Genomic DNA, 57,671 nt, shown 5'->3' with positions numbered 1-57,671 from the left:
GCCTGCCCGTAGACGTTCCGGTAACGCGTGTGGAGTGAGTCGATGTCATGCTGGCTGATGGGTAGCGGTGTGCCGAGCTGCCGTGCGAGGTGGACGGTACGTGCGACGTCCTCGCACATCACGGCCGCCTTGACCGCGGCGCGGGCGGTCGTGCCGATGGTGAACACGCCGTGGTTGCGCATGAGCACGGCGGGGGAGCGGTGGTGGGCGAGCGTGGCCACGATGCCCTGCCCGATCGAGTCGTCGCCGATGAGGGCGAAGGGGCCGACCGGGATCTCGCCGCCGAACTCATCGGCGATCATCGTCAACACGCACGGGATGGGCTCGCCGCGCGCGGCCCACGCGGTCGCGTACGGGGAGTGCGTGTGCACGACGCCGCCGACGTGCGGCATGTGCTTGTACACGTAGGCGTGGGCCGCGGTGTCCGACGACGGCTTGAGGTCACCGTCGACGAGGGTGGCGTCGAGGTCGGTCACCACCATGGTGTCGGGGCCGATCTCGTCGTAGCCGACGCCCGAGGGCTTGATGACCAGCAGGTCGGCGCCGGGTACCCGGGCGGAGACGTTGCCGGCCGTCCAGACCACCAGCCGGTTGCGGGGCAGTTCGGCGTGCAGCGCGGCGACCTCGGCGCGCAGTGCGCGGATGGTGTCCTCCACCGCGTGCGTGAGTGTCACCGGGTCACCGCCCGGCGCTGGATCGCGCGCAGCCTGTGCATGACGGTGTTGGCGCCCCTTCCGAAGTAGTCGTGCAACGTCCGGTACTCCTGGTAGAGCGCGTCGTAGACCGCGCTGGCCGCCTCGTCGGGCTGGTGGACGGCGCGCTCGACCCGGCCCATCCGGGCCGCGGCCGCGCGTACGTCCGGGTAGCAGCCCGCCGCGACCGCCGCGTGGATGGCGGAGCCGAGCGCCGGGCCCTGCCCGGACGGGATGTGTGACAGCGGCAGCCGGGTCACGTCGCTGTAGATCTGCATGAGCAGCTCGTTCTTCACCAGGCCGCCGACGACCAGCAGTTCCGTCACGGGTACGCCGGCGGCGGTGAAGGTCTCGATGATGGTGCGGGTGCCGAACGCGGTGGCCTCGATCAGGGCCCGGTAGACGTCCTCGGGCCGGGTGGCCAGGGTCTCGCCGACCAGTACCCCGGACAGCTCGTGGTTGACCAGCACCGACCGGTTGCCGCTGTGCCAGTCCAGCGCGATCAGGCCGTGCCGGCCCACCGGCTGGGCGGCGGCCAGCCGGGTGAGGTACTCGTGGACGGTCAGCCCCTCGTCCTCGGCCCGCCGCGCGTACCCGGCCGGGACGTGCGTGTTCACGAAGTGGGCGAAGATGTCGCCGACGCCGCTCTGCCCGGCCTCGTACCCCCACAGTCCCGCGACGATGCCGCCGTCGACCACGCCGCACATGCCGGGCACGGTGCGCAGCTCCCGGGCGTTCATCACGTGGCAGGTCGAGGTGCCCATGATGGCGACCATCTGGCCCGGTTCGAGGGCGTTGCCGGCGGCGGCGGTGACGTGCGCGTCGACGTTGCCGACCGCGACCGCGATGCCGGCGGGCAGGCCGGTCCACGCCGCCGCCCGGTCGGTCAGCCGCCCCGCCGCCGCCCCGAGCCGGCCGATCGGCTGGTCGAGCTTGGTCTCCACGAAGTCGGCGAAGTCCGGGTTGAGTGCGGCGAGGAAGTCGCGGCCCGGGTACCGCCCGTCCTGGAGGATCCCCTTGTACCCGGCGGTGCAGGCGTTACGGACGTAGGTGCCGGTCAGCTGCCAGACGATCCAGTCGGCGGCCTCGACCCAGCGCTGCATGGTCGCGTAGACCTCGGGGTCTTCCTCCAGGACCTGTAGTCCCTTGGCGAACTCCCACTCCGCGGAGATGAGGCCGCCGTACCGGGCCAGCCAGGGTTCGCCGCGTGCGGCGGCGAGCCGGTTGATCCGGTCGGCCTGCGGCTGGGCGGCGTGGTGGCGCCACAGTTTGACGTAGGCGTGCGGCCGGTCGGCGAACCGTGGCACCTCCGACAGCGGCGTGCCGTCGGCGAGGGTGGGGATCATCGTGCAGGCGGTGAAGTCGGTGCCGATGCCCACCACGTCGGCCGGGTCGACGCCCGCGTCGGCCAGGGCCGCCGGCACCGCGTGCCGCAGGACGTCGATGTAGTCGCCCGGGACCTGGAGGGCCCAGTCGCTGCCCAGCGGGGTTCGGCTGCCGGGCAGTGCGTCGGTGACGACGGCGTGCGGGTACTCGAAGACCGAGGAGCCCAGCTCGGTGCCGTCGGCCACCCGTACCACGACGGCGCGGCCGGACAGCGTCCCGAAGTCGATTCCGACGACCAGTGCCGGTGAACGATCGATCGGCATAGGCAGACCTCTGATCGAGGAAGGTGGGCGGGGTGGGGTCCGGGCGTGTAGTGAATGTTATCGCTAACATCATGATCGTCAATGCCCGAGTGTAACGGTCCGGCAACAAAGCTGTCCTGGGCTGTCACTTGTGGACAATCGTCCGCGCGGCGGATCCGGCCGCGGATGGTCTGATCACCCACGTCGACCGGCGGTCGATGTGGCGGCTGGGTGGCCGGTCGGCGCCGTAGGTGGATCGTCAGGTGGAGCGGCGGCCGGCCGCGACCCGGTGAACGGGCCGTGTGCTGCGCGGGGTCGTGCCGCCGGAGCGAGGTCGGCCAGGATGCTCCCGGGACGGGACGGCCTCAGCTGACGGGCGCGGCGACGCTGTCGCGGACGACGAGCGTCGGGGCGATCGTGTGTCGGCTGGCCGTCGGTCGGCCCGACCGGATCTGGTCGACGAGGAGGGTGAGGCTCGCCCGTCCGACGGCGGCGAAGTCAGGTCGGATCGTCGTCAGTGGAGGGATGAAGTAGGCGGCTTCGGGGACGTCGTCGAAGCCGACGATGCTGACGTCCTGCGGCACCCGGCGGCCCCGCTCGTTCAGGGCCCGCAGGATGCCGAGGGCGAGATGGTCGTTGCCGGCGAAGACGGCGGTGACCTCCGGCATGCGGGCCAGCATCTGCCCCGCCCGGTAACCGGAGGCGGCCGACCAGTCGGCGGACATGAGGGGCGGGATCTCGGCTCCGGCGTCGCGCAGGGCGCTCTCCCATCCCGCGATGCGCCCCGCGGTGTCGAACCAGCCGTCCGGTCCGGCGACGTGCCACACCGTCCGATGACCCGCCTCCAGCAGGCAGCGGGTGGCTGCACGGGCGCCGGCGACCTGATCGACGGTGGCGAGCGCACCGGGCCGTTCCGGGTCGCCGTCGATCGCGACGAGCGGTACCCCGGCCGGCATGTGCGCCAGGGCTTCGGCGGCCGACGCCACGGGTGCGATGACGACGATGCCGGCGACCCGGTGGTCGAGGTGCCGCTCGACGGCGGCGGTGATGGAGCGACGGTCGGGGGTGCTGACGGTGGCGACACTGACGGCGAAACCGGCCTCGGCGGCGGCCTGTTCGAACGCCGCGAGCAGGGATGCCGGCCCGTACAGGGTGGAGTTCATGGTGACGGCGCCGATCAGCTGCGACCGGCCGGTGACGAGCGCCCGGGCCGCCCGGTTGGGGCGGTAGCCCAGCTCGGCGATGGCCGCGCGGACGCGCAGCCGGGTCTGCTCGCGGACGTTGGGATGGTTGTTGAGTACCCGCGACACCGTCTGGTGGGAGACCCCCGCTAGGCGCGCGACGTCCGTCATGGCAGGCGCTCGCATGTGCTCATTATCCACTCGCCGCGTTTCCTGCCGGATAACCGGCCGGTCCGGCTTCCGCTGGGTGAGGTGACAGTGGCGCCCGGGTCACGGCGTCGAGCGTCATACGTTTCGGTCTGTCTGGGCGGTCCGTCATTCGCTGCCCGCGCAGAAGGCCAGACGACGTACGTGCAGAAAGTGAAATCTGTGAATGTAATCTGGACACCTCGTGGCCCGCGACGCTATAACAAACATCGGATGTTCTCGGGCGGGCTGAGCGACGAGATCCGGCCGGAGGGCAGCCACCGTTCTTTGTGCCCGCCTCCGGGGCAGGCCCGAAAGGCGGACCGTGTTCGGGTTTGTCACCCGCCTCGATGCCACCGTCCGGTCCGAACAGTGCTGACCGTTGGCCGGCGCCACGCCGGCCGGAAGGAGAGGATATCGTGCGGTTCCGCTGGATGGTGGCCGGTGGCGTGGCCCTCCTCGCGCTGACCGGTACGGTGGCGTCGTGCTCGTCGGGTGGGAGCGGTAGCGGCAACGGTGGCGCCGAGCCCCTCGTCGGGGTGGACTACCCCCGGTCCGACACCGACTTCTGGAACTCCTACATCACATACGTGCCGCAGTCCGCCGGGCAGGTCGGCGTGCGGCTGAAGACCACGAACTCGCAGAACGACGTGGCCAACCTCATCTCGAACGTGCAGACGTTCATCAGCCAGGGAGTCAGAGGCGTCGTGATGGCGCCCCAGGACACCGCGGCCGTCGCACCTTCCCTGACCACGTTGCGGGCCAAGAAGATCCCGGTGGTCACCATCGACACCCGACCCGACACCGGCAACGTGTTCATGGTGGTACGGGCCGACAACCGGGCGTACGGCACCAAGGCCTGCCAGTTCCTGGGCACCAGGCTCGGCGGCAAAGGCAAGGTCATCATGTTCGAGGGTGATCTCGCCTCCATCAACGGTCGCGACCGCACCGAGGCGTTCAACGACTGCATGAAGCAGAACTACCCGGGGATCACCGTCTTCGGTGAGGCCACCGACTGGAAGGGCGACGTGGCGTCGGCGAAGTTCCTCACCCGGCTGGCCTCCGACCCGGACATCAAGGGCGTGTACATGCAGGCCAGCTTCGCGCTGTCCGGCACGCTGCAGGTGCTGAGGCAGAAGAACCTGCTGGTACCGCCGAGCGACCCCCGGCACGTGTTCGTGGTCTCCAACGACGGCATTCCGGAGGAGCTCAAGGACATCGGCGCCGGGCAGATCGACGCGACGGTCAGCCAGCCGGCCGACCTGTACGCCAGGTACGGGCTGTACTACGCGAAGGCCGCGATCGACGGCAGGACGTTCGCGCCGGGCCGGACCGACCACGACAGCACCATCGTCAAGGTCCGTGACGGCGTGCTGGAGGACCAGCTCTCCGCACCCCTGGTCACACTGGACGGTGGCACGTACGGCGGGGTGCCGTCGGTCAGGTACGACGACAAGAGCCTCTGGGGCAACAACGTCAGCTAGTCAGGGGGGCGCCGACGTCGTGAGCGGATCCGATCGCACCGCCGACAGCGGGCCGGACCGACCGTCCCGGCCCGCCGTCGAGGTCATCCGCGTGAGCAAGAGGTACGGCTCCACCGTCGCCCTGCACGACGTCGGCATCACGGTACGGGCCGGCAGTACGCACGGCCTGGTCGGTCGCAACGGCGCGGGCAAGTCGACGCTGGTGTCCATCCTCACCGGCCTGCAGGCGCCCGACAGCGGCCGGGTGCTGTTCGACGGTGCTCCGGCGCCCGGCCTCGGCGACCGGGACGGCTGGCGCGAGCGGGTCGCCTGCGTCTACCAGAAGTCGACGATCATCCCGACCCTGTCGGTCGCCGAGAATCTGTACCTCAACCGGCAGACACGCAACCGCCTGGGACTCGTCGACTGGGCGGGCCTGCGCCGTGCGGCGCGACGCCTGCTGGCGGCGTGGTCGGTGCGGGTGGACGTGGACCAGCCGGCAGCGGCGTTGAACGTCGAGCAGCGCCAGTTGGTGGAGATCGCCCGTGCGCTGTCGTTCGGCGCCCGGTTCATCGTCCTCGACGAGCCCACCGCGCAACTGGACGGCGCGGCCATCAGGCGCCTGTTCGACCGGGTCCGCGCGCTCCAGCGCCACGGCGTGACGTTCCTGTTCATCAGCCACCACCTGCAGGAGGTCTACGACATCTGCGACACGGTGACGGTGCTGCGCGATGCCCGGCACATCCTCACCGCGCCGGTGTCCGCGGTCTCCCGGCCGCACCTGGTGTCGGCGATGACCGGCGACAGCGTCGACCTGGCCGGGGCGACGGACCGCCCGCCCGTGGCGGCCGGCGCCCCGGTGGTCCTGGCGGTCGACGACCTCGCGGTCACCGCCGGCGCGCCGGCCGTCACGTTCGGCGTCCGTGCCGGCGAGGCGGTGGGTCTGGCCGGGGGTGGGGGCAGCGGCAAGGTGGAGGTGGCCGAGGCGCTGGTGGGGCTGCGCCGGCCCGCCGCCGGCCGGGTCACCGTGTCGGGCCGGGTGCTGCGGCCGGGCAGCGTGCCCGACGCGCTGGAGGCGGGCGTCGGGTGGGTTCCCCAGGACCGGCACCGGGAGGGCTTCGTCCCGCTGCTGTCGGTCGGGGAGAACATCACGATGACGGTACCCGGACGGATACGCCGGTCAGGACTGATCTCGCCGGCCCGCCGCGACGCGCTGGCCGGCAGAATGATCGACGACCTGGCCATCAGGACGCCGGGTCCGTGGCTGCCGGTCGCCGGCCTGTCCGGGGGCAACCAGCAGAAGGTGGTGATGGCCCGGGCACTGGCCACCGAGCCGGGAGTCCTGGTGCTGATCGGGCCCACGGCCGGGGTGGACGTGCGGTCCAAGGAGACCCTGTTGCGCGTCGTCGATGACGTACGCGCCAGGGGAACGGCCGTGCTCGTCGTCTCGGACGAGCTGGACGACCTGCGCGCGTGCGACCGGGTGCTCGTGCTGTTCCAGGGGCGCCTGGTGGGCGAGTTCAGCCGGGGCTGGCGCGACGACGACATGGTGGCCGCGATGGAAGGGGTCGATCTCGACCATGGCTGAGTCGATGTCCGACGTCGACAGCGCCGACGTCACCGAGGGGCCCGCACCCACCACGCGGCTGCGCGGCGGCCCGGCCGTCGCCCGACTGCGGGACCTCGCGCTGATCCCGGCAATCATCCTGATCGCCGTGGTCGGTCAGCTCGTCAGCCCGGTGTTCCTGCACCCCGACAACCTGCTCAACGTGCTGCAGACCATGTCGGAGATCGCCATCCTGGTGCTCGCCGAGACGCTGGTGCTGATCGCCGGGAAGATGGATCTCTCCCTGGAGTCGACCTTCGGTCTGGCCCCGGGCATCGCCGCGTGGCTGGTCGTGGCGCCCGGTGTGACGCACGGCCTGGGGATCGTTCCCGGTGCGTGGGCGGTACCGGTCACCCTGCTCGTCGGCGCGCTCATCGGCGCCTTCAACGGCCTGCTGATCGTCCGGTTCGGGCTCAACGGCTTCATCGTCACCCTCGGCATGCTGATCGTGCTGCGCGGCATGCTGACCGGACTCTCCGGGGGCAAGACGTTCTTCGGCCTCCCGCAGTCCATGCTGTACCTGAGCACCACCTCCTGGCTCGGCATGCCCGCGTCGATCTGGGTCTGCCTGTTCGCCTTCGCCGTGGCGATCGTGGTGCTCGGCTTCACCCGTACCGGGCGCGCCCTGTACGCCATCGGTGGCAATGTGGACGCCGCGAGGGCCGCCGGTATCCGCACCGACCGGGTGCTCTGGCTGACCCTGGTCGTCGCCAGCACACTGGCCGCGCTGGGGGGCCTGTTGCTGGCCGGCCGGCTCGCCTCGGTCGCCGCGGCTCAGGGCAGCGGGGACATCTTCACCGTCTTCGCGGCCGCCGTCATCGGGGGAGTGAGCCTGGGTGGCGGCAAGGGCTCGATGTTCGGCGCCTTCACCGGCATCCTGCTCCTCTACATGATCCAGAACGTGCTGACACTGGGTGGCGTGCCGGCGCAGTGGATCTCTGCCCTCAACGGGGCGATCATCCTCGTCGCCCTCGTGCTGTCCCGGATCACCAGCGGCAAGGCCCAGGACTGACGGAACGGCCGGCATCCCGGGATCGGCCGTCCACCGGGGTACATGAGATCGACGATGCTCGCGGTCAACCATCTGACCCGCTCCGCGGGTAGACGGCAGGGGTGCCGGGAGGGGGAGCCGGCCACGATGGGCGCGTGGCCGGCTCCCTCGCGGGGGCCGAAGGGGGCTCGTCTCCTGGGCGAATAATAGATACACTTCGATTTAAAAGTTGTTAGCGTTCACATCGCGGGGCTGACCGCGGTGTCGGAGAGGAACCCCCATGAGACCGAGTCGTCGTCGGCTCTGGCTCGCGGCCGCACTGGCCGTCGTGGTCGGTGCCTACGGAGCCATCACCGCCGTGGCCGCCCGGGCGACGGCCGGATGTCGGGTCGACTACACGGTGACCAGCCAGTGGCAGGGCGGGTTCGGCGCCGACGTGACCGTCAACAACCTCGGTGACCCGGTCAACACCTGGACGTTGACCTGGTCGTTCACCGCCGGGCAGACGGTCACCCAGCTGTGGAACGGCAGCTTCACCCAGTCCGGTGCCCAGGTGACGGTGACCAGCACCGCCTACAACGGACGTATCCCCACCGGGGGCAACGCCAGCTTCGGCTTCAACGGCTCGTGGAACGGCAGCAACCCGGTACCGACCAGCTTCACGCTCAACGGCACCACCTGTACCGGAGGCACCATGCCACCACCGACGTCGACGCCGCCCCCGTCGTCCCCGCCGCCGTCGAGCCCGCCGCCGTCGAGCGCGCCGCCGTCGACCGGTCCGTGGCCGCCGTCGGCGCCGTACACCAACCCGGTGGTCTGGCAGGACTTCGCCGACGGCGACATCATCCGGGTCGGCGACACCTACTACTACTCGGCCTCGACGATGCACTACTCGCCGGGGGCGCCGATCCTGCGCTCCTACGACCTCGTCAACTGGGAGTACGCGGGCCACTCGGTGCCGAGCCTGGACTTCGACTCCAGCGCCTACAACCTCACCGGCGGGCGCGCGTACGTCAAGGGGATCTGGGCGTCGGCGTTCAACTACCGCACGAGCAACAGCACCTTCTACTGGCTCGGCTGCGTCGAGTTCAACCGGACCTACGTCTACACCGCCACCGCGGTGGACGGCACCTGGCAGAAGCGCGCCCGGATCAACAACTGCTACTACGACGCCGGGATGCTCATCGACGACAACGACACGATGTACGTCGCCTACGGCAACACGACCCTCAGCGTGGCGCAGCTGTCGGCCGACGGAACCAGCGAGGTCAGGCACCAGCAGGTGTTCCAGACGCCGTCGAGCGTGGGGACCCTGGAGGGCTCGCGGTTCTACAAGCGGGGCGGCTACTACTACATCTGGGTCACCAGGCCGGCCAACGGCCAGTACGTGCTGCGGTCGACCAGCCCGTGGGGGCCGTACGAGATGCGACAGGTGCTGCTCAACATGCCCACCCCGGTCGCCGGCGCCGGCACCCCGCACCAGGGCGGCCTCGTCCAGACCCGGAACGGCGCCTGGTACTACATGGCCTTCGTCGACGCCTATCCCGGCGGCCGGATCCCGGTGCTGGCGCCGGTGAACTGGAGCGCGGACGGCTGGCCCACCATCCAGACCGTCGGCGGCGGCTGGGGCACCACCTACCCGTACCCGGACGTGCCGCGCCCGCCGCGCCAGGTCACGCCGATGACCGGCGTGGACACCTTCGCCGGCACGACCCTCGGCCCGCGGTACGAGTGGAACCACAACCCGGACAACACGAAGTGGTCGGTGGGCAACGGGCTGCGGCTGCAGACCGCGACGGTGACCAACGACCTGTACGCCGCCCGCAACACCCTCACCCACCGGATCCAGGGACCGTCGTCCACCGCGACGATCCAGCTCGACTACTCCGCGATGAGGGACGGCGACCGGGCCGGGCTCGCGCTGCTGCGCCACCTGTCCGCCTGGATCGGGGTCAGACGCGACGGCGGCCAGACGAGGGTGGTGATGACCAACGGGCTCGCCATGGACAGCAGTTGGAACACCACCAGCACCGGTACCGAGGTCGCCGGCGCCCCCGTCTCCGGCGGCCGGATCTGGCTGCGGCTGACCGCCGACATCCGCCCGGGCACCGGCCGGCAGGCGCGCTTCTCCTACAGCACCGACGGGGTCACCTTCACCACCCTCGGACCCGCATACGCCATGAACAACGACTGGCAGTTCTTCATGGGGTACCGGTTCGGCATCTTCAACTACGCCACCCAGGCCCTCGGCGGCTCGGTCACCGTCGGGCAGTTCGCCGTGACCACACCCTGACCATCACGGCAGTACCCCTGGCTGGCGGCAGGGGTGCTGACCACACCGACCCTCAGCGGCACACCACGCTCGCGTGACGGCTCCGGCGGACATCGGACCCCGGGCCTTCCACGCCGGCAACCCGATCCGGCTGGCCACGTGAACGCGCCACGGCGCACCCCGCATCACGCGCCCCACCCGAGGAGAGCAATGAACGGTCCAACCAGATCCCGCCAGCGCCGCACCTGGGTGTTAGGCCTGTCGGCCGCGGTGGCGATGTCGACCGCGGCCGGCGCCGCGGCACTGACCGCGGTCCCGGCCCAGGCCGCGAGCACGCTGGGCGCGCAGGCGGCCACGACCGGCCGGTACTTCGGCACCGCGGTGGCGGCCGGCAAGCTGGGCGACTCCACCTACGTGTCGATTCTCGACCGCGAGTTCAACATGGTCACCGCGGAGAACGAGATGAAGTGGGACACCACCGAACCGTCCCGCGGCACCTTCAACTTCGGCCCCGGTGACCAGATCGTCAACCACGCGTTGAGCCACGGGCAGCGGGTACGCGGGCACACCACGGTGTGGCACTCGCAGCTGCCGTCGTGGGTGAGCGGCATCGGCGACGCTAACACGCTGCGCAGCGTGATGAACAACCACATCACCACCGTGATGGGCCACTACAAGGGCAAGGTGTACGCCTGGGACGTGGTCAACGAGGCGTTCGCCGACGGATCCACCCAGCTGCGCAGCTCGGTGTTCCGCAACGTGCTCGGCACCGGCTTCCTCGAGGAGGCGTTCCGCACCGCGCGTACCGCCGACCCGGCGGCGAAGCTGTGTTACAACGACTACAACATCGAGGACTGGAGCGCCGCCAAGACCCAGGGCGTGTACACCATGGTCCGCGACTTCAAGTCCCGTGGCGTACCGATCGACTGCGTCGGGTTCCAGAGCCACTTCGGCACCGGCGGCCCGCCGGCGAGCTTCCAGACCACGCTGAGCAACTTCGCCGCGCTCGGCGTCGACGTGCAGCTCACCGAGCTCGACATCGCGGGTGCGTCGACGACCGCGTACACCAACACGGTCAAGGCGTGCATGAACGTGTCCCGCTGCACCGGCATCACGGTGTGGGGCATCCGCGACAGCGACTCCTGGCGCACCGGCGAGAACCCGCTGCTGTTCAACGCGAACGGCAACAAGAAGCCCGCCTACGACGCCGTACTGTCCGCCCTCGGCAACGGTGCTCCGGTCCCGCCGACCAGCCCGCCGCCGACCAGCCCGCCGCCGACCACGGCACCGCCGACCACGGCCCCGCCGACCAGCCCGCCGCCGGGCGGCAGCGGCGGCTGTGCGGTGACCTACACGGTCAGCTCACAGTGGACCGGTGGATTCGGCGCCAACGTCACCGTGACCAACCGGAGCGCCCCGGTCACGAGCTGGACGCTCACCTGGTCGTTCGGCGCGGGTCAGGCGGTGACCCAGGCATGGAACGCCACGGTGACGCAGAGCGGAGCCAACGTGACGGCCCACAGCGTCGATTACAACGGCAACCTGGGCACCAACGCCAGCACGAGCTTCGGGTTCAACGGTTCCTGGAACGGGTCCAACCCGGTACCGACGAACTTCTCGCTCAACGGCACCCCGTGCAGCCGCGGCTGAGCTGCGGCCATCCATCCGGGTCGGCTGTCGCGTCGAGTGGCAGCCGGTCCGGGACCCGCACCGCCCCCACAACCGCGAGTGGCGCTCCCGGCCCACCGGGCGCCCTTGCGATCACCTCAGTTGGCCCACCGATGGAGGAGTCTGCTCCCCATGTTGCATAGACGCATCCTCGCCGCAGCAGGCGTGTCCCTGGCCGTGCTCGGCGCGGCCGGCACGGTGACCGTGGCCGCCCACGCGGCGGCCGCCGGCTGTGCGGTGACCTACACGGTCAGCTCACAGTGGACCGATGGATTCGGCGCCAACGTCAACGTCACCAACCTCGGTGACCCGGTGAGCGGTTGGACGCTCACCTGGTCGTTCGGCGCCGGTCAGGCGGTGACCCAGGCGTGGAACGCCACGGTGACGCAGAGCGGGGCGAATGTGACGGCCCGCAACGCGAGCTACAACGGCAACCTGGGCACCAACGCCAGCACGAGCTTCGGGTTCAACGGCTCCTGGAACGGGTCCAACCCGGTGCCGACGAACTTCGCGCTCAACGGCACCCCGTGCAACGGCGGTACCACCCCGCCGACCACCACGCCGCCGACCACCACGCCGCCGACCTCGGCGCCGCCCACGTCGCAGCCGCCGTCCTCGCCGCCCCCGGGAGGGACGTTGCCGAGCAGTTTCCGGTGGAGCTCCAGCGGGCAGCTGATCTCCCCGAAGTCGGACGCCAGTCACAACGTCGCCGGCATCAAGGACCCGACGGTGGTGTACTACAACGGCAAGTACCACGTGTTCGCCAGCATCGCGAACGCGTCCGGCTACAACATGGTGTACCTGAGCTTCACCGACTGGTCGCAGGCCGGCTCGGCGACGCACTACTACCTGGACCGCACCCCGATCGGCTCCGGGTACCGGGCCGCACCACAGGTGTTCTACTTCGCCCCGCAGAAGCTGTGGTACCTGGTCTACCAGACCGGTAACGCGTCGTACTCCACCAACCCGGACATCAGCAACCCGAACGGGTGGAGCGCGCCGAAGAACTTCTACCCGTCGATGCCGAGCATCATCCAGCAGAACATCGGCAACGGGTACTGGGTCGACATGTGGGTCATCTGCGACTCGGCCACCTGCTACCTGTTCTCCAGCGACGACAACGGCCACCTGTACCGGTCGCAGACCTCCCTGGCGAACTTCCCCAATGGGATGACCAATACGGTCATCGCGTTGCAGGACAGCAACCGCAACAACGTGTTCGAGGCCAGCAACGTCTACAAGGTCGCCGGCTCCAACCAGTACCTGCTGATCGTCGAGGCGATCGGGTCGCGCGGCCGGTACTTCCGGTCCTGGACGTCGACCAGTATCGCCGGGTCGTGGACCCCGCTGGCGGCCAGCGAGAGCAACCCGTTCGCCGGCATCGCCAACGTCACGTTCAGCGGTGCCGCGTGGACGACCGACATCAGCCACGGCGAGATGGTCCGCAGCGGCACAGTCGACCAGACCCTGACCATCAGCCCGTGCCAGATGCAGTACCTCTACCAGGGCCGGGACCCGAGCTCCGGCGGCGACTACAACAGCCTGCCCTGGCGGCTCGGGCTGCTCACCCAGACCAACTCCACCTGCTGACCGACCGGGGTGCCCCGGGGCGCACGGCACCGGGGCACCCCCGAACGTTTCGGTTTCCCGACTCCACCCGTCATGTTCGTAGGAGGTTCCGTGATGCGTACAGGCAGACGATGGCTCGCGTTGGTGGCGCTCACCGTGACGATGGTCGCCGTGGGTACGGTGATGTGGAGCGGTGTCGGCAGCGCGGAGTCCAACGGCGGGGTACGGGTCATGCCACTGGGCGACTCCATCACCGAGGGCACCCAGGTACCGGGCGGCTACCGCATCGGCCTGTGGCAGCGGACGGTCGCCGGCGGGTACCGGATCGACTTCGTCGGCTCGCAGTTCAACGGGCCGGCCAACCTGGGCGACCACGACCACGAAGGCCACCCCGGGTGGCGCATCGACCAGATCGACGCCAACATCACCGGCTGGCTGCGGAACACGACACCGCACACGGTGCTGCTGCACATCGGCACCAACGACATCCTGCAGAACTACAACGTGGCGGGCGCACCGAACCGGCTGTCCACGCTGATCGACCACATCACCGCGGCCGTGCCGACCGCCGAGGTGTTCGTGGCGACCATCATCCCGCTGTCGAACGCCGGCCAGGAGTCGGCCGCCCGTACCTTCAACGCGGCGGTCCCCGGCATCGTGCAGAGCAAGGCCAGTGCCGGCAGGCACGTCCACCTCGTCGACATGCACAGCGCCCTGACCACCGCCGACCTCATCGACGGCATCCACCCCACGGCCGGCGGCTACGACAAGATGGCCGCCACCTGGTACACGGCGCTGCGGTCGGTGCCCGGCAGCATCGGCACCCCGGGCGGCCCGAGTTCGAGCCCGTCCGGCGGCCCGACACCGTCCACCCCGCCGGCCGGGGGGCGTTCCTGCGCCGCCTCGTACGCGATCGTCGGGCAGTGGTCGGGCGGCTTCCAGGCCACGGTGACCGTCACCGCCGGCGGCGCCGCCATCTCCTCCTGGACGGTCACCTGGCAGTTCAGCGGGGGCCAGACGATCACCCAGGTCTGGGGCGCGGACGTCACCGTCGCCGGTGCGGACATCACCGCGCGCAACGTGAGCTACAACGGCGCGCTCGGCGCCGGCGCCAGTACGCAGTTCGGCTTCCTCGGCACCGCGACCGGCGCCAACAGCGCGCCCACGCCGCGGTGTACCGCGGCATGACCTGTGCCGGCGGCGGCACCCGGGCACCGCGCCCACCACGGACAGCCGGCCGGCGACCAGCCGACCCCGTACCCGCCGGCCGGCCACATCACCCGCGGCGGACACCTCGACCGCGGAGAGGAGGACCGATGAACCACCGTGCCCCAGGCCGCCGGTGGGTGAGGCCCTCCAGGTCCTCGGTGCGTGCCTGGGCGCGCCCGTCAACGCCGCGGCCGGCGCCAAGGTTCAGATCTGGGACTGCAACGGCGGCGCCAACCAGCAGTGGACCATCAACGCGAACGGCACGATCACCGGCGTGCAGTCCGGGCTGTGCCTCGATGTCAACGGCAACGCGACGGCCAACGGCACCACCGTGATCCTGTGGACCTGTACCGCGGCCGCGAACCAGCGGTGGGCCCGGGGATAGACGGACGCCTCGCGGCGCCACGGTCGGTGACGCCCCGGGTCACGGTTAGGTAGCGTGCTCGCGGCCGGGTCTTGACGCCGGCGATGAGAGCGCTAACACTTCCGAAATACGCGCAACGATCGATCAACTCTTCGGTCACAGAGAAGCTGTCTGCGAAATGCCATGGTGTGGCGATCATGTTCACCGATCAATGTGAACGTTAACGCAACGGCCGCCGTCCGCGGCCCAGGACATTCACGGTGAGGAGAGGCGCAGTGTGGAGACGATGGTCCGCGGCGGTGGTGGGCGGCCTGCTCATCGCCACGGCGTCAGCGGGTTGCGGAGGTGGTACCGGCACGTCCGGGTCGGGGAAGGCCGGCGACAGGATCACGATGGGCTTCGCTCAGGTCGGTGCGGAGAGTGGCTGGCGTACGGCCAACACCAAGTCCATCCAGGACGCCGCGCGGGCGGCCGGCGTCGACCTGAAGTTCTCCGACGCACAGCAGAAGCAGGAGAACCAGATCAAGGCGATCCGCAGCTACATCACCCAGAAGGTGGACGTCATCGCGTTCTCGCCGGTGGTGGAGACCGGCTGGGACCCGGTGCTCCGGGAGGCCAAGAACGCCAAGATCCCGGTCATCCTCACCGACCGGGCCGTGGACTCGAAGGACACCACGCTCTACCGGACCTTCATCGGGTCGGACTTCGTGCTGGAGGGCAAGAAGGCCGGCGAGTGGCTGACGAAGGAGTACCAGGGCCGGACCGACCCGGTGAACATCGTCGAGCTGCAGGGCACGACCGGTTCGGCGCCGGCCAACGACCGCAAGGCCGGCTTCGCGGACGTCATCAAGGCCGACTCGAAGTTCAAGGTCATCGCATCCCAGAGCGGTGACTTCACGCGCGCCGGCGGCAAGCAGGTGATGGAGGCGTTCCTCAAGGCCAACCCGAAGATCGACGTGCTGTACGCGCACAACGACGACATGGGGCTGGGTGCGATCGAGGCGATCGAGGCGGCCGGTAAGAAGCCGGGGGCCGACATCAAGATCATTACGGTGGACGCCGTGAAGGACGGCATGACGGCCCTCGCCGCCGGGAAGATCAACTACATCGTCGAGTGCAGTCCGCTGCTCGGGCCACAGCTGATGGACCTGGCCAAGAAGGTGGTCAAGGGGGAGAGCGTGCCCGCACGGGTGCTCACCGAGGAGACCACGTTCACGCCGGAACAGGCCAAGGCCGCCCTGCCCGACCGCAAGTACTGATCGGCCCCGGTGCCGCCCCGGTCGCACCACGTGCCAGGGCGGCACCGGTGACCGGGGGCCGGAAAGCCGGGGTGACCGGGTACGCGCGACGGAGAGGCTGGAGATGGCGCAGGTGGACGTCGTGAGCGGGGAAGACGAGCGAGACGATGCCATCCTGACCATGCGGGGCATCGGCAAGCGGTTCCCCGGGGTCAGCGCGCTGGACGGGGTCGACTTCCGGTTGTTCCCCGGCGAGATCCATGCCCTGATGGGCGAGAACGGGGCCGGCAAGTCCACTTTGATCAAGGTGCTCACCGGAGTCTACGACATCGACGAAGGTGACATCGTCCTCGACGGCGCCCCGGTCCGGTTCAGTGGGCCGATCCAGGCCCAGCGGGCCGGCATCAGCACCGTGTACCAGGAGGTCAACCTCTGCCCGAACCTCTCGGTCGCGGAGAACATCTTCGTCGGCCGACAACCACGCCGGCTCGGCCGCATCCGGTGGCCGGAGATCCGCCGGCGCGCCGCCGACCTGCTGCGCCGGATGCAGGTGGACGTCGACGTGACCGCACCACTGGGCAGCTACTCCCTCGCGGTGCAGCAGATGGTCGCCATCGCCCGTGCGGTCGACATCTCGGCGAAGGTCCTCATCCTCGACGAACCGACCTCCAGCCTGGACGCGGGCGAGGTGGCGCAGCTGTTCCGGGTGATGCGCCAGCTGAGACACGAGGGCGTCGCGATCGTCTTCGTGTCGCACTTCCTGGACCAGATCTACGAGATCTGCGACCGGATCACCATCCTGCGCAACGGCCGCCTCGTCGGCGAACACCTGGTCCGGGAACTGCCGCAGCTGGAGCTGGTCAGCCGGATGATCGGCAAAGACCTCGCCCTGCTCGAACGGATCGAGGAGCACCCCCGGCGCCCGCTGGCCGCGATCGAGGGTGCGCAGCCGGTCGTCGAGGCCCGGCAGGTGGGGCGCGCCGGGGCGATCGAGCCGTTCACGCTCGCCCTCTACCGGGGGGAGGTGGTGGGCCTGGCCGGGCTGCTGGGGTCGGGCCGCACCGAGGTGGCCCGCCTGTTCTTCGGCGCCGACCGCGCGGACACCGGCACGATGTACGTCGACGGCGAGCCGGTGACGTTCCCGGCGCCGCGCGCCGCCATGGCGCACGACATCGCGTTCTGCTCGGAGAACCGTCGCGCCGAAGGCCTCGTCGAGGAGCTGTCGGTGCGGGAGAACATCATCCTCGCGCTGCAGGCCGCCCGCGGCTGGTCCCGGCCGTTGCCCCGGCAGAGGCAGGAGGAGCTGGTCGGCAGGTACCTGAAGGCGCTGAGTATCCGCCCGGCGGATCCGGAGATGCCGGTACGCAACCTCAGCGGCGGCAATCAGCAGAAGGTGATGCTGGCGCGGTGGCTCATCACCGAACCACGACTGCTGATCCTCGACGAGCCGACCCGGGGAATCGACGTCGGCGCCAAGGCCGAGATCCAACGACTGGTGGTCGAGCTGTCCGACGGCGGTATGGCGGTGCTGTTCGTGTCCGCGGAGCTCGACGAGGTGCTCCGGCTCAGTCACAAGATCGCCGTACTGCGTGACCGCAGGTTGATCGCCGAGCTGGCCAACACCGACGAGGTCGACACCGACCGGTTGATGGAGACCATCGCGAGCGGAGCGCAGGGATGAGCGTGACCAGACACCGACTCTTCTGGCCGGCGGCCGTCCTGGTGGCGCTACTGGTCCTGAACGTCTTCTTCACCGGCTCGTTCTTCACCGTCGAGCTGCGCGACGGGCACCTCTACGGCAGCCTCGTCGACGTCGCGCGCAGCAGCGCACCGCTGGCGCTGGTCGCGCTCGGCATGACGCTCGTCATCGCCACCGGCGGCATCGACCTGTCGGTCGGCGCGGTGGTGGCGATCTCCGGCGCGATCGCGTGCCTGTCCATCAGCCACCTACCCGACCAGGGCAGTGTCGCCGGCGTGCTGGTGGCCGTCGGGCTGGCCATCGTGCTGTCGCTGCTGCTCGGCGCGTGGAACGGTGTCCTGGTCGCCGCGGTCGGCATCCAACCGATCATCGCCACGCTGATCCTGATGGTCGCCGGTCGTGGCCTGGCGCAGCTCATCACCGGTGGTCAGATCATCACACTGACCAGCGGGCCGTACAAGATGATCGGTGCCGGCTACTGGCTCGGGCTGCCGCTGAGCGTCCTCGTCGCCGCCGCCGTGATCGCCACCGTGGCCACGCTGGTACGGCGTTCGGCGCTCGGCCTGCTCCTGGAGTCGGTCGGCGGCAACGCCGAAGCCAGCCGGCTGGCCGGGATCAGGGCACGCTGGTTGCTCTTCGCCAGTTACGCCTTCGGCGGGCTCTGCGCCGGACTGGCCGGTCTGATGATCAGCTCGAACGTCTCCAGCGCAGATGGCAACCACGCCGGTCTCCTGATCGAACTCGACGCGATCCTGGCCACCGTCATCGGCGGCACGTCGTTGAGCGGCGGCCGGTTCTCGATCGCCGGCACGGTGCTGGGCGCGGTGATCATCGAGACCCTCGACATCACCATTTACACGATCGGTATCCCGAACCAGGTCACCGAACTGTTCAAGGCCGTCGTGGTGATCGTCCTGTGCCTGGTCCAGTCACCGGCCTTCCGGGCCAGGCTCGGCAGTCCACGCAGGCGCCGACGTGTGACGCCGGCGAGGTCCACACCGACGGAGAACGTCGAGGTACCGGCATGACCGTACGGCAGGACTCCCGGGCGCCGCTGACCTCCGCCGTCCGCTGGTCGCGGTGGCGGCCGCAGCGGCCGCACGTAGCGCTGCTCGCCACGCTCGTGCTGCTGTCCGCCATGTACGCCGGGGGAGCGGTGAGCTACCGCGGTTTCTCGGACCCGCAGGTCGTACTCAACATCGTCATCGACAACGCGTTCCTGCTCGTCGTCGCGGCCGGCATGACGTTCGTCATCCTCGCCGGCGGCATCGACCTGTCCGTCGGTGCGGTGGTGGCGCTGACCACGATGGTCGCCGGTACGCTGCTCGGCCGGGGTTGGCCGGCAGGGCTGGTGCTGCCGCTGGTGCTGCTCGTCGGCGCGACGATCGGGCTCGGCATGGGCTGTGTCATCCACTTCTTCGAGATCCAGCCCTTCGTCGCGACCCTCGCCGGCATGTTCCTCGCGCGTGGGCTGTGCTACGTCATCAGCACCAGCTCCATCGCGATCACGGATCCGTTCTGGACCGGCGCGGCCCAGCGCAGCCTCGATGTCGGCAGCCTCCACCTGTCGGTCAGCGCGCTGATCGCGTTGGCCGTCGTGCTGGTCGGCGCGTACGTCCTGGCCTACACCAGGTTCGGGCGTAACGTGTACGCGCTCGGCGGCAACCAGCAGTCGGCGCTGCTGATGGGCCTGCCGGTCGGGCGTACCAGGATCGCGGTCTACACGGTCAGCGGCTTCTGCTCGGCGCTGGGCGGCGTCCTGCTGAGCTTCTACATGCTCTCCGCCGATCCGTTGAACGCGCTCGGCATGGAGCTGGACGCCATCGCCGCGGTCGTCATCGGCGGTACCGTGCTCACCGGTGGATCCGGCTATCTCTTCGGTACCGTCCTCGGCGTGCTGGTGCTGGGCCTGATCCAGACCATCATCACCTTCCAGGGCAACCTCAACTCCTGGTGGACCAGGATCTTCATCGGTGCCCTGCTGTTCGTCTTCATCCTGTTGCAGCGCACGGTCGGACGGCGCACCGCGTAGCCCGGCTCGGCGCCGGCAGGCCGCCCGTCGCGGGACGGGACGAAGCGTCGGACGCATGTGCTGAACTGTCCGGCATGGAGTACTCCCGATTCCTGGATTGCCTCGCGGTCGACTTCACCCGCCTGCGGGCCGTCGCGCAGATCGACCCGGGCGCGGCGGTGCCGAGCTGTCCCGGCTGGACCGTGGCCGACCTGACCCGCCACGTCGGCGAGGTGTACCTGCACAAGACCCTGGCCATGCGCGAGGGCGCCGAGCCCGACGAATGGCCACCGAAGACGCTCGCGGGCGAGGAGCCGCTCGCGCTGCTCGACCGGGCGTACGCCGAACTGCTCGGCGAGTTCGCCGCCCGCAAGCCGGAGGACCCGGCCGGCACCTGGTACACCCCGGACCAGACCGTCGGGTTCTGGATCCGGCGGATGGCGCAGGAAACGGTCATCCACCGCATCGACGCCGAGCTCGGCGCCGGGCAGCCGGTCGCACCGGTCCCGGCCGACCTCGCCGTCGACGGCATCGACGAGCTGCTCAAGGTCTTCGTGGCGTACAGCGTCGTCGAGTGGGCCGACTACTTCACCGACATCCTGGCCGGGTCGCCGGGGTGGACCTACACGGTGCGCACCGACGGCGCGGCGTGGCGGGTACGGACCGGCCCCGGGCTGTTCGCCGTCACCGACGGTGCCGGCGACGCCGCCGCCGACGTGACCGTGAGCGGCCCGCCGACGGCCGTGCTGCGCTGGGTGTGGAACCGGGAGGGCACCGGCGAGCCGAGCGGCGTGACGGTGGAGGGCGCCCCGGAGGCGGTCGGGGAGTTGCGGCGCTGCATCGTCACGGCGACCCAGTGACGGCGGGCCGGGTGCGATCCCGCGCACCCCGCCCGCCGCGGCGGCGCCCCGGGCCGCGTCAGGTCCGGGGCACCGGGGCGTCCGTTCTCATGTCCCGGCGGCGACGGCCGACGATCCGGTCATCGCCGCCCCGTGGTGGTGCGACCGGGTCACCGTCGACGGGTCCCTGCGGCCTTGGCGCGGCGTTCGGGTGTCGCCGGGTCGGCGACCATGCCGGCGGTCTGCGACCGGAACCTGGTCTGCCTGCTGGTGTCCAGCCGGTCGGCGACGCGGGCCAGCGTCTTGTCACCGGGGCGGGCCACGAGCTGGAAGTGCGAGGCTTTCGCCGGGCTCAGGTCACCGCCCCAGACGACCGTGCCGTCGCAGTCGGCCAGGATGTCCCGCACGATCGCCTCGTGCTGGGGCCACAGCCGCTCGCTGCCGCCCAGTGGGTAGGCGGTGGGGTGGAGCGCGAGGGCGGTGCCGGACAGGTAGTTGGACTCGAAGTCGGCACCGACGGCGCGTTGCGTGGTGTGGCCGGCGATTCCGCCGCCTTCGCCGGTGTCGAGGGCGGCGATCTCGTAGTGCCAGCGCCGGGCGATGTGCAGCAGCACCGCGGCGGGGTGGCCCTGCCGCAGGGCCACCGAGGCCCTGGACCCTTCGACCCGGTAGGTGGTGATGGCCTTGGGGTCGATCCGCCAGCCGTTGGCGGACACGTCCCGGGTCCACTGCCTGCTGGCCGCGTGGGCCGGGAGGCTGGGCGCGAGGACGAGTACGCCGGTGCCGGCGGCGACACCGAGGAGACTGCGTCTGGTGATCATTGAGGACTCCTCACTCAGGCCAGGGCGGACACGCCGGGGTCGGCGCCTTGGCGCCAGATGTCGTGGTCGAGGCCCCAGCCCGGCTGGACCTCGTACTCCCTGATCTGGTTGAACGACCAGTTCTCAGGCAGGGGGAAGCCCAGGTTTCCGGAGTAGCCCCAGGACATTCCGGAGACCAGGGACCAGCGGGCACCGACCTCGAGCGAGACGCGGATGCACACGTTGCGGGAGCCGTAGACACCGAAGGCGTAGCGGTTGCCCAGCTCGGCGAGGGCGGCCTTGACACCCTGGAAGTACGGCTTGACGTTGCTGTCGATGTCCTCGTCCAGGGCGTCGTAGTCGACCGCGAAGTAGATACAGGTGCCGGACGGGATCCGGTACTCGACGGCCTTCTGGTGGGCGATCGTGCCCTGGTCGTACCCCTTCTGGTACGTGAAGTTCTCCAGCTGGGTGCCGTTGTACTGGAACAGCGGGAAGAACCTCAGCCCGGCGTTCAGGATGGTCTGCGGCTCGCCGGGCTTGAGGGCCTTGCCGAGGTAGTCCGGATCGGACGGGGGGAGGTGCTCGTCGAGGTAGCGGCCGACGATCTGGTAGCCGGCGTCCTTGAGCTGCTTGCCGCGGGCGGCGGTGATCTCGGTGATGCAGTCGCAGCCGGTGGCCGGCCGGGCCGTGTCGCCGCAGGAGACGAGGAGCTGGGCCCAGGTGGTGTAGTCGTTGGTGCCCGTCACGGGTATCTGCGAGAAGCGCTGGAAGGCGCGCACCCACTCCAGGTGGGTGCTGGTCTCGGTGTCGGTGCCGATGTCGTCCGGGCGGTACATCAGCGGCACCTGCCCCCCGTTGGTTCCCGGCACCATGGTGGGGGAGTTGAAGTAGCACGCCCCGCGGAACAGCCAGCGCAGGTCGCCGGTGAGCCGGCCGGAGCCCTTCCCCCGCAACCCGGCCTGCGTGCCCGGGCCGAAGTACCCGTTGATGGAGTTGAGGTCGATGCCGAGCTCGTACTGCAGAGCCATCATGAAGCCCTGCTGGACGTCGCGGGAGTAGATGCCGTCACAGGGCACCAGGCTCATCGCGGGGATGCCGATGCCGGCGACGTAGCGGGAGTTCAGCCGCTGCTGGATGCGCTGGATGTTGATGTCGCCGCGCGGCACGAGCTGGAACTGGTCCATGCGCAGCAGCCCCTTGCAGATGTGCGGCCACATCTTGTTCCGCTGCGAGAAGTCGTCGTAGGACAGGCCGGCGTCGCGGTACAGCTTTTCGAGGGCGGACTGGGAGTCACCGGTCCAGGCGGCCTGGTTGGTCGACGTCCAGTAGCCCTTGCACCACAGGGCGCCGTTGTAGATGCGGATCAGCCTCTGGTTGACTTCCGCGCCCGGCAGGGTGTTGCGCGCCTTGACGGCGTTGAAGGTGCCGGAGCCGAAGTTCTGGACCGTGGGGGAGATGCCGTGTTCGTACTGGAGCCCCTGGGTGAGCGACAGCACCGTGGACCATCCGGTGCGCCCGTTCTCGGGGCACCTGATGTATCCCGGCGCATTCTTGTAGGTGGCGTTCACCCACTTCTGGGCGTCGAAGATGTAGATGTCCGCGAGGCCGGTCCACGGCGCGGCCGGGTCGATCGTCGAGCCCTGCTGCGCGTACATCGTGAGGTTCCCGGGGCACTCGGTCTCGGGGTGGTTGAACGAGTGGGGAAGGATCCGGGGGCCGGCCTTCTTGGGCGCCTCCTCGCGCAGGTGCTGGATGAGCAGCCTGAACGCTCTCAGCATGGTCTCGTTCGCCGTGTGGTTGGAGCGCATGAGACCGCAGATGGAGTAGAACCCCGCGTTGCGCCCCAGGCCGTCGACGAGGCCCGCGTCGCCGCTGTTCGCTTCGCCCCGTTGGTATCCGCGGCCTTCGAAGATGTTGCCGTGCTGGCAGACGAAGAAGTTGTAGGCGATGTCACCGTCGAGGTCCGCCCTCGTCAGATGGTCCTCGTAGACCGCGGCGATGTCCTTCAGACAGTCCTCTTCGGTCTCGAACTCGCCCCCGAAGGGGTCGTCCTGGCCGCGGTGGTGGATGAACACCCCGCCGACCGGATCCCACGCGGGGTTGCTGCTCGGCACCGGGTCTGCGGCAGCGTGCGCGTGATGTTCCGGTTTCACGTACACGGCCCAGGTCGCGCGCCTCCAGATCGTAACGAGCATTACTCCTCATTTCACCCGACGGCTCGGGATGTCAGGGCGGGGAACGTAGGGTCTGTCACTGGCGACGGTCGGGTGGCTGTCATGGTGGTCGGCGGGACGTTGCTCCCATGTGGATGGTGGTGATCCGTGGGAGACATCGTAGACCGTTGATGATCGATTGTGGGGGGCGCTGATCCGAGCGCTGACGGGGTGAGCCGGCCGCCGTCGCTACGCGGGCCGACGGCCTTGCCACCGCCACTACGATGGGCGGGATTTTCCGGCTGGCAGGGAGGGCGGACGGGGTGGGCGTCGAGGTTTTCGCCGGGTATTGCTCGTGGACGGGGTGACCGGCCGGGTGCGCCCGGCGACCCGGTGGCGTCGACACGTGGCGCGCCTGGCCGTCGCGGGCGTCGCCGCCCTGCTCGTCGTCAGTGCCCCCTGGCTGTGGACGACGATCTCCGCGCACGGCCACGTGTACGACGAGGCCGGTGCGCCGGCCGCGGAGGTCGTCATCGTCCTGGGTACCGAGGTGGCGGCGGACCGCCGCCAACCGGGGACGCGGCTCGCCGGCCGCCTGCAGACCGCCGCGGCTCTGGTGCACAGCGGGCGGGCGCGGGTGGTCCTCGTGTCCGGAGACGGCGGCGGCGTGTCCGGGGACGAACCGGCGGTGATGACCGCGTACCTGGCCGGGCTCGGTGTCGATCCGCGGCGCGTCGTGGCCGACCCGTTCGGGCTGGACACCTACGACAGCTGTGCCCGGGCGCGTGAGGTGTACGGGGTCAGCCGAGCGTTGATCGTGACGCAGTCGTACCACCTGTCGCGGGCGGTGACGCTGTGCCGGCACCTCGGCCTCGACGTCGACGGAGTGACCGCCCGCTGCGCCGGCTGCTCGGCGACCCTCCTCGCGCAGAAGGCGGTCCGCGACTACTTCGCCAGTGGGAAGGCGGCATGGGACGCGGTACGGCGCAGGCCGCCGGCGGTTCGCTCGCCCGGGAGTCCCGCCGTCCGCGACGCGCTCCGGGGTGGCTGAGCACCGGCCGGCCCTCGTCGAAACCGGGGTCGGTGTCGTGCGGGTACCCGGCGTCGACCGTCGCGCGGTCCGTCCGTTGGCGCCGTGCTCCATCGATGATCTAGCATCGGCCCGATGACGACGAAGGACGTACCGGCCACGCCGAGATACGCCGGTTGGCGGAACCCGTCCTGGGTCGCGTTGCTCGGGACCGTCGTGGTGGCGATCCTGCTGATCCTGCCGGTCTCCACCTTCGGACCCGGCGATCATGAGAAGAAGAGCTGCGGCAACGCGCTGAAGCTCGACCTGGACCAGTGGCGACGCCCCGGAGCCCAGGAGTACTGGGACTCGGCGTACCGGGCCTGCACCAGCGAGCGTGTCGACCGGGTCGCCCAGGCCGTCGGCGTCGAGTCGGTGACGGTCCTGATCGTGACGGTCATGGCGGCACGGACGCGGCGACGGAGTTCGTCGGACGGGTCCCGTCCCTGACGGCGTCGGCCCGGGGCTGACCCTGCGCACCCGCGACGCGCTCGCCGAGGCGGAAGTGACGGCGCCGCACGCGGCCGCGCACCGTGGGTGGTGACCCGGCGGTCCGCGTCACCCCTGTCACAGCCCTCGATGTCGACTCAGGACGGTGACCGGGAGCGCCGGCGCGCCTAGGCTCGGGTGCGGCACGCGGCACACGGGGAGGCGCCGGCATGGGAACGAACCGTACGATCCTCCGAAGCTGCGCCCTGGTGGCGCTCACCGGTGCGCTGATCACCCCGTTGCCGGCCGCGGCCGCACCCGGCACGCCCGCGGGCACCGAGCCGGTCCACGACTACGGCGAGGCCATCCGGGAACGGGTGCTGGTGGAGACCACGGTCGACAGCGACCATGACGGCCGTCGCGACCGCGTGGAGGTACGGATCATCCGCCCGCGCGCGACCGACCAGGGCCTGAAGGTACCCGTGATCTTCCAGCCGAGCCCGTACTACGCCGGCCTCAACGACGTGCCCAACCACGACGACATCGACCGCGACGCGGCGGTGGCGCGGAGCGCGGCCGCGCCACCGGGACCCCGGATCGACCCGAGCCTCGTCTTCCCCGGATATCTCGACAACTACTTCGTGCCCCGCGGGTACGCGGTCGTCTTCGCCGACAGCCTCGGCACCGGAGGTTCCGACGGGTGCCCCACGTCCGGCGCGCCGAACGAGACGCAGGGGATGAAGGCCGTCGTCGACTGGCTCGGCGGGCGGGCGCCCGGCTTCGACCCGTCCGGACAGCCGGCGCGGGCGCGGTGGTCGACCGGGCGGGTCGGCATGATCGGCGTCTCGTACAACGGCACCCTCGCCAACGCCGTGGCCAGCACCGGCGTGCCGGGCCTGGAGACCATCGTGCCCATCGCGTCGATCTCCAGTTGGTACGATTACTACCGCTCCGACGGCGGTGTGGTAGCCCCCGGGACGTTCCAGGGTGAGGACACCGACGTGCTCGCCAAGGCCGTCCTGACCCGGCGTGACCCGCAAGCCTGCGCCGACGTCATCGCGTCGATCGAGCGCGACCAGGACCGCGAGACCGGTGACTACAGTCGGTTCTGGCGCGACCGCGACTACCTGCGCGACGTCGACAAGGTCCGGGCCAGCGTCCTGGTCGTACACGGACTGAACGACTGGAACGTCAAGACCCGGCAGTTCGGCCAGTGGTGGGACGCCCTCGCCGCGCGCGGCGTGCCGCGCAAGATCTGGCTGCACCAGGCCGACCACACCGACCCGTTCAACGTACGGCGGGCCGTCTGGCTGGACACCCTGCACAAGTGGTTCGACCACTGGCTGTACCGCATCGACAACGGCATCATGCGCCAGCCGTTGGCCGACGTGGAGACCGCGCCGGGGCAGTGGACCACTCACCGGTCCTGGCCGGTGCCGGGCACCCGGGGTGTCCCGTTGTTCCTCGGGCCGGCGGCCGACCAGCGCCCGGGTACCCTGACCAGACTGCCCGCGCTGGGGGGCGGCCGGCAGACCTTCACCGACGACCCGGCACAGACCGCGGAGCAGTTGGTCGATGACGAGCTGGCCGACGACCCCCACCGGCTGGCCTTCCTCACCGCGCCGCTCGACCGGGCCACCCGCCTGTCCGGTACGCCACGGGTCACCGTCCGGGCGTCGCTGGACGGCGCGTCGCCGTACCTGACCGCGTTGCTGGTCGACTACGGACCGGACGTACGCTTCGTCGGCCTGCGCCGGCTGCCCGATGCGGACTGTGTCGGTCCGGGCGTGCCGGAGGACCCGGGGTGCTTCGCCCGTCGCGAGTACGTCACCGCGCAGACTCCGTACCAGATCGTCAGCCGGGGCTGGCTCGACGTGCGGAACCGGCACTCCGCCGGGCTTACCGAGCCGGTCGAGCCGGGACGTACCTACCTGTTCAGCTGGCAGTTGCAGCCGCAGGACCACGTGTTCGCGGCGGGCCACCGGCTCGGGCTGGTGTTCGTCTCCACCGACCGTGACTTCACGCTGCGGTACCGGGCCGGTACGACGGTCACGACCCAGCTCGGTGTCAGCTCGGTGGTGTTGCCGCTCTCCGGCTAGGCTTCGGTCTCCTCGCGCCTGACGGCCACCCGGCCGGGCGAGCCGGTGACCGTAGCGGGGAAGCCCGGCGCGGGTGGGCCGCGCGACTGCCGTGGGGAATGCCTCGGCGCCGCCCGCGGTGGCCTACTCGAAGCGGTCCCGGGTCACGGTGAGCGCGTGGCGTACCAGTTCGGTGAGGGAGCCCTCGGGGTGGTCGAGCCAGTGCTGGGTGGCCACGCGCAGGGTGGTCAGGAACGTCGCGGCGAGGAGGCGGGCGCGCAGCGGTGCGGCCGGGTCGGCCGGCATCCGGTCGGCGATCGCGGTGGCCGGGTCGGCCGGCATCCGGTCGGCGATCGCGGTAGCCGGGTCGGCCGGCATCCGGTCGGCGATCGCGGCGGCCAGGTCGCGCTCCACCACGGCGTAGGTGGCTACCTGCTGGGCGAGCAGGGCGGGGTGACCGCGCAGCAGGCGGGTCTGGGTGAGCCAGGCGGGGTCGTGGTCGGCGGTCTCGGCGGCGAGATCCTGGGCGGCGTGGGTGAGGGCCGCCCACGGCGCTTCGTCCGGTGGGCGGGCCCGGACGAGATCGACCAGGCGCCGTACCCGGATCTGGTCGCCGTAAAGCAGGACTTCCTCTTTGCTGGAGAAGTAATTGTTGAAGGTGCGTCGGGACACGTCGGCGGCTTCGACGATGGCGTCGATGGTGACCCCGTCGAGCCCGTGTGCCGCGACGAGTCGCAGGGCCGCCTCGTGGAGGGCGCGGCGGGTCGCCATCTTCTTGCGTTCGCGCAGGCCGGCCGGTCTGTCCATCGAGTGAAGCGTACGCGCTTGTGATCTAGTTCCCAATGAGAAAACTTGCCAGCCAAGCAAGATCCTGTAATGGTTGTATACACCAAGCAAACGCGCGGGGATCGTGCCCGGCCGGCGTTCAGCCGTGCCCGGGCTTTTCCGGTGGGAAGCGCCCGGCTCTCGCGGAGGGACATCGTTGGCGGCTCTCCCGGCGGACAGCGTTGGCCGGCAGGGATGGCTGACGGCTGACGGGTGGCCAGGGCCGGTCGCATGGGTGTGTGGCAGGTCCGTCGGCCCAGGGGAGGTGGCGCGGTGACGACCGCACGGTCGGAGTCCAGGTTGGGTGACCGGTTTCGCGCACTGATCAGGACCGCTCGGATCGCCCGCCAACGGTTGACCGTTCCGGCCGCTCCGGTGCAGCCCGGCATGATCGGGATCCTGTCGGCGATCGGATCCACCGGAGGGGATGCCGGTTGCCACCCGAAGGAGCTGGCGGTGCGGTGCGGGCTCGACGCCTCCACGATCAGCCGGGCGGTCACCACGCTGGTGGCCCGCGGTCTCGTGCGGCGTAGCGCGGACCCGACCGACCGGCGGGCCTGCATCCTCACACTGACCGGCGCCGGCCGCGCCGCCCTGTCCGACCTGGAGCGCCAGCAGGCGGACCTGCTGGCGGCCGTGTTGCGGGGCTGGACCGCGGCGGAGATCGAGGCGTTCGTCGCCGCGCTCGCCCGGTTCGTCGACGACACGACGGCGTATCTGGACCGCACCTCCTCAGTGCCGGCGACGACCGCCGGCGGGTACGAAGCATCCGACCGCAAGACATCCACATTGGAGGCAACGCTGTGAGCGCAGCGAGTACTGCACCACCCACGGCGATGACCGCGCCACCCGACGCCGAGGAGATGAGCCACCGCGAGATCATGGAGGCGCTCAGCGGCCTGCTGCTGGTGCTGTTCGTCGCGATGATCAGCGGCACGGTGGTGGGTAACGCCCTGCCGCAGATCATCGGCGCGCTGAACGGCACGCAGAGCCAGTACACCTGGGTGGTGACCGCCGCCCTGCTCTCCTCGACCGCCTCGACCCCGATCTGGGGCAAGCTGGCCGACCTGTTCAGCAAGAAGGTGCTGGTCCAGGTCTCCATCGTCATCTTCGTCGTCGGCTCGGTGCTCTGCGGGATCGTGCAGAGCACGCCTCAGTTGATCGCCGCCCGCGCGTTCCAGGGGCTGGGCATGGGCGGCCTGCAGGCGCTGGTCCAGGTCGTGATCGCGGCGATGATCCCACCCCGGCAGCGCGGCCGCTACAACGGCTACCTCGGCGGCGTGATGGCCCTCGCCACGGTGGGCGGTCCGCTGCTCGGCGGCGTCATCGTCGACACCTCGTGGCTGGGCTGGCGGTGGTGCTTCTACGTGGGCGTGCCGTTCGCCGTCATCGCCCTGATCCTGCTGCAGAAGACCCTGCACCTCAAGACCGTCCGCCGGGAGGGCGCCCAGGTCGACTACCTCGGCGCCACGCTGATCGCCGCCGGCGTGAGCGTGCTGCTGATCTGGGTCACCTTCGTGCACCACAACTTCGCCTGGCTGTCCTGGCAGACCGCGGCGATGGTCGGCGGCGGCGTGGTCCTGCTGGCCCTCGCGGTGATCGTGGAGGCCCGGGTCAGGGAGCCCATCGTGCCGCTGCGCATCGTGGTGCAGCGCACCCCGGCCCTGGCGATCCTGGCCAGCGTCGCGGTCGGCATGGCCATGTTCGGCGGTGCGGTCTTCCTCGGCCAGTACTTCCAGATCGGCCGCGGTTACAGCCCGACCAAGGCCGGCCTGATGACCATCCCGATGATGGCCGGGGTGCTGATCTCCTCGACGGTCACCGGCCTGCTGATCACCAAGAGCGGCCGGATCAAGCCGTACATCGTCGCCGGCACGATCATCCTGGTCGGTGGCTTCGCCGCGCTGGCCAGCATCGACCACGCCACCAAGCTGGTCTACGTGGGCGCGGCCATGGCGCTGGTCGGCGTCGGCGTCGGCATGACCATGCAGAACCTGGTCCTGGCCGTGCAGAACACCGTCGCCCTGCGCGACCTCGGCGCGGCCAGCGGCACGATCACGTTCTTCCGGTCGCTGGGCGGCACTATCGGCGTGTCGGTGCTCGGCGCGGTGCTGGCCGACCGGGTCGCCACCGACATCCCGCAGCGGATGGCCGCCGCCGGCATCCGCATCCCGGCCGGTGGCGGTGGCAAGACGGGCACGCTCGACCTGCACGCCATGCCCAAGCCGATCGCGGACATCGTCCGCGCCGTCTACGGCGACGCCACCGCGCACATCTTCCTGATCTCGGCGGTGATCGCGGTCGTCGGTGTGCTGGCCGCCGTGGCACTGCCCCGCATCACCCTGCGCTCCAGCGTCGACCTCGCGCGGTCGGCCGACGCCGCGCCGGAGTCGACCGATCCGCAAGCCGCCGCTGCCGAGCGCCACTGACCGGCGCCCCGGCTGGCATCCGAAGGTACGTCAGGCGTGTTCGGTTGCCAGCCGGGAGAGGTGCGGCGGTGGTGGATCAGCGCAGCATCAGCGTTCACACCGCAATGGCTCGACGCGGCCCGTGTCGCGGCCTTCTCGCGCTCACGCGGGTCGGGGTGAGGTCATGTCACCACGGTCGATCGATCTTGCCAATTGTGCAAGGTTTCCGTTTTGGCGCGATGGTGGTGTGGCTCATGCGACGTCCGCATGGCGGCGCCGGAATCTGCGCATGGCCGGGCGGTTGGCGGTGGAATGATGGGCGACGTGGCTGAACAGAACGGGTGGATCAAACTCATCGAGGCCAACCCTGGGCACTCGCAGTGGTACATCGAACGCTTCCGGTCGATGGCCGACGCGGGGGCGGACCTCGCCGGTGAGGCGCGCCTGGTCGACGCGATGCTGGCCCGCGGATCACGCGTCCTCGACGCGGGCTGCGGCACGGGTCGGGTCGGAGGGTTGCTGGCCTCGGCCGGACACGCCGTGGTCGGCGTCGACCTCGACCCCGTGCTCATCGTCGCGGCCGAGCAGGACCATCCGGGTTCCCGCTGGTTGGTCGGGGACCTGGCGGAATTGGATCTCCCCGCTCACGGGATCGCCGAGGGCTTCGACGTCGTCGTCTGCGCGGGCCACGTGATGACGTTCGTCGCTCCGAGTACCCGGCGCGAGATTCTCCGCCGCATGCGGGCGCATCTGCGTGACGGCGGTCGCGTCGTCATCGGCTTCGGCGCCGGCCGTGGCTACGACTTCGGGGAGTTCCTCGCCGATGCCGAAGCGAGCGGGCTGATACCGGACGTCCTGCTGTCGACCTGGGACCTGCGCCCCTTCGCCGAGGACTCGGACTTTCTCGTCGCCCTGCTTCGCCCCGCCGCCCGCTGACGAACCATCGGCCGAACCCGGCTGCCGGCCTCGTCGGGGCACGGTGATGCGGCGTTCCCGTCCGGTCGGCTCGGCCTCGACCTCCGTCCGTACGCCTGGCGGGAGGTGTGGGGCGTGGTGGTCGCGATGTCCAGGAGCGCGGAAAATTTAAATCAATCACTTGATTTAGTGCTCTGGATTCAGTTGACTGGCCGCGTACCGGGGTAGTCGAGGAGGGGCATGCGGTGAGCCATCAGAAGGACCGGCAGGTGCTGAGCTACCCGATCCCGGGCGCGGGGCCGCTGGAGCCGCCGGTGGAGTGGGCGACGCTTCGCCGGGAGTGTCCGGTCGCGCCGGTGCGGCTGCCCAGCGGGGACGAGGCGTCGCTGCTGACCCGCTACGAGGATGTCCGCCAGGTGCTGTCGGACCCGCGGTTCACCCGGCAACTGACCGCCGCCGGCGCGGCCCGGATCTCGGCCAACGAGTCGGGCGGGGTGTTCAACAGTGCCATGGCGACGGCGCTGCCGCAGACCGGCGACGAGCACCAGCGGTGGCGGCGGATGGTCGGTAGGTGGTTCACGGCCAGGCGCATGGCGGCGCTGCGGCCGGGGATCGAGGCGACGGCCGAGCGGCTCATCGACGACATGGTGCGGTGCGGCCACCCCGCCGACCTGAAGGCCTGCCTCGGCTTCCCGCTCCCGGTGTGGGTGATCTGCGACCTGCTCGGCGTCCCCGACTCGGACCGGCACCGGTTCTCCCACTGGTCCGACGCGCTCCTGAACCTGACCCGCTACACCCAGGCCGAGATCGACGCGGCGCAGGCGGAGTTCTTCGGGTACCTGGCCGCCCACGTGGCGGCCAGGCGCGCGGAACCGGGCGAGGATCTGCTCAGTGAGCTCATCACCGGCACCGGAGCCGACGGCTACCGGATGTCCGACGTCGAACTGGTGGCCACCGGGCTGGGCCTGCTGGTCGCGGGACACGAGACCACGGCGAACATGATCGGCAAGATGGTGGCCATGCTGCTGGCCGACCGGCGCCGCTGGGAGCGGCTCCTGGCGGATCCGACGCTGGTCCGCTCCGCGGTGGAGGAGGCGCTGCGGTTCGACGCCAACTCGGGATTCGGCATGCCGCGGTACATCGAGGAGGGGACCGAGGTCGCGGGCGTGCGGGTCGCACCGGGCACCACCGTGGTGTGCAGCATGGCGGCGGCCAACCGGGACGACAGCGCGTTCGCCCACGCCGACGAGATGGACCTGAGCCGCAGCCCCAACCCGCACCTGGCCTTCGGCGCCGGGGCACACTCGTGCCTGGGGCAGGCGCTGGCCCGCACCGAACTGCAGGCCGTCCTCGAGGTGCTGCTGCGCCGGCTGCCCTCCCTGGAACTCGCCGTCCCGGCCGGCGACCTGCGCCGGGTGGAGGGGCTGGTCGTCGGCGGGTTGCGCGAAGTCCCGGTGCGGTGGTGAGGGGGACCGGCAGGGCGGTCCGGGCCGAACGGGTCAGCGCGACGCGCGAGCTCATCATGGCCACCGCCGAGCGGCTGTTCGCCGAGCACGGACTGTACGCGGTGTCGTCCCGCCACATCAGCGAGGCCGCGGGACAGGGCAACACGGCCGCCGTCGGCTACCACTTCGGCACCAGGACCGACCTGGTGCGCGCGATCGTACGCAGGCACGCCGAACGGATGGAACTGCTCCGCACACGGATGGTGGCCGAGGTGGACGGCTCCACCGAGGTGCGGGACTGGGTGGGGTGCCTGGTACACCCGGTCACCCAGCACCTGGCCGCGCTCGGCAGCCCCACCTGGTTCGCCCGCTTCGGTGCCCAGGTGATGACCGACCCGGCGGTCCGCGAGATCATGCTCGACGAGGCCCTCACCTCGCCGTCGCTGCTGCGGACCATGGACGGGTTCAACCGGTGCCTGCCCGACCTGCCGGTCGCCGTACGGCTGGAGCGCAACGACATGGCCCGCCAGTTGATGGTCCACATGTGCGCCGAACGTGAGCGCGCCCTGGCCGAGGGCACCCCCACGCCCCGGTCGAGCTGGTCGGAGGCCGCCGCCGGGCTGATCGACGCGATCACCGGCCTGTGGCTGGCGCCGGTCACGTCGCATTCCTGACGGGACGCTCGCCCCGACGAATCACAGGAGAATCCGATGAAGGTGACCGTGGACGCGGACAAGTGCTGCGGCGCTGGCCGGTGCGTGCTGCTCGCCCCCGAGGTGTTCGACCAACGCGACGAGGACGGGGTCGTGAACCTCCTCGACCCGCGACCACCGCGGCGGCTGCACCCCACGGTGCGCGAGGCCGCCGGTGGCTGCCCCGCCGCGGCGATCGAGCTGAGCGAGCCGGCATGACCGTACCCGCCGTCACCCCGGCCGCCGGCGTCTCCGCCGCCGATCTGGCCATGGTGGAAACGCTCCGGCGCAAGGGCTACCGTGGTGCGGTGACCGCACTCGGTGCCGAGCCGCACCTGCCCTACGGCCGGCAACTGCGGGCCGATGCCGTCGGCGTGGCCACCGGAGCCCGACCCCGGACGCTCCCCGGTCAGCCCCGCATGAGGGGGATGGTGCGATGCGGATGATCGTCGGTCTGGTGCTCGCCCTGGCCGGTGTGGCGATCGCGGTGCTCCCGGCCCGGTTCGCCCGGTACGAGCAGCGGCAGTACGCCGTGATCCTCGGCTCCAGAGTGGCGTCCCGCCTCACCAGGGCACTGCTGCTCGCCGTCGGGGTCGCGCTCGTTGTACCCGGGGTCATCCTCGCCCTGCGGTGATCCCGGGGGACCGGATGCGACCGCGGTGTCCGACCGGTTTCCCGATGGCCGATGACGCGCGGTTCCGTGAACCGGAGGGTGACGTCGCGAGGCCACCGGGTGGTGGCGACTTCTACGCCGGGATGACGCATCCGCCCCAGGGCGTGCCCGGACGTCAGCGACCGGGTTCGGGTGGGGCGTCGTCGAGCGGGTCCGCGGCCAACACGGTGGGCGAGACCAGCCGCTGGAGGTAGGCGGTGACGTCGAAGGTGAACGGACCCAGTGGCAGCGTGCCCCACCGGGGGCGGTGGGGTTGCCGGAAGCCGGTCCACGTCACCGTGTCCGGGTCGAGGGTGATCCGGGCCAGCAGCGGCCAGCAGCCCCACAACCCGCAACCACACCCCAACAGTGCGAGCTCGCCGGGCTCGTAGCCGCAGTAAGAGGGATGGACGACCTCGCCCAGGAAATGGCGGGCAGGCCAGGCGACGTCCGGTGCGGGCAGCCCGTCGTGAGCGTCGAGCAGGAAACGTTCCCGCTCGAGGTCCGAATCGAGGTCGTCGTCGTCCAGTTCGCGCGCCCACAGCGGCGCCGTCACTCCGGCCACCAGGGCCCGCAGGTCGACATCGTCGATGCGGACGCCCATGACGAGACTGTGCGGCCGTTCGCGGGCGGGGTAAACGGTGAACTCGATGACGTTCACGTCGGTTGTCCGCCTCCCTGATCCGAGCCCTGCGTCCACGCGGGCCGTGCCCTTCCGGCCGGGTCCACCGGCCGCATGTCCTCCCACGTCGGAAGGTCGCGCGCCCGGGTACCGATCCGCACTCCTTTGGCCGATCCCGGTGACCCCACGGTGTTCCCGCGGCACTGGGTGGGGGAGGGGTCCGGTCGCGGACCGTTCCGGGGCGGACCCGTCCCGTGGAGAGGCCGGGTGCGCGGCGGCCTAGGGTCTGCGGGCCACGCCGACGTAGATTCCGTCCTGGTCGTCGCCGTCCGCCTGATCATCGCGCCATTGCGGAGCGCTCACCACTCCCGGCTCCACCAGCTCGAAGCCGTCGAAGAGGGCGACCACCTCGGGATAGGAGCGGAAGTACATCGGGTTGCGGCTGTGCCTCATCGCGGTGACCACGGCGTCCATCTCCGTCGGCATCTGGTCCGCGGTCAGGTGTGACAGGGCCAGATAGCTGCCCGACGGCAGCGCCTCCCGGTAGCTGGCCAGGAGGTCACGCGGGCTGTTGTCGTCGGATACGAAGTGGAAGATCGCCACCGTCAACAGGCCCACCGGTCGGCTGAAGTCGAGCAGTCGCCGGACGGCCGGCGCGTCGAGGACCGTGTCCGGCTGGCACAGGTCGGCGTTGACGATGGCGGCCCGGTCGTTGCCGTCCAGGATGAACCGGCTGTGCGCCACCGCCACCGTGTCGTAGTCGACGTACACCACCCGGCACCGCGGATCGGCCTGCTGGGCGATCTCGTGCACGTTGCCGGCGGTCGGAATGCCGGAGCCGAGATCGAGGAACTGGGTGATCCCCTGGTCGACCAGGTAGCGCACCGCCCGCCGCAGGAACGCCCGGTTGGAGGCGGCGATCCGGCGCCCGTCGGGCTGCACCCGCAGTACCTGTTCGCCCATGGCCCGGTCGGCGGCGAAGTTGTGCCTGCCGCCCAGCAGGAAGTCGTACACGCGGGCGGCGCTGGGAACGTCCACGTCGACGCCGTCCGGTACCCACTCGGCCTGCCCGGTCATCGTGCACCTCACCCTCGGTCGGCTCCCGGAGCGTACCCGCCGAGGGGCCCGGCTCACACCCCCTCCACCGACGGCCGGGGCGCGGCCCGCGACGGTTTGCTCCCGATCCGCGACGTGTCATACCGAAAGACCAGGACGACGGTCAGTCACCATAGCCGGGTGACCGCCGCGACCTACCACCTCGCCTGCCTGGTGTGCCTCAAGACCGTCGACCCGGCCGGACCCGCCGTCGCACCGTCCGACGGCGAGCCCGAGTTCTCCTGGATACCGTTTGTCGAGGATCTCCGTACGGTCGGCGTTCGGCTCATGCATCCGCGGTGCTTCGCGGAGATGCTCGGCATCGACGTTCTCGTGTCGGTCGTCCACCGCCACGACGAGCTGACACGTCAGGCGAGCCACCAGGCCCACACGAGGATCACCAGCCTTGGGCGGGACCTCGACCTCCGGGAGGACCGTGACAACCCGGAACGAGAAGACGACCGGTAACGGCTCACCGCGGACGCGGGGCGGCAGGTGTCCTGATCCGTGGGGTACGTGTCGTTGAGGACCGCGGCGACGCTGCCCCGAGGACGGAAGCCAACTCGGCCAGGTTCGTGACCTCGTACGTGACCGGCGCGCTGTCCGGCACCGCCCGCCCCCGGCGGTTGACCCGCGGCCCGGATACCGGCCGCGTGCGCCTCGCCCACGTCAGCCGTGAGCGAGTCACCGACGTGCAGCACCTCGCCGGCCCCCAGCCCCAGCGCCGCGAGCCCTCGCGTGAACATGGCGAGGTGTGGTTTGTACACGCCGACGTCCTCGCTGGTCACGACGGCGGTGAAGGTAAGGCCGTGGTACGCCGTTGCCGCCGCCAGGTCGTCGCGGTCGACGTCGGAGACCACGCAGACGGGTACCGTGACGCGGGAGAGGAACTCCCGGGTACCCGGCCGTAACGGTGGCGACCGCCAGTACGCGAACTGTGCCGCGCACAGCGAGGCCGGGTCACCGGCGCAGCCGACCTCCGCCATCACCGTGGCCAGGCTCGCCACGGCGCTCTCCCGCAGCGACCGGAACGGCGGCCCGTCCGCGACCGTCGCGAACTCCCGGCCCCACGCCTCGCTGACGGCGGGTCCGGTGACCGGCGTCGACGCGCCGGCGGCGACCTGTTCGGCGATCGCGTCCATGACGGCGTCGTCGTCCTCCACCACCGTGCCGTAGAAGTCGAGCAGCAGTCCTTTGGGCACGGCCGCAGGTTAGCTCTCCGGCGACCCGGACGGGGATGCGGTGGCCGTCCGTTCGCGCCGGGCCACCCCGGCGACGTGGTGCGGAACGATCTGATTGGGTAACCAGGGTACCGAGATCAACCTCTTGGGAGAGTCACATGAGTCTTGACCGACCCGTCGCGCCGGACCCGTACCAGCTCCTGCCCGCCGTCGGCTCGTTCGCCGTGGCCAGCTCGGACGTGGCCGACGGCCAGCCGATGGACCAGACGTTCGCCCACCCCGGGGTGGGTGGTAGCAACGTCTCACCGCAGCTGTCCTGGTCCGGCTTCCCGGCGGAGACCCGCGGCTTCGCCGTGACCTGCTTCGACCCCGACGCGCCCACACCGTCCGGCTTCTGGCACTGGGTGCTGGTCAACCTGCCGGTCTCGGTCACCGAACTGGAGCGGGGCGCCGGCGCACAGGAGCCGCCCGGCGGCGCGTTCTCGTTGCGTAACGACTACAGCGAGACCGGTTACGGCGGGCCGTACCCGCCCGCGGGCGACCGCCCGCACCGGTATTTCTTCGTGGTGCACGCGCTGGACGTGGACGCGTTGGAGCTGACCCCCGACTCGTCGCCCGCGTACGCGAGCTTCAACCTCGCGTTCCACACGCTGGCCCGGGCCATCATCACGCCGACGTACCAGGTGTGAGCCGGTCCGGAGACCGATCGCCGGATGGGGGAGCCGTCGCGGCCGGGTGCGTTCCGGCCGCGACGGCTCCCGCACCTCGATTCCGCTCGGTTCTGGTTCGACCGCGAAGGAGCCAGTCGAGCGCGACCAGCGGAACGACGCCGACGGGGTACCACGCGACGTCCGTCAGGTCGAACTGCGCGCCCAGCACGAGCCGGGCCAGCAGGCTGCGAGCCGAGAGGGCGGCCGGAACGCCGGTCAGTTGAAGGACCTCGACGAGCCAGCAGAAGCCGACCGCGATCCCGCCGGCCGGCAGCGGGGAGATGCGGGGCCACAGCAGCAGTACCCCGGTGTAGACCATCGCCGCGTAGAGGGCCGTGCCGGAGTACTGCTCCAGGCTGCCGCTGCCGACGACGCGGATGGTGAGGCCGGCGGCCACGACGCACACCGCCGACGCGGACGCGAGGAGCCGGACGGACCGCGGCGTGATCGGCATCCCGGCGATGTTAGTCGATCGTGACGCGGCTCTCACCGGCCGCGGAGCCGTTGCGGGAATGCTTCGCAATGCGAACTAGTTGATCTCGGCGTTCGACGGTTCAGCGGAGGAGAGACCTGCATGGCGACCACACCGGCGGCCGGTACCCAGGCGACCACACCGGTACGCGGCCCCCGGACGGGGGTCGGCTTCCGCTCCGACCGCGGTCCGGTACTGGCCGCGATCATGCTCTGTATCGGCCTGGTCGCCCTCGACTCCACCATCATCGCCACCGCCGTGCCGTCCATCGTGCGTGACCTGGGCGGCTTCTCCCAGTTCCCGTGGCTGTTCTCGATCTACCTGCTCACCCAGGCGGTCACCGTGCCGCTCTACGGCACGTTCGCCGACTCGCTGGGCCGCAAGCCGGTGATGTTCTTCGGCATCTCGCTGTTCCTGCTCGGGTCGGTCCTGTGCGGCGCCGCCTGGAGCATGCCCGTACTGATCATCGCGCGCGCCCTGCAGGGCATCGGCGCCGGCGCCGTCCAGCCCATCAGCATGACGATGGTCGGTGACCTCTACACCGTCGAAGAACGCGCCCGGGTGCAGGGGTACCTGGCCAGCGTCTGGGCGATCGCCTCGGTACTCGGCCCCACCCTGGGCGGGGTGTTCTCGGAATACCTGTCGTGGCGGTGGATCTTCTTCGTCAACCTGCCGCTCGGCGCGGTCGCGGCCTGGGTACTGGCCCGCCACTTCGCCGAGCGGGTGGTCCGCCGTGCGCACACGGTCGACTACGCCGGCGCCGCCCTGCTCACCGGCGGGTTGTCGCTGGTCATCCTCGGGCTCCTCGAAGGGGGCGTGGCGTGGCCCTGGGCGTCGGCCCAGAGCCTGGTGATCTTCGCGATCGGCGCGGTCCTGCTCGGCGCGTTCGTCGTCGTGGAGCGCCGTGCCGCCGAGCCCGTGCTGCCGCTGTGGGTGTTCAGTCGCCGCGTCCTCGCCGGCGGCAACCTCGCGTCCCTGGGCTTCGGGGTCCTGACGATCGGGCTGAGCTCCTACGTGCCGACCTATGCCGAAGGCGTGCTCGGTACCAGTGCGTTGGTGGCCGGCTTCGCGCTGGCCGGGTTCACCATCGGCTGGCCGATCGCGGCCACCCTCTCCGGGCGCATCTACCTCAGGATCGGTTTCCGGGACACCGCGCTCATCGGCAGCGTGTTCGTCATCGCCGGCGCGACGCTGATCGCGCTGCTGACGGCCGGCTCGTCGGTGTGGGCGACGGCCGGGGCGGGCTTCGTCGTCGGCTTCGGGCTCGGCCTGTCCGCCAGTCCGACGTTGGTCGCGGTGCAGTCCGTGGTCGGGTGGGAACGCCGGGGTGTGGTCACCGGTACGAACATGTTCAGCCGCTCACTCGGCAGCGCCGTCGGCGCCGCGGTTCTCGGTGCGATCGCCAACGCCACCCTGACCGCCCGTTTCGCCAGCCCGCCCGCCGAGGTCGCCGGGCGGATGCCCGGTGACGCGGACACCAGCAGCCTCCTGGCTGGCGGACATGCCCGGTCCATCGATCCGGCGGTGGCCGAGTACGTCCGGACCTCGCTGTACGACGCAACGCACCACGTCTTCCTCGCGCTGGTCGTGGTCGCCGTGCTCGGGGTGGGTGCGTTGCTGCTGATGCCACGGCGCAGCGAACGGATGGGTCAGAAAGATCCTGTGTGAGGTGGTGATCCGGCAGGCCGGCGACGGTGGCGAGAGTGCCGAGCACTGGTTGCACGTGCTCACCGGACTCAACAACCGTGGCATGCGCGACGCGCGCATCCGCAAGGCCGTGCGGCCGTTCACTGGTTCCAGGGCACTCCCCAGTACCTGGTGATCTTCTTGATGTCCCCGTCGAAGCGCATCGCCCCGCCTTGTTCCCATCCGCAGTCGCGGTTGTAGGCGACGGCTGGCTGGCGGTTCGGGTATCCGAACACGATGACAAGCTCGGTAGTGCCCCCTAGCGGGCAGCCGCCACCGGCCGCCCTCGGTGAGCCGGGGGCGTCGACGGCGCTGTTGTTGCGAAGACGGTAGATCTCCGTCCCGTGTCCGACAAGGCGCAACCGGAAGCAGAAATTTGCCGATCGCTGTCCGCAAGAACAGTCCGACCGAGTCGGACGCGGGGACCTGCCCGGGTCTCATGTGGGTGCGATCGGGGTCCGGAACGACCGTTGGTCAGATCCTTGCGGGCAAACTCAAGAATTAGACTTCGATAAATTTAAATATTGCGCGATTGTGTCGAGCGGGTTAACGTCCCTGGTACATCGCACGTCACGGTCCACCCACGGCCCGGCCGGCCAGGCCCGCTGCACCCCGTCGCCATCGTCAGCCCCCATGGCCTCCCGCCGCCCGTACCCCGTCCGCGCCGGCACCACGCCGTGGTCCGCCACCTTGACGGCGCCGGACGAGGACGGCGCGGCCGACCCCCCATCGGTCCCAGCCGACCCTTCGTCGGCTCGACGGAAGTGACCAAGGAATGTTCCGGTTCACCAGCTCCGCCAGACCCGTCACCCGCATCAGCACCATGGCCAGCGGACTCCTGATCGCCGCCGGCATCACCGTCCCGGCCACCACCGCCACCGCCGTCGCGGCCGCCACCCCGACCATCGCGGCCGCCACCGGCGGGGTCGGCGCGACGCTGCCCTACGTCGAGGTACAGGCGGAGAACTCGGCCACGAACGGGACGATCATCGGCCCGAGCGCCGTCTACGGCACCCTGCCGGCCGAGGCGTCCTACCGCAAGGCGGTGACGTTGCAGGGCACCGGCAGGTACGTCGAGTTCACGACGCCGATCGCGACCAACTCGATCGTCTTCCGGTACAGCATCCCCGACTCGTCGAACGGGTCGGTCTACACCGCGCCGCTGTCGCTGTACGTCAACGGGGCCAAGCAGCCCAACGTCACGCTGACCAACGCGTACAGCTGGTACTACGGCGGGTACCCGTTCACCAACTCGCCCGGCAGCAACCCGCACCACTTCTACGACGAGGCCAACCGGCTCTTCAGCCAGACCTATCCGGCCGGCACGAAGTTCCGGCTGCAGGTCGACGCGGACTCGACCGCCTCGTCGTACACCATCGACTTCGCCGACTTCGAGAACGTCGGCGCCCCGCTCGCGCAGCCGGCCGGCTCGGTCTCCATCACCAGCAAGGGCGCCGACCCGACCGGCGTGCAGGACTCCACGTCGGCGATGAACCAGGCGATCGCGGCGGCCGGCGCGGGCGGCACCGTGTGGATCCCGCCGGGCACGTTCAAGATCCTCGGGCACATCGCGGTCAACAACATCACCATCAGGGGTGCCGGCATGTGGCACTCGCGCACGCAGGGCGACCGGATCGGTTTCTACGGCAACTACCCGCCGACGCCCAGCAGCAACGTGCACCTCGCCGACTTCGCCATCTTCGGCAACGTCCAGGAACGCAACGACGGCGACCAGGTCAACGGCATCGGTGGCGCGATGAGCAACTCGACCGTCGACCGGGTCTGGATCGAGCACACCAAGGTCGGCGCCTGGATGGACGGGCCGTTCACCAACCTGGTGTTCAACCAGATGCGCCTGCGCAACTACACCGCCGACGCCATCAACTTCCACAACGGCGTCACCAACTCGAAGGTCACCAACAGCGACGTGCGCAACGCCGGCGACGACGGGCTGGCCATGTGGGCCGAGCAGAACGCGGACGCGAACAACTCGTTCGACCACAACACCGTGCAGTACCCGATCCTGGCCAACGGTATCGCCATCTACGGCGGCCACGACAACACCGTGGCCGACAACCGGGTGATCGACTCAGGGCTGACCCAGGGCGGCGGCATCCACGTCGCCCAGCGCTTCAACTCGACCCCGCTGGGCCGTACCGACGTGCTGCGCAACACCATCATCCGGTCCGGCAGCCTCGACCCGAACTGGAACTTCGGGGTCGGCGCGCTGTGGTTCGACGCCCGGGACGCCGCGATGAGCGGCCTGACCAACGTCGACAACATCCTCATCCAGCAGAGCCCGTTCGAGGCGATTCAGTTCGTCTCGGGCTCCAGCATCACCAACGTGAAGATCAACAATGCGACGATCCAGAACACCGGTACGTGGGTCATCCAGGAGCAGGTCGGTGGCTCGGCGACCATCACCAACAGCACCGCCACCGGTACCCAGGCCCCCGCGCCGGTCTACAACTGCGGCGTCGGCTTCACGCTGACCGACGGTGGCGGCAACGCCGGCGTCACCTCGCCGTCCGCGTGCCAGAACATCACCAACCCGGCGTTTCCGCCGTACCTGCCGGACAGCACGTCCGGAATCTCGGTCAGCCCGACCGCGCTCACCTTCGGTACCGTCGCGACCGGCGCGACCAGCGCCGCGCAGACCGTCACCGTCGCCAACACCGGCAGCTCGGCGGCGGCCGTGAGTGCGATCGGCACCTCGGGTGACTTCGCGCAGACCAACACCTGTGGCAGCAGCATCGCCGCCGGCGCGTCCTGCACGGTCAGCGTCACGTTCCGGCCGACCGCCGCCGGTTCGCGGACCGGCACCCTCACCGTCACCGCGGCGGGCACCACCACCACCGTCGCGCTGTCCGGTACCGGCGTCGCCCCCGGGCCGATCCTGACCGCGAACCCGGCCAGCCTCACCTTCGCCGGTACGGTCGTCGGCCAGTCCGCGCCGAGCCAGACCGTGACCGTGTCCAACACCGGAACCACCCCGGCGACCGTCTCCGGCGTGACCGTCAGCGGCGACTTCGGCCAGGCCAACACCTGCGGTACCCTCGCGGTCGGCGCGTCCTGCACCGTCACGGTCACCTTCAAACCGACCACGTCGGGTATCCGGACCGGCGCGGTGACCATCACCAGCAACGCGAACAACGGCCCGACCGCGATCAGCCTCTCCGGCACCGGCATCGGTACCGGAACCAACCTCGCCGCGGGCCGTCCGGCCACCGCCAGCAGCCAGGTGAACGGCGCCCAGCCGCCGACGGCCGCGACCGACGGTGACGCCAACACGTACTGGGAGAGCGCCAACAACGCCTTCCCGCAGTGGCTCCAGGTCGACCTGGGCGCCGTGTACACCGTCGGCAAGGTCACGCTGAAGCTGCCGCCGTCGGCCGCGTGGGGCGCCCGTACCCAGACCCTGTCGGTGCTGACCGGCACGGACGGGTCGACCTTCAGTACTGCCGTACCCTCGGCCGGCTACCCGTTCAACCCGGCGACCGGCAACACCGTGTCGATCACCGTGCCGGCCACCAATGCCCGGTACGTCCGGCTGAACGTCACCGCGAACACCGGCTGGCCCGCCGGCCAGGTCGCGGAGTTCGAGGTGTATCCGAGCGGCGGCGGCGGCGGTACGCCGACCAACCTGGCGGCGGGCAAGCCGACGGCCGAGTCGAGCCACACGCAGGGGTACGTGTCCGGCAACGTCACCGACGCCGACGCCGACACGTACTGGGAGAGCGCCAACAACGCGTTCCCGCAGTGGGTGCAGGTGGACCTCGGCTCGGCGCAGAGCGTCGGCAGGGTGGTGCTCCGGCTGCCCGCCTCGTGGGGAGCCCGCAGCCAGACCCTGTCGCTCGCGGCCAGTACCGATGGCGTCACCTGGACCACGGTCAAGGCGTCGGCGACCTACCTGTTCGACCCCGCCACGGGTAACGCCGTGACCATCACGTTCCCCGCGACGACCCAGCGGTACGTCCGGGTCACCGTCACGGCCAACACCGGCTGGCCCGCCGGCCAGCTCTCCGGCTTCGAAGTCTGGAACACCTGAGCGGTCACGGGGGAGCGGGCACGGGACCTCCCCGCAGGCCGGCGGTGGTGCCGGGCCGGTACGACGGCGCGGCACCACCGGGCCGTCGTACCGGCCCGCACGGGCGGGGCCGTTCCTGGTCCGCATCCCACCGGCGAAGCGACCACGGCCGCATGGAGGTGCCGGCATCGTCAAACATGTGCAAGAGTTGCATTCAGATGTATTAGGCTTGCGTACGTGACGCGACGACTCGCTGAAGTTGCCAAGTACGTCGGGGTGAGCGAGGCGACCGTGAGCCGGGTGCTCAACGGTAAGCCCGGCATCTCCGAAGCGACGCGGACCGCCGTGCTCACCGCGCTCGACGTGCTCGGGTACGAACGCCCCTCCAAGCTGCGCGGCGAGCACGCCCGCCTGGTCGGGCTGGTGCTGCCCGAGCTGCAGAACCCGATCTTCCCGGCCTTCGCCGAGGTCGTCGCCGGCGCGCTGGCCAAGCGGGGATTCACTCCGGTGCTGTGTACGCGCACGATCGACGGGGTCTCCGAGGCCGACTACGTCGACATGCTGCTGGACCGGCACGTGTCCGGACTCATCTTCTGTGGCGGGTTGTTCGCCCAGGCCCGCGCGCGGCACGACCACTACCTGCGGCTGCGGGAGCGCGGCCTGCCGGTGGTCCTGGTCAACGCCGCCATCGACGATCTCGGGTTCGCCTGCGTGGCCACCGACGACGGGCACGCCGTCGAGCAGGCGTACAGCTACCTGACGTCGTTGGGGCACGAGCGGATCGGCCTGGTGCTGGGTCCCGAGGACCACGTGCCGTCCCGGCGCAAGCTGGCCGCCTTCACCGCCGCGGTAGGGGACACCACGGGGCTGGTGCAGCACACCATGTTCTCGATGGAGGGCGGCCGGGCGGCCGCGACCCAGCTGGTCCGGCGGGGCGTCACGGCCATCGTCTGTGCCAGCGACATCCTGGCGCTGGGTGCCCTGCGCGCCGTACGCCGGCTGGGGCTCGAGGTGCCCGACGACGTCTCCGTGATCGGGTACGACGACTCGGCGTTCATGATGTGCACCGATCCACCGTTGTCGACGGTGCGCCAGCCGATCGAGGCGATGGGGCACGCTGCGGTCGCCCTGCTGATCAACCAGATCGACGGCAACCCGGTGGTATGCGAGGAGATGCTGTTCGAACCCGAGCTGGTGGTGCGTTCCTCGACCGCCCCGGTCCGTGCCACGGCGGACCGTACGGCGACGGTCCGTGCCACGGCGGACCGTACGGCGAAGGTCCGTGCCACGGCGGACCGGATATAGCCCGACCGACACTCCCGTCGACCGACGACGTGCCCGCGCGATGCGCGGGCACGCCTCTTTTCGCGGCCGTGCCGGTCTCCTTGTCGCCGTGCCGGTCTCCTTACCGCCGTGCCGGTCTCTTCGCGGCCGTGCCGGGTTCCAGTCGGGTGCGCACCCTGCGGTACCGATCGGCTTCGATCCCATGTCGACCGTGCACCGTGGATCGCCCCACCCGCCGTAACGATCTTGCTGTAACGGAGTCGTGTCCTTGCGGGATATAGATGAAATCTTGCGGTCTCCTGTAGGTATCGGTACCGTGAAGCCACCTTCGCCGCGGCGACATGGTTCGCCGGCACCGCGCACCGAGTGAGATCGCGTCGGGTGACGTCAGGTTCTACCGCGACCGCCCGCAGCCATGCCCCCGCACCGTCGATCGTTGCTGAGCGCACGCTCAGGGAGGGATCCATCGATGAACAGCTCTGACTTACGCAGGTTGGCCGCGGTCGCGATGGTCGCCGCGATCGGTCTGTCGGGCGTCGCCGCCTGCTCTTCGGACGACAGCGGCGGTGGCGGCGGCTCGGACGGGTCTCCGCTCCTGGACAAGAACGCCAAGGTGACCATCTCGATCGACTGCCAGCCGCCGACCACCAAGCCGGCGCAGCGCAAGCAGTGGCTGGACGACATCGCGGCGTTCAACAAGATCTATCCGAACGTCACGATCAAGAGCAAGGACGCGTCCCCGTGTGAACAGCCGGCCGCGTACGCCGCGCAGCTCAAGGCGGGCACCCAGTCCGATCTCTTCTACTCCTACTTCACCGACCTGGGCGCCGTCCTCGACGCCGGCCAGGCTACCGACATCACCAGGTACGTGACCCCGGAGACGGTGCCGGCGCGCAGTGACATCGACCCGTCGGTGCTGAACACCTTCTCCGAGGGCGGCAAGCTGTACGGCCTGCCGAGGAACAACTACAAGATGGGCCTGATCTACAGCCGCAAGCTGTTCGGTCAGGCCGGTCTCGACCCGGACAAGCCGCCGACCACCTGGGACGAGGTCGCGGCGGCCGCCAGGAAGATCACGGCGCTCGGCACCGGGATCAACGGGTACGGCGAGTACAGCGCGGCCAACACCGGCGGTTGGCACTTCACCGCGGAGATGTACGGCCTCGGCGGCACGATGGTGTCCGCCGACGGGAAGAAGGCCGCGTTCAACGACGCGACCGGCAAGCAGGTCCTGCGCAACCTCTACACCATGCGCTGGGTCGACCAGACGATGGGCGCCACCCAGGGCTACAAGTGGCCGGACCTGATGACCAACATGGTCGCCGGCAAGGAAGGCATGTACGTCGGCGCCCCCGACGACATCACGTACATGGTCGAGACGCTGAAGGGCGACTACGCCGACTACGGCATGGGCCCGATGCCCGGCGGCAAGGGCGCGCTGCTCGGCGGCGACGGCTACTTCTTCAAGAAGGGCCTGACGCCCGACCAGATCAAGGCCGGTATCGCGTGGCTCACCTTCAAGTTCCTGACCCCCGGTCAGGGCCAGTTCGCGTACGCCCGGAACAAGGCGGACGGCCTGCCGGTCGGCCTGCCCGAGCCGTTCTTCTTCACCGGCGCGAGCGCGGAGAAGGAGAGCCGGGACAAAGCCGCCAGCGCCACCATCCCGGTGGCCAACTTCACGGCGTACGTGAGCACCCGGATCCCCGGCTTCGTGGAGCCGCCGCACGCCCAGGAGATCTACAAGGTGCTGGACACGGCGGTGTCGGCGGTGCTCACCGACCGGAACGCCAACGTCGACGAGCTGCTGAAGACCGCGGAGACACAGGTCAACCAGGTTCTCGCCAACTCGTGACGCGATGGGGTGCGGTGCGTCCGCGCCGCACCCCATCGCACCACCTTGTCCAGTCCTGGTGCGACAGGAGAACCCCGATGGCGACCACCACACTCGTGCCCCGTACCACGAAGCACCGCTCTCCGGCGCGGCGGCCACGGGGCGGCGGCCGGGCCGGCCGGCGGGTCCGGGACAACGTGACCGCGCACGCGTTCCTCCTCGGCGCGGTGCTCTGCTTCGCGCTCTTCTCCTGGTACCCCATGGTGCGCGAGGTCGTCATGGCCTTCCAGCGCACCAGGCGGGGGCAGACGAGCTGGGTCGGCTGGCGCAACTTCGTCCAGGTGTCGCACGACCCCGCGTTCTGGCACGCGTGGGTCAACACCCTGGAGTTCACCGTGCTGGCGCTGCTGTTCGGGTTCGCGTTGCCGTTCTTCGTCGCGATTGGACTCAACGAGTTGCGCCACGCGCAGGGCTACCTGCGGATCCTGGTCTACCTGCCGGTGATGCTGCCGCCGGTCGCCTCGGTGCTGCTGTTCAAGTACTTCTTCAATCCCGACTTCGGGCTGTTCAACGCGATCCTGCGCACCGTGGGCCTGCCCGCGTCGCAGTGGCTGAACTCGGCGACCACCGCGATGCCGTCGGTCGTGATCGCCGCGACCTGGATGAACATGGGCAGTGCGGTGCTCATCTACCTGGCCGCCCTGCAGAACATCCCGGGCGAGCTCTACGAGGCGGCGGAACTGGACGGCGCCGGGCTGCTGCGCCGCATCTGGCACGTGACCGTCCCGCAGACCCGGCTGATCCTGTCGCTGATGCTGTTGTTGCAGATCATCGCCACCATGCAGGTGTTCACCGAGCCGTTCCTGCTCACCGGCGGCGACGGACCGAAGGGGTCGACCACCACGGTGGTCTACCTCATCTACAACTACGCGTTCAACTTCAACAACTTCGGCGGCGCGGCCGCGCTCGGTGTGGTCATGCTGCTCGTGCTCGCCGGATTCTCCGCGCTCTACCTGCGGCTGTCCCGCGACGGCGAATAGGAGGCCAGCGATGTCCGTGTTTGACTCCGGAACCCGTACCCTCATCTCACCGGCGCAGCTGGGCCGCCCGCGGGGGCGGGCCGTGTACTGGGCCGTCCTCGCGAGCGTGATCGTCGTGTTCACGCTGGTCTTCCTCGGCCCGCTCTACTGGATGGTGACCGCCGGCTTCAAGTCGACGCACGAGGTCATCTCCAACCCGCCGACCCTGTTCCCGCAGGACCCGGACCCCGGGACGTACGCCGCGGCCTGGCGCCATCTCCACCTGGGCCGCCTGCTGCTCAACAGTGCGTACTACGCGTTCGGGGCGCTGGCCTTCCAGTTGGTGTTCGACGTGGCCGCCGCCTACTCGCTGTCCAGGCTGCGTCCCGTGTTCGGCCGGGCGATCCTCGGGCTGATGCTGGCCACGCTGATGATCCCGGCGGCGGTGCTGATCGTGCCGCAGTACCTGACCGTCGTGGACCTGCCGATCGTCCACATCAGTCTGATCAACACGCCGTGGGCGATCTGGCTGCCGACCGTCGCCAACGCCTTCAACATCTTCCTGCTCAAGCGGTTCTTCGACTCGATACCGCAGGAGTTGCTCGCGGCCGCGTCGATCGACGGTGCCTCGCCGCTGCAGACGCTGTGGCGGATCGTCCTGCCGATGTCCCGTCCGATCCTCGGGGTCGTGTCCATCTTCGCCGTCGTGAACGTGTGGAAGGACTTCCTCTGGCCGTTCCTGGTCCTCCCCGACCCGACGAAGCAGCCGGTCAACATCGGCATCAACTCGCTGTCGCTCAACGTGGCGCTGAACGAGATCGTCGCCGGGCTCACCATCGCCTCGATCCCGACCCTCATCCTGTTCCTGCTGTTCCAGCGGAACATCATGTCGGGCCTCACCGCCGGCAGTCTGAAGGGCTGACCTGCCCGCGATCCTGGACACTGAGGGGGACTATCGGCCGCCCGAGTGTCCGGGATCTCCCCACGAACCGGAAAGGGAGTCACGTGTCCCACGAGTGGTGGCGCACCGCCGCGATCTACCAGGTGTACCCGAGAAGCTTCGCCGACGGTAACGGCGACGGCATCGGTGACCTGGCCGGGATCGCCGACCGCCTGCCGTACCTGCGCGCGCTCGGGGTGGACGCGATCTGGTTCAGCCCGTGGTACCCCTCGCCGATGGCCGACGCCGGCTACGACATCGCCGACCACCGCGACATCGACCCGGCGTTCGGCACGTTGAGCCAGGCCGAGGAGCTGATCGCCCGGGCGCACGCGCTGGACCTGCGCATCATCGTGGACGTCGTGCCCAACCACTGCTCCGACCGGCACCCGTGGTTCCGCGAGGCGGTCGCGGCCGCGCCCGGTTCGGCGGCCCGGGAGCTGTTCTGGATCCGCGACGGGCGCGGCCCGGACGGCGACCTGCCGCCCAACAACTGGCGGTCCATCTTCGGCGGGCCGGCGTGGACCCGGCTGCCGGACGGCCAGTGGTACCTGCACCTGTTCGCGCCCGAGCAGCCGGACCTCAACTGGGGCAACCCGAAGGTGCGCGAGGAGTTCGAGGACATCCTGCGGTTCTGGTTCGACCGCGGGGTGGACGGGGTCCGCATCGACTCGGCGTCCGTCGTGGCCAAGGACCCGGGGCTGGCCGACTTCGACCCCGAGGCGCCGCCGTCGCCGCACCCGTACGACGACCGGGACGAGGTACACGACATCTACCGCGCGTGGCGTGCGGTCGCCGACGGCTACCCGCGGCGGCGTGCCCTGATCGGCGAGGTCTGGCTACCCGACCCGGTCCGGTTCGCCCGCTATCTGAGCCCGGATGAGCTGCACACCGCGTTCAACTTCGACTTCCTCGGCTGCGCCTGGGAGGCGGGGGCGCTCCGCCGGTGCATTGACGCGACCCTGGCCACGCACGCGCCCGTCGGCGCGCCGGCGACCTGGGTACTGGCCAACCACGACGTGACCCGCACGGTCACCCGGTACGGCCGGACGGACACCACCTTCGACCACGCCGGCCGGCGGCTGCGCCACGGCAGCCCGAGCGACCTCGCCCTCGGTACCCGCCGGGCCCGGGCCGCCGCGCTGCTCAGCCTCGCCCTGCCCGGGTCGGTCTACCTCTACCAGGGGGAGGAGCTGGGCCTGTGGGAGGTCGAGGACCTTCCCGACGCGCTGCGCCAGGACCCGATCTTCAGCCGTACCGGGGGTGCCGATCCCGGCCGCGACGGGTGCCGGGTGCCGCTGCCGTGGTCGGGCCAGCAGCCGCCGTTCGGGTTCAGCCCGCACGGCGCCACCGGCCGGCCCTGGCTGCCCCAGCCGGACGCCTGGCGTGACCTCACCGTGCAGGCCCAGGACGGCGCGCCGGGCTCGATGCTGGAGCTGTACCGGGCGGCGCTGCGGCTGCGCCGGCAGCTCTCCGGCCCCGGTGCCGGTGCGCTGCGCTGGCTCGACGCCCCCCGCGAGGTGCTGGCGTTCATCCGCGGCGACGACGTCGCCTGCGTGGTGAACCTGTCCGCCGCGCCGGTACGGCTGCCGGAACACCGGGCCGTCGTGCTGGCCAGTGGACCGCTCGACGGTGACCGGTTGCCCACCGATACCTCGGTCTGGCTGCGCGTCCCGGGCCTGCCGACCGGTGACTGACCGCGGCGGACGGCCCGTTGCCCGCGTGGCAGTCGATGCGGCCGGGGCTGTTGCCCGTCCGGCGCTCGACGTTCCACGATGGATCGCGCGGCCCGGCGCCGGGACACCGACCGGGCCGCCGAATGGAGGTGACATGAGTCTGCGCACCCGTCCGCCGTTCCGCGCCGACCACGTGGGTAGCCTGCTGCGCCCGCGGCATCTGCGCGAGGCCCGGGCGGACCACGACAAGGGCGACCTCACCACGGACGAGCTGCGCGAGATCGAGGACGCGGCCATCCGTGACCTCGTGCGCATGCAGGAGGAGGTGGGGTTGCGGTCGGCCACGGACGGGGAGTTCCGGCGCGCCTCGTGGCACATGGACTTCATCTACCAGCTCGGCGGCATCGACACGGTCGACGAGAAGCTGCTCGTGCACTTCTACAACGAGGCCGGTGAGCTGGACTTCGCGACCCCGGCGCTGCGTGTCCACGACCGGATCGCCCTGACCGAGACGATCTTCGCCGACGCGTTCCGGTTCCTCCGGGACACCGTGACCACCGCGACGCCGAAGCTCACGATCCCGTCGCCGAGCATGGTCCACTACCGGGGTGGTCGGGCGGCGATCGACGCGGGCGTCTACCCGGACCTGGAGCTGTTCTGGGCCGACCTCAGCGCGGCGTACCGCGAGCAGGTGCGACGGCTGGGCGAACTCGGCTGCACCTACCTGCAGTTCGACGACACGAGCCTGGCGTACCTCAACGACCCCCGTCAACGGGCGCAGCTCGCCGCCCGCGGTGAGGACGCCGAGCACCAGCACGAGCGCTATATCAGCCAGATCAATGCCGCGCTCGCCGGGCGCCCGGACGGCATGACCGTCACCACGCACATGTGTCGGGGGAACTTCCGGTCGTCCTGGGCCGCGGAAGGCGGGTACGACTTCGTCGCCGAGGCCCTGTTCACCCGGCTCGACGTCGACGGGTTCTTCCTGGAGTACGACGACGCGCGCTCCGGCGGTTTCGAGGCGCTGCGGTTCGTGCCGCCCGGCAAGACGGTGGTTCTCGGCCTGGTGACGACGAAGCGCGGCGCGCTGGAGGACAAGGACACCCTCAAGCGCCGCGTCGACGAGGCCAGCCGGTACGTGCCGCTCGACCAGCTGTGCCTGTCACCGCAGTGCGGCTTCGCGTCGACCCTGGAGGGTAACGACCTGACCTACGACGAGCAGGTGGCCAAGCTCCGGCTGATCGTGGAGACCGCCGAGGAGATCTGGGGCTGACCCGGCCCGCGGTCACTGGAGCTGCGGGAGGAACCTGCGGCGGGCGAGGGCCGCGGTGGTCTCGACGGCGAGGGCGGCGATGAAGGCCGTGATCGCGAGGAGGACGACCCAGGCCAAGACCTTGTACCCGACGGGCCTGCCGTAGTTGATCCAGTGCAGCGCGAAGGTGGCGACGGCGGCGTAGGGGAAGGCGAACGACCAGAACGGCGGGCCGAAGGCCAGCCGACGGTACACGGGGATGAACCGGACCTGGGCGATCGCGGTGAGGACGGTGAAGCCGCCGAGCGCCAGCGCGACGGCGTCGACCCGTCCGTGGGTGATGGCAAGGTAGGCGAGGCCGGCGAGGGCGGGTGGCGCGACCTCGATGGCCAGGGTGGGCGTCAGCGGCGCGGGCAGCCGGGGGCGGAACATCAGCCGGGCCATGATGACCGAGCCGATGAGCAGCCAGGACACCACGCCCAAACCCATGAACGCGTGCGCGACGCCCGTCCAGCCGGCGAGCGCGGCGCCGATGGAGGCGATGAGGCCCCCGGCGACGGCGGGCAGGACGTACCCGGAGTGCAGCCGGTCCACGTCGAGGTCCGCGACGAACCACTGGCCGGCCAGCCATCCGGCCAGGACCGTGGTGGCGGCGGCGAACACCGCGAACAGCCACCTGCCGGCGGCGGGGGAGTGCGGCATCAGGCCGATCGCCAGGAGCATGCCGACGATCGGGATCAGCGACACGAACGGTCCCGACACCGGATCGGCCAGGTCGGCGCGCCAGCCGCCGGGCCGGCGCGGTACCTGCGAGAGGTAGCCGACCACGAGTACCAGCCAGACCACGGCGGTCACGAGGAACAGGGCGTCGGCCACGAGCGCGGGCGCCAGCCCCAAGAGGGCGGCGTACCCCCAGCAGGTGGCCAGCCCGGCCAGCCCGTACGCGATCCCGAACATGTTCGGCGTGATCCCGACCTGCGGCCGGGTGACCTGCGTGTTCATCCGAGTCCTCGCAACGAAGGTCGGAGGTCACCTGCTCGTCCACGAATCCGCCGGGCGGTACCGCGCGGGCGATCCCGTGCGTCCTGTCCACCCGGAAGCCGGCGACCTACCCCGAAACCGGGGCACCCATACCTCCGGCGGCGGGTCAGCGCAGTCCGAGGTCGGCGCAGAGCGGGGGAAGCAGCCGTGCGAAGGCGTCGCTGGCGAACTGCCAGTTGTGCCCGGCCACGCCGGTGAACGCGTGCACCCGTACGCCGTTGCGCGCGGCGGTCGCGGCGAGCCGCTTCGACACCGCCAGCCGGACTCCGTCGTCGGCCCCGGAGGCGAACCAGCCGGTCAGGCCTCTGCCGTGGCGCGTGCGCAGCAGCCGTACCGGGTCGTGGTCGGTCATGGCGTGCCGCGACCCGCCGAACAGCACCCGCCTGGTGTGTGCGGCGTCGCCCAGGTTGGGGCGCGGGTCTCCGGCGAGGTCGACGAAGGTCCGGAACGTGTCGGGGTGTGCCAGCGCGAGGTCGAGCGCACAGGTGCCGCCCGCGGAGAATCCGGCCACCGCCCACCTGCCGGGAAACCTCGGTATCCGCAGCGTCCTGGTCACGAACGCCGGTACGTCCACGGTCAGGTAGGTCTCCGCGTCGCCCCGCGGGCCGTCGACGCACTCGGTGTCGCCGGTCGCGGAGCCGTTCTGGTCCACGAACAGCAGGACCGGTGCCCGTCCGTGGTGCCCGGCCGCGTACGCGTCCGCGCTCGCGATCGCCCGGCCCGAGGTCGGCCACTGGACGGGCGCGCCGGGCGCGCCGGCCAGCATGACGACCACCGGCAGCTTCGTGCGGGCCGGCGTGAAGTACGCCGGTGGCAGATACACGCTGCCCCGCCGGTGGGCGAAGCGCGACCTGGTGGCCGGAGGGTCCAGCGCGACGAGGACGCCGCTGTCGGACCGCACCGAGCCGGGCGGTAGGTGAAGCGCGGAGGCGCCGCGCACCCGGGTGTGCCCGAGCAGGTCGCCGACGGTCGGCCACACGCCGTACTCGTCGTTGACCAGCAGCAGGGCCCCGGCGAGGGTGAGGGGTACCGCCGCGCCGGCCGCCCATCGCCGGCGGCGGTCGGGCCCGGTGACCACCAGGGGAAAGCCGACCAGCGCGGCCAGGCCGAGACCGGCCCACAGGGCGAAGCTCGGCGGATACGGGTCGGTGACCATTCCGGTCAGCCGCAGCGCGGTCGCGGCGACGCCGGTCATCGCCGTCGCCGTCAGCACCACGGCGGGCAGGTACCGGCGCAGCCAGCGCCGCCGCCGGGACAGCCACGAGCCGGCCAGCGCGAGGACGCCGAGCACCTCGACCGCCGGTGCCAGGGCCGGCCCCAGCAGCGGCACGCCGTCGAACCTGCCCGCCCGGGCGGCTGTCCACAGCACCCCGAGCAGCAGCAGCGTACCGGCGGCCGGCAGGGCCGAGAGCGCTGTCCCGAGGCCGCGCCGGATCGTGGGTGCCCGCCGGCTGCCGGGCCGGGCCGGCAGCCGGGCCACGCACCGTGCGGTTGAGGGGCGACGGGTCACCGGCTCCATCATCGCTCCGGCCACCGGTTCCGGCACGTCCGTCGGGGGCCGTTCCGGTCCGGTGCGGGTACGTCCGTCGGGGGCCGTTCCGGTCCGGTGCGGGTACGTCCGTCGGGGGCCGTTCCGGTCCGGTGCGGCGTCCTACGCCTTACACAGGGGGACGTCCGGGACAACCTCCTGTCGGTGCAGGACTTTCGTCGTAGCGCCGATACCTCCGGAGTTCTTGACCGGAGCGGTCTTGAACGTCTTGAGGAAAAAGTTGATCACGTCGGCGACCGGGGCCGGGATGGTGTACCCGACACCGTAGTTGGCCAGGATGTCCAGGCTCGCGCCCCGGCAGACGATGAGGCCGGCGCTCGAACCGCGGGTCACGCCGACGGACGCGGTCAGTCCGAAGTAGAGACCGGCGGTGAACCCGAACGCGCCGATCCCGACGTAGAACCTCGCCTGGTACGCGACGATCATGCCGTTGACGCCGATGGACACGCCGTCGATCGAGTTGGTGAGGCTGTTGCGGACCTGGAAGCCCTGCGGCACGCGGGCGCCGAACGAGCCGTCGGCGTAGCCGAAGCCGAGCGCCCCGGTGAAGGAGTACTCGCCGGCGGCCTTGAGATGTCCGTCCTTCGCGCTGAACGCCGTCTTCACGATCAGCCACTGGTTCACGGTGACCGAGAAGGGCACGCCCAGCACCTGTCCGATGGGGACGCTGAAGTCGATCGGGATCGCGAGCCGCTTGTTGACGTTGTAGTCACCGCCGACCCTGGTGGCCCCCTCGACGTCCACCTTGAGCCCGGCGCCGCCGCTGACCTGGAGTTCGGCCTGGGTGACCGAGCCACCCCGGATTCCCAGGTGGAACTTGGCCGACGGCTTGTTCATCACCAGCGTGACCGTGCCGACCAGGCGGACGCCGTTGCTGTCGTAGGTGAAGTGCGCACCGACCCCGCCGGAGCAGCAGATCGCCGTCAGGTTGAACCCGCCGGCCTTCGCGGCTTCCTGCCCGCCGGCCCGGAGCGGCCACTGCGCCAGCCGGGCCGCGGGCTGGTCGGCCGGCTGGTCCGCGTGCTGGTCCGCCTGTCCGGTCGTCGGGCCGAGACGCAGTCGCGGCAGGACGATCTGGCCGTCGGTCGACAGTGCCCCGGGTACCACCTGTCCCTGCGCGTCCGGGGGCGGCCCCTCGGTGTCCGCCCAGCGCGGCTCGCCGGCGTGGTACGCCGTCATGTCGTCGAGCGCGATGGGCCGGTCGGCGGCGAACGTACCGTCCTTGATCACCTCCGTGATGTCCACCGGCCCGATCGTCACCGCCAGGTCGCCGCCGTCGCGACGGACGTCCAGTACCCGCCCGACGCCGCGCCCGGTGACGAACATGATCTTGCCGACCGCCAGCTGGTCGGCGCGGCCGGCGCGCGGGTCGAGGCGCCAGATCAGCCCGTCGTCGGTCACCGACCGTACGGACGCGCCGCCCCCACCCACGATCACCACGTCCGGTTGGTACGTGACCGCCGGGTTCGGTGTCGGCGCCGGCCCGTACCGCAGGTCGGCGCCGACACCGGTCGCACGGCCGGCATCCGCGCGACCGGGCGCGGGGCCGCCGCACGCGGTCGCCGTGAGCAGTACGGCGACGAGGGTCGCGACGGCCGGTAGGGCCTGGCGGGTCAGTATCCGGGGAGGCACGGGGGCTCACCTCACGAACGGGGATCCGGCTCAGATCCGGGCGGCTACGGTACGGGCCAGTTCCTCCAGCGGCTTCCGGTTCTCCGCCGGGTCGTTGAGCCGGGTGAGCCGGATCGAGACCCACAGACCGGACTTGTTGACGAAGACCGTTCCGTCCTCGGCGTAGGCCTCGTCACCGACGCCGGACAGGGGTCTCAGATCGTGCCCCAGGTCGCGGTCGATGTCGAGGAACTTCTTCGCGCCATCCCCGACGAACACCTCCACCTGCGCCGTCGGCCCGGACACCGGCCCGGTGTAGGTGCACGTCTCCCGCACCGGCTTCGCGTCGTCGAGCGGCGTGCCGGCCAGCTTCTCGGCCTCCGGTCTGGTCACGAGCGCGCAGGGATCCACGCGCGCCCGGCTCGGCGCGGTGGTGACCTCCGCGTTCGCCGGGTCCAGGGTGGCCGTGCCGGCTGCCGGCCCGGCGGCGGCCGGCGGCTGCGGAGCGGATCGACCGCACCCCGGCAGCACGGTGACCGCGAGCAGGGTCAGCCCCCACACCGCCGGGCGCGCACCGATTCGTCGCATCACAGTAGATCTCCTTGTCGTCCGGGCAGGCGGGCTACGGTCGTCAGGGCACGATCGTGTCGAGGAGTTTGCGCATGGTCTGTTCGTACGTCGTGGCGTCGAAGCCGATGAAGCTGCTCAGGTTCACCGTGTAGCTGCCGGCCTTGGTCACGACCGCGGCCTCGGCCCCGGTGTCCTTCACGGCGAAGTACGCCATGTCGCCCTTGTCGAGCTTCTTGACCTGGCGGTACGTCTGCTCCGCGTAGGTGCGCTGGCCGTCGAAGGTCGTCTTACCGGCGAACTCCGAGGCCGTGACGATCGTGACCATGGCGACGCCGTTGTTGAACGAGCAGTTCCCCGTGTCCGGCAGCTCGCGTCCGACGATCTCGGCGACCTGTGCCGCGGTGAGGGGACATGCCGGCCTGGTGACGTTTCCCGTGACGGCGGGCACGGCGTCGCCCCCGTCGTCGGAGGCCGAGCCGGACCCCGACCCGGCCGTCTGTCCGGCGCAACCCGCCGGTACGAGCAGGATCAATCCCAGAACAGGTGCGATCAGACGTCGCATTGCTTCTTCTCCTACGCTTCGGGCGTTGTGCGCCGCTTCGGGTGTTCTTCGCTGCGTGGGGTGGACCCCGGGTCGGTTGCGCCGCGGGCCGCTCAGCACCGGCCCCGGCTCACCGGTGGTGAGCCCTGCGGCCGGATCCAGTTCGCCGGGCTGAGGCGGTCCACGCGCCAGCCCGCGGTGGCGGCAGCGGCGGCGACGGTCTCCGCGTCGGGCCCTTCGACCAGGGCGAGCACCACGTCGTCGGCGGGCAGGTGGACCACGACGACCAGTCGGGTGTCCGCCGTGGTGAGCGGTGGCACCGGGCCGGGGACGGCCCCGGTTCCCGAGCGGTCGTAACTCTCCAGCGCGAACAGGTGGTGCGGCATACGACGACGCTATGGCCGAGCCGCCGCCGAGGAATCAGGCGTTTCCCTATCCATTGGCCGGGGGAGGGGTGCCCGCCGCCGATCGGCCGGGGG

50 protein-coding genes (1 of these 50 running past the window's edge) are annotated in these 57,671 nt (G+C 70.5%); 33 read left to right on the top strand and 17 right to left on the bottom strand.

Annotated elements, in window-relative coordinates; all coding sequences use genetic code 11:
- From ACNTMW_RS02360 to ACNTMW_RS02350, 3 genes are all read right to left on the bottom strand, one after another.
- On the bottom strand, positions 1 to 674 hold the 5' portion of the coding sequence (locus ACNTMW_RS02360) for an L-ribulose-5-phosphate 4-epimerase (RefSeq protein ID WP_426631625.1). It extends 4 nt beyond the left edge of the window; only the first 674 of its 678 coding nucleotides appear in the window; its start codon is at positions 672 to 674; its stop codon lies beyond the left edge, outside the window.
- Entirely contained in the window at positions 671 to 2,341 is a 1,671-nt protein-coding gene (gene araB / locus ACNTMW_RS02355) for a ribulokinase (RefSeq protein WP_426631624.1), read from the bottom strand. Before araB ends, ACNTMW_RS02360 begins: the two co-directional genes overlap by 4 nt.
- A gap of 344 nt (positions 2,342 to 2,685) precedes the next feature.
- Positions 2,686 to 3,687 carry a LacI family DNA-binding transcriptional regulator gene (locus ACNTMW_RS02350; RefSeq protein ID WP_426631623.1) on the bottom strand — a complete coding sequence of 334 codons (1,002 nt, stop codon included), beginning with the start codon at positions 3,685 to 3,687 and terminating at the stop codon, positions 2,686 to 2,688.
- Between the two features lie 419 nt (positions 3,688 to 4,106).
- Between ACNTMW_RS02350 and ACNTMW_RS02345 the strand changes: the two genes are divergently transcribed.
- The 13 genes from ACNTMW_RS02345 to ACNTMW_RS02285 all read left to right on the top strand — a co-directional run bounded on the left by ACNTMW_RS02345 (position 4,107) and on the right by ACNTMW_RS02285 (position 20,637).
- Positions 4,107 to 5,171, top strand: a complete 1,065-nt coding sequence (locus ACNTMW_RS02345; protein WP_426631622.1) for a sugar ABC transporter substrate-binding protein — start codon at positions 4,107 to 4,109, stop codon at positions 5,169 to 5,171.
- A gap of 91 nt (positions 5,172 to 5,262) precedes the next feature.
- Positions 5,263 to 6,738 (top strand): sugar ABC transporter ATP-binding protein, encoded by a 1,476-nt coding sequence (locus tag ACNTMW_RS02340; RefSeq protein ID WP_426631621.1) that lies wholly within the window; start codon positions 5,263 to 5,265, stop codon positions 6,736 to 6,738.
- Positions 6,731 to 7,768, top strand: coding sequence for an ABC transporter permease (locus ACNTMW_RS02335; RefSeq protein WP_426631620.1), 1,038 nt, complete (start codon positions 6,731 to 6,733; stop codon positions 7,766 to 7,768). Before ACNTMW_RS02340 ends, ACNTMW_RS02335 begins: the two co-directional genes overlap by 8 nt.
- Positions 7,769 to 8,027: 259 nt before the next feature.
- Positions 8,028 to 10,040, top strand: a complete 2,013-nt coding sequence (locus tag ACNTMW_RS02330; protein ID WP_426631619.1) for a family 43 glycosylhydrolase — start codon at positions 8,028 to 8,030, stop codon at positions 10,038 to 10,040.
- Between the two features lie 189 nt (positions 10,041 to 10,229).
- Positions 10,230 to 11,669, top strand: a complete 1,440-nt coding sequence (locus ACNTMW_RS02325) for a glycoside hydrolase family 10 protein (RefSeq protein ID WP_426631618.1) — start codon at positions 10,230 to 10,232, stop codon at positions 11,667 to 11,669.
- A gap of 150 nt (positions 11,670 to 11,819) precedes the next feature.
- On the top strand, positions 11,820 to 13,277 hold the full coding sequence (locus tag ACNTMW_RS02320; RefSeq protein WP_426631617.1) for a glycoside hydrolase family 62 protein: 1,458 nt from the start codon (positions 11,820 to 11,822) through the stop codon (positions 13,275 to 13,277).
- A 93-nt stretch (positions 13,278 to 13,370) separates the two neighbouring features.
- A complete protein-coding gene (locus ACNTMW_RS02315; protein ID WP_426631616.1) occupies positions 13,371 to 14,444 on the top strand; it encodes a cellulose binding domain-containing protein in 1,074 nt (357 codons plus the stop codon).
- Positions 14,445 to 14,598: 154 nt separating this feature from the next.
- Positions 14,599 to 14,850, top strand: coding sequence for an RICIN domain-containing protein (locus ACNTMW_RS02310; protein WP_426631615.1), 252 nt, complete (start codon positions 14,599 to 14,601; stop codon positions 14,848 to 14,850).
- A gap of 254 nt (positions 14,851 to 15,104) precedes the next feature.
- Positions 15,105 to 16,088, top strand: a complete 984-nt coding sequence (locus ACNTMW_RS02305) for an ABC transporter substrate-binding protein (RefSeq protein ID WP_426631614.1) — start codon at positions 15,105 to 15,107, stop codon at positions 16,086 to 16,088.
- Positions 16,089 to 16,248: 160 nt separating this feature from the next.
- A complete protein-coding gene (locus ACNTMW_RS02300; protein WP_426631730.1) occupies positions 16,249 to 17,748 on the top strand; it encodes a sugar ABC transporter ATP-binding protein in 1,500 nt (499 codons plus the stop codon).
- Positions 17,745 to 18,794: an ABC transporter permease gene (locus ACNTMW_RS02295; RefSeq protein WP_426631613.1), complete on the top strand. Its 1,050-nt coding sequence runs from the start codon at positions 17,745 to 17,747 to the stop codon at positions 18,792 to 18,794. The genes ACNTMW_RS02300 and ACNTMW_RS02295 overlap by 4 nt, the downstream gene beginning before the upstream one ends.
- A complete protein-coding gene (yjfF, locus tag ACNTMW_RS02290; protein WP_426631612.1) occupies positions 18,791 to 19,798 on the top strand; it encodes a galactofuranose ABC transporter, permease protein YjfF in 1,008 nt (335 codons plus the stop codon). The genes ACNTMW_RS02295 and yjfF overlap by 4 nt, the downstream gene beginning before the upstream one ends.
- Positions 19,799 to 19,872: 74 nt before the next feature.
- Positions 19,873 to 20,637 (top strand): maleylpyruvate isomerase family mycothiol-dependent enzyme, encoded by a 765-nt coding sequence (locus ACNTMW_RS02285; protein ID WP_426631611.1) that lies wholly within the window; start codon positions 19,873 to 19,875, stop codon positions 20,635 to 20,637.
- Positions 20,638 to 20,786: 149 nt separating this feature from the next.
- Here the strand turns inward: ACNTMW_RS02285 and ACNTMW_RS02280 are convergent, their stop codons facing one another.
- Together ACNTMW_RS02280 and ACNTMW_RS02275 are read right to left on the bottom strand one after the other, a co-directional pair.
- Positions 20,787 to 21,437 carry a hypothetical protein gene (locus ACNTMW_RS02280; RefSeq protein WP_426631610.1) on the bottom strand — a complete coding sequence of 217 codons (651 nt, stop codon included), beginning with the start codon at positions 21,435 to 21,437 and terminating at the stop codon, positions 20,787 to 20,789.
- 14 nt (positions 21,438 to 21,451) lie between these two features.
- Complete coding sequence (locus tag ACNTMW_RS02275) at positions 21,452 to 23,533, bottom strand: glycoside hydrolase domain-containing protein (RefSeq protein WP_426631609.1); 2,082 nt, start codon at positions 23,531 to 23,533, stop codon at positions 21,452 to 21,454.
- Between the two features lie 394 nt (positions 23,534 to 23,927).
- Between ACNTMW_RS02275 and ACNTMW_RS02270 the strand changes: the two genes are divergently transcribed.
- The 3 genes from ACNTMW_RS02270 (at position 23,928) to ACNTMW_RS02260 (ending at position 27,169) form a co-directional block, all read left to right on the top strand.
- Complete coding sequence (locus ACNTMW_RS02270; protein WP_426631608.1) at positions 23,928 to 24,623, top strand: SanA/YdcF family protein; 696 nt, start codon at positions 23,928 to 23,930, stop codon at positions 24,621 to 24,623.
- A 114-nt stretch (positions 24,624 to 24,737) separates the two neighbouring features.
- Positions 24,738 to 25,091: a hypothetical protein gene (locus ACNTMW_RS02265; RefSeq protein WP_426631607.1), complete on the top strand. Its 354-nt coding sequence runs from the start codon at positions 24,738 to 24,740 to the stop codon at positions 25,089 to 25,091.
- Positions 25,092 to 25,300: 209 nt separating this feature from the next.
- Complete coding sequence (locus tag ACNTMW_RS02260; protein WP_426631606.1) at positions 25,301 to 27,169, top strand: Xaa-Pro dipeptidyl-peptidase; 1,869 nt, start codon at positions 25,301 to 25,303, stop codon at positions 27,167 to 27,169.
- A gap of 123 nt (positions 27,170 to 27,292) precedes the next feature.
- Here the strand turns inward: ACNTMW_RS02260 and ACNTMW_RS02255 are convergent, their stop codons facing one another.
- A complete protein-coding gene (locus ACNTMW_RS02255) occupies positions 27,293 to 27,955 on the bottom strand; it encodes a TetR/AcrR family transcriptional regulator (RefSeq protein ID WP_426631605.1) in 663 nt (220 codons plus the stop codon).
- 291 nt (positions 27,956 to 28,246) lie between these two features.
- On the opposite strand from ACNTMW_RS02255, the gene ACNTMW_RS02250 reads away from it, so the two are divergent.
- The 8 genes from ACNTMW_RS02250 to ACNTMW_RS02215 all read left to right on the top strand — a co-directional run bounded on the left by ACNTMW_RS02250 (position 28,247) and on the right by ACNTMW_RS02215 (position 34,067).
- Positions 28,247 to 28,780 (top strand): MarR family winged helix-turn-helix transcriptional regulator, encoded by a 534-nt coding sequence (locus ACNTMW_RS02250; protein ID WP_426631604.1) that lies wholly within the window; start codon positions 28,247 to 28,249, stop codon positions 28,778 to 28,780.
- A 29-nt stretch (positions 28,781 to 28,809) separates the two neighbouring features.
- Positions 28,810 to 30,402, top strand: a complete 1,593-nt coding sequence (locus ACNTMW_RS02245; protein WP_426631603.1) for an MDR family MFS transporter — start codon at positions 28,810 to 28,812, stop codon at positions 30,400 to 30,402.
- Between the two features lie 294 nt (positions 30,403 to 30,696).
- A complete protein-coding gene (locus tag ACNTMW_RS02240) occupies positions 30,697 to 31,317 on the top strand; it encodes a class I SAM-dependent methyltransferase (protein WP_426631602.1) in 621 nt (206 codons plus the stop codon).
- A gap of 224 nt (positions 31,318 to 31,541) precedes the next feature.
- Positions 31,542 to 32,762, top strand: a complete 1,221-nt coding sequence (locus ACNTMW_RS02235; protein ID WP_426631601.1) for a cytochrome P450 — start codon at positions 31,542 to 31,544, stop codon at positions 32,760 to 32,762.
- Complete coding sequence (locus tag ACNTMW_RS02230; protein ID WP_426631600.1) at positions 32,759 to 33,415, top strand: TetR/AcrR family transcriptional regulator; 657 nt, start codon at positions 32,759 to 32,761, stop codon at positions 33,413 to 33,415. Before ACNTMW_RS02235 ends, ACNTMW_RS02230 begins: the two co-directional genes overlap by 4 nt.
- Positions 33,416 to 33,451: 36 nt before the next feature.
- The gene (locus ACNTMW_RS02225) at positions 33,452 to 33,652 is read left to right on the top strand and encodes a ferredoxin (protein WP_426631599.1); all 201 of its coding nucleotides are present in this window, start codon (positions 33,452 to 33,454) and stop codon (positions 33,650 to 33,652) included.
- A complete protein-coding gene (locus ACNTMW_RS02220; RefSeq protein ID WP_426631598.1) occupies positions 33,649 to 33,879 on the top strand; it encodes a hypothetical protein in 231 nt (76 codons plus the stop codon). The genes ACNTMW_RS02225 and ACNTMW_RS02220 overlap by 4 nt, the downstream gene beginning before the upstream one ends.
- Complete coding sequence (locus tag ACNTMW_RS02215) at positions 33,870 to 34,067, top strand: hypothetical protein (RefSeq protein WP_426631597.1); 198 nt, start codon at positions 33,870 to 33,872, stop codon at positions 34,065 to 34,067. The genes ACNTMW_RS02220 and ACNTMW_RS02215 overlap by 10 nt, the downstream gene beginning before the upstream one ends.
- 154 nt (positions 34,068 to 34,221) lie before the next feature.
- Here the strand turns inward: ACNTMW_RS02215 and ACNTMW_RS02210 are convergent, their stop codons facing one another.
- From ACNTMW_RS02210 to ACNTMW_RS02200, 3 genes are all read right to left on the bottom strand, one after another.
- The gene (locus tag ACNTMW_RS02210) at positions 34,222 to 34,746 is read right to left on the bottom strand and encodes a hypothetical protein (protein ID WP_426631596.1); all 525 of its coding nucleotides are present in this window, start codon (positions 34,744 to 34,746) and stop codon (positions 34,222 to 34,224) included.
- A 240-nt stretch (positions 34,747 to 34,986) separates the two neighbouring features.
- Positions 34,987 to 35,784: an SAM-dependent methyltransferase gene (locus tag ACNTMW_RS02205; RefSeq protein ID WP_426631595.1), complete on the bottom strand. Its 798-nt coding sequence runs from the start codon at positions 35,782 to 35,784 to the stop codon at positions 34,987 to 34,989.
- Between the two features lie 386 nt (positions 35,785 to 36,170).
- Positions 36,171 to 37,004, bottom strand: a complete 834-nt coding sequence (locus ACNTMW_RS02200; RefSeq protein WP_426631594.1) for an HAD family hydrolase — start codon at positions 37,002 to 37,004, stop codon at positions 36,171 to 36,173.
- A gap of 137 nt (positions 37,005 to 37,141) precedes the next feature.
- Here ACNTMW_RS02200 and ACNTMW_RS02195 point away from each other — a divergent pair, with 137 nt between their 5' ends.
- Positions 37,142 to 37,672 carry a YbhB/YbcL family Raf kinase inhibitor-like protein gene (locus tag ACNTMW_RS02195; RefSeq protein ID WP_426631593.1) on the top strand — a complete coding sequence of 177 codons (531 nt, stop codon included), beginning with the start codon at positions 37,142 to 37,144 and terminating at the stop codon, positions 37,670 to 37,672.
- On the opposite strand, the gene ACNTMW_RS02190 is transcribed toward ACNTMW_RS02195, so the two are convergent.
- Positions 37,650 to 38,147: a ribosomal maturation YjgA family protein gene (locus ACNTMW_RS02190; protein ID WP_426631592.1), complete on the bottom strand. Its 498-nt coding sequence runs from the start codon at positions 38,145 to 38,147 to the stop codon at positions 37,650 to 37,652. The two genes, ACNTMW_RS02195 and ACNTMW_RS02190, sit on opposite strands and share 23 nt — an antisense overlap.
- Positions 38,148 to 38,267: 120 nt before the next feature.
- Between ACNTMW_RS02190 and ACNTMW_RS02185 the strand changes: the two genes are divergently transcribed.
- A complete protein-coding gene (locus ACNTMW_RS02185; RefSeq protein WP_426631591.1) occupies positions 38,268 to 39,833 on the top strand; it encodes an MDR family MFS transporter in 1,566 nt (521 codons plus the stop codon).
- Between the two features lie 119 nt (positions 39,834 to 39,952).
- Here ACNTMW_RS02185 and ACNTMW_RS02180 read toward each other — a convergent pair whose 3' ends face one another.
- Positions 39,953 to 40,087, bottom strand: coding sequence for a hypothetical protein (locus tag ACNTMW_RS02180; protein WP_426631590.1), 135 nt, complete (start codon positions 40,085 to 40,087; stop codon positions 39,953 to 39,955).
- A gap of 587 nt (positions 40,088 to 40,674) precedes the next feature.
- On the opposite strand from ACNTMW_RS02180, the gene ACNTMW_RS02175 reads away from it, so the two are divergent.
- From ACNTMW_RS02175 to ACNTMW_RS02145, 7 genes are all read left to right on the top strand, one after another.
- Positions 40,675 to 43,899, top strand: coding sequence for a discoidin domain-containing protein (locus ACNTMW_RS02175; RefSeq protein WP_426631589.1), 3,225 nt, complete (start codon positions 40,675 to 40,677; stop codon positions 43,897 to 43,899).
- Positions 43,900 to 44,115: 216 nt separating this feature from the next.
- Positions 44,116 to 45,183, top strand: coding sequence for a LacI family DNA-binding transcriptional regulator (locus ACNTMW_RS02170; protein WP_426631588.1), 1,068 nt, complete (start codon positions 44,116 to 44,118; stop codon positions 45,181 to 45,183).
- 448 nt (positions 45,184 to 45,631) lie between these two features.
- Positions 45,632 to 47,014, top strand: coding sequence for an ABC transporter substrate-binding protein (locus ACNTMW_RS02165; protein ID WP_426631587.1), 1,383 nt, complete (start codon positions 45,632 to 45,634; stop codon positions 47,012 to 47,014).
- 77 nt (positions 47,015 to 47,091) lie between these two features.
- Positions 47,092 to 48,033, top strand: a complete 942-nt coding sequence (locus ACNTMW_RS02160) for a carbohydrate ABC transporter permease (protein ID WP_426631586.1) — start codon at positions 47,092 to 47,094, stop codon at positions 48,031 to 48,033.
- Positions 48,034 to 48,043: 10 nt separating this feature from the next.
- Positions 48,044 to 48,934, top strand: a complete 891-nt coding sequence (locus ACNTMW_RS02155) for a carbohydrate ABC transporter permease (RefSeq protein WP_426631585.1) — start codon at positions 48,044 to 48,046, stop codon at positions 48,932 to 48,934.
- Between the two features lie 83 nt (positions 48,935 to 49,017).
- A complete protein-coding gene (locus tag ACNTMW_RS02150) occupies positions 49,018 to 50,649 on the top strand; it encodes a glycoside hydrolase family 13 protein (RefSeq protein ID WP_426631584.1) in 1,632 nt (543 codons plus the stop codon).
- Between the two features lie 133 nt (positions 50,650 to 50,782).
- A complete protein-coding gene (locus tag ACNTMW_RS02145) occupies positions 50,783 to 51,901 on the top strand; it encodes a 5-methyltetrahydropteroyltriglutamate--homocysteine S-methyltransferase (RefSeq protein ID WP_426631583.1) in 1,119 nt (372 codons plus the stop codon).
- Positions 51,902 to 51,913: 12 nt separating this feature from the next.
- Here ACNTMW_RS02145 and ACNTMW_RS02140 read toward each other — a convergent pair whose 3' ends face one another.
- From ACNTMW_RS02140 to ACNTMW_RS02115, 6 genes are all read right to left on the bottom strand, one after another.
- Positions 51,914 to 52,882 carry an SLAC1 family transporter gene (locus ACNTMW_RS02140; RefSeq protein ID WP_426631582.1) on the bottom strand — a complete coding sequence of 323 codons (969 nt, stop codon included), beginning with the start codon at positions 52,880 to 52,882 and terminating at the stop codon, positions 51,914 to 51,916.
- Positions 52,883 to 53,027: 145 nt separating this feature from the next.
- Positions 53,028 to 54,431, bottom strand: a complete 1,404-nt coding sequence (locus tag ACNTMW_RS02135) for an alpha/beta hydrolase (protein ID WP_426631581.1) — start codon at positions 54,429 to 54,431, stop codon at positions 53,028 to 53,030.
- Between the two features lie 141 nt (positions 54,432 to 54,572).
- On the bottom strand, positions 54,573 to 56,102 hold the full coding sequence (locus ACNTMW_RS02130; protein WP_426631580.1) for a hypothetical protein: 1,530 nt from the start codon (positions 56,100 to 56,102) through the stop codon (positions 54,573 to 54,575).
- A 30-nt stretch (positions 56,103 to 56,132) separates the two neighbouring features.
- Positions 56,133 to 56,669: a hypothetical protein gene (locus ACNTMW_RS02125; protein WP_426631579.1), complete on the bottom strand. Its 537-nt coding sequence runs from the start codon at positions 56,667 to 56,669 to the stop codon at positions 56,133 to 56,135.
- A 43-nt stretch (positions 56,670 to 56,712) separates the two neighbouring features.
- Entirely contained in the window at positions 56,713 to 57,213 is a 501-nt protein-coding gene (locus ACNTMW_RS02120) for a hypothetical protein (protein ID WP_426631578.1), read from the bottom strand.
- 92 nt (positions 57,214 to 57,305) lie between these two features.
- A complete protein-coding gene (locus ACNTMW_RS02115; RefSeq protein ID WP_426631577.1) occupies positions 57,306 to 57,578 on the bottom strand; it encodes a hypothetical protein in 273 nt (90 codons plus the stop codon).
- Between the last annotated feature and the right edge of the window lie 93 nt (positions 57,579 to 57,671).

Origin of the sequence: Planosporangium spinosum (genome assembly GCF_049999945.1) — a bacterium.
Classification (GTDB): domain Bacteria; phylum Actinomycetota; class Actinomycetes; order Mycobacteriales; family Micromonosporaceae; genus Planosporangium; species Planosporangium spinosum.
The sequence above is the reverse complement of the archived record's forward strand: the minus strand, read 5'-3'. Positions and strand labels throughout refer to the sequence as shown.

Excerpts from the sequence above, each read along its gene's own strand:
- ACNTMW_RS02225 (WP_426631599.1), top strand. The coding sequence starts at position 33,452 with ATGAAGGTGACCGTGGACGCGGACAAGTGCTGCGGCGCTGGCCGGTGC.
- ACNTMW_RS02325 (WP_426631618.1), top strand. The coding sequence starts at position 10,230 with ATGAACGGTCCAACCAGATCCCGCCAGCGCCGCACCTGGGTGTTAGGC.
- yjfF (WP_426631612.1), top strand. The coding sequence starts at position 18,791 with ATGACCGTACGGCAGGACTCCCGGGCGCCGCTGACCTCCGCCGTCCGC.
- ACNTMW_RS02245 (WP_426631603.1), top strand. The coding sequence starts at position 28,810 with ATGACCGCGCCACCCGACGCCGAGGAGATGAGCCACCGCGAGATCATG.
- ACNTMW_RS02185 (WP_426631591.1), top strand. The coding sequence starts at position 38,268 with ATGGCGACCACACCGGCGGCCGGTACCCAGGCGACCACACCGGTACGC.
- ACNTMW_RS02240 (WP_426631602.1), top strand. The coding sequence starts at position 30,697 with ATGGGCGACGTGGCTGAACAGAACGGGTGGATCAAACTCATCGAGGCC.
- ACNTMW_RS02295 (WP_426631613.1), top strand. The coding sequence starts at position 17,745 with ATGAGCGTGACCAGACACCGACTCTTCTGGCCGGCGGCCGTCCTGGTG.
- ACNTMW_RS02280 (WP_426631610.1), bottom strand. The coding sequence starts at position 21,437 with ATGATCACCAGACGCAGTCTCCTCGGTGTCGCCGCCGGCACCGGCGTA.
- ACNTMW_RS02125 (WP_426631579.1), bottom strand. The coding sequence starts at position 56,669 with ATGCGACGAATCGGTGCGCGCCCGGCGGTGTGGGGGCTGACCCTGCTC.
- ACNTMW_RS02215 (WP_426631597.1), top strand. The coding sequence starts at position 33,870 with ATGCGGATGATCGTCGGTCTGGTGCTCGCCCTGGCCGGTGTGGCGATC.
- ACNTMW_RS02190 (WP_426631592.1), bottom strand. The coding sequence starts at position 38,147 with ATGCCGATCACGCCGCGGTCCGTCCGGCTCCTCGCGTCCGCGTCGGCG.
- ACNTMW_RS02260 (WP_426631606.1), top strand. The coding sequence starts at position 25,301 with ATGGGAACGAACCGTACGATCCTCCGAAGCTGCGCCCTGGTGGCGCTC.
- araB (WP_426631624.1), bottom strand. The coding sequence starts at position 2,341 with ATGCCGATCGATCGTTCACCGGCACTGGTCGTCGGAATCGACTTCGGG.
- ACNTMW_RS02265 (WP_426631607.1), top strand. The coding sequence starts at position 24,738 with ATGACGACGAAGGACGTACCGGCCACGCCGAGATACGCCGGTTGGCGG.
- ACNTMW_RS02115 (WP_426631577.1), bottom strand. The coding sequence starts at position 57,578 with ATGCCGCACCACCTGTTCGCGCTGGAGAGTTACGACCGCTCGGGAACC.
- ACNTMW_RS02205 (WP_426631595.1), bottom strand. The coding sequence starts at position 35,784 with ATGACCGGGCAGGCCGAGTGGGTACCGGACGGCGTCGACGTGGACGTT.
- ACNTMW_RS02350 (WP_426631623.1), bottom strand. The coding sequence starts at position 3,687 with ATGCGAGCGCCTGCCATGACGGACGTCGCGCGCCTAGCGGGGGTCTCC.
- ACNTMW_RS02120 (WP_426631578.1), bottom strand. The coding sequence starts at position 57,213 with ATGCGACGTCTGATCGCACCTGTTCTGGGATTGATCCTGCTCGTACCG.
- ACNTMW_RS02255 (WP_426631605.1), bottom strand. The coding sequence starts at position 27,955 with ATGGACAGACCGGCCGGCCTGCGCGAACGCAAGAAGATGGCGACCCGC.
- ACNTMW_RS02330 (WP_426631619.1), top strand. The coding sequence starts at position 8,028 with ATGAGACCGAGTCGTCGTCGGCTCTGGCTCGCGGCCGCACTGGCCGTC.
- ACNTMW_RS02335 (WP_426631620.1), top strand. The coding sequence starts at position 6,731 with ATGGCTGAGTCGATGTCCGACGTCGACAGCGCCGACGTCACCGAGGGG.
- ACNTMW_RS02155 (WP_426631585.1), top strand. The coding sequence starts at position 48,044 with ATGTCCGTGTTTGACTCCGGAACCCGTACCCTCATCTCACCGGCGCAG.
- ACNTMW_RS02145 (WP_426631583.1), top strand. The coding sequence starts at position 50,783 with ATGAGTCTGCGCACCCGTCCGCCGTTCCGCGCCGACCACGTGGGTAGC.
- ACNTMW_RS02320 (WP_426631617.1), top strand. The coding sequence starts at position 11,820 with ATGTTGCATAGACGCATCCTCGCCGCAGCAGGCGTGTCCCTGGCCGTG.
- ACNTMW_RS02165 (WP_426631587.1), top strand. The coding sequence starts at position 45,632 with ATGAACAGCTCTGACTTACGCAGGTTGGCCGCGGTCGCGATGGTCGCC.
- ACNTMW_RS02220 (WP_426631598.1), top strand. The coding sequence starts at position 33,649 with ATGACCGTACCCGCCGTCACCCCGGCCGCCGGCGTCTCCGCCGCCGAT.
- ACNTMW_RS02160 (WP_426631586.1), top strand. The coding sequence starts at position 47,092 with ATGGCGACCACCACACTCGTGCCCCGTACCACGAAGCACCGCTCTCCG.
- ACNTMW_RS02140 (WP_426631582.1), bottom strand. The coding sequence starts at position 52,882 with ATGAACACGCAGGTCACCCGGCCGCAGGTCGGGATCACGCCGAACATG.
- ACNTMW_RS02300 (WP_426631730.1), top strand. The coding sequence starts at position 16,249 with ATGCGGGGCATCGGCAAGCGGTTCCCCGGGGTCAGCGCGCTGGACGGG.
- ACNTMW_RS02195 (WP_426631593.1), top strand. The coding sequence starts at position 37,142 with ATGAGTCTTGACCGACCCGTCGCGCCGGACCCGTACCAGCTCCTGCCC.
- ACNTMW_RS02285 (WP_426631611.1), top strand. The coding sequence starts at position 19,873 with ATGGAGTACTCCCGATTCCTGGATTGCCTCGCGGTCGACTTCACCCGC.
- ACNTMW_RS02315 (WP_426631616.1), top strand. The coding sequence starts at position 13,371 with ATGCGTACAGGCAGACGATGGCTCGCGTTGGTGGCGCTCACCGTGACG.
- ACNTMW_RS02175 (WP_426631589.1), top strand. The coding sequence starts at position 40,675 with ATGGCCAGCGGACTCCTGATCGCCGCCGGCATCACCGTCCCGGCCACC.